Below are 49,585 nucleotides of genomic sequence, written 5' to 3'. Positions count from 1 at the left end.
TCACCCCTTACAGAATCGAAAGTCCACTGTACGGGGATTTATTGACGTACAATAACACATCATGCAACAGAACCTTAATTATCAATTTCTAAAAGTTGTTTTGGCAAAGCATCCCCCCTAGCGATGAGCTGCTAACAGCTATTCTCGACCAAAGTCGGGTCAAAAGCTACGAAGCAAAAGAAATCCTGCTACATGCAGGCGAGATCCATACCAAGATTGTACTCGTACAAGAAGGCAAAGCCGTGTCATTAGAAAAAGTACTTTCCTACACTATTAAAGATTATCACAGCTTAAAAAAGAATATATGCTAACTTACCTGTCATCGCACTAATTAATTCTACTGCACCTGACAAAGAATTTTAAATATAACCTATAGAAAAATATATTCACCAATTGAAACATTTAATACTTATATTTAAGCATAATCTGAGATTAAGCAAATTAACAAATTTAAACCAATCTTCTTTTTAGATCTGACGTCAAATCTTTTACAACAGACAGAAATAATGCGCCACTATGCACAATTCTAGAGTTTATAAACCAACACCATTATGAAAGTAACCAATCATCGATTAACAACCAACCACGTATCTGAAAAAATCAAGCACGAAACCACTAAAAACAAAGGCGGACGGATGAATCCCCAATTTATCATCATCCACTTTACAGCCGGGAGTAGCGCCACCTCCTCTATCAACTGGTTTAAAAACCCTAACGCCCGCGCTTCAGCCCATATCGTAATTGCTCGGGACGGAACAATCACGCAATTGGTCGACTTCAACCAAAAAGCATGGCATGCCGGTCAGAGCCAATGGGCCAACTTCCGTGGATTTAACGATTTTTCTATTGGCATAGAGCTAGACAATCCAGGAAGATTGCATAAGGTTGGTAATCGTTACCTCTCCTGGTTTAAGCAGGAATACCCTATCGAGAATGTTGTGGAGGCTAGACACAAACATGAATCGACCCCTTCCTTTTGGTATGAATATACACAGGAACAGATCGAAGCCTGCTTTGAATTATGCCAGACGCTAACAAAAAAATACAACATCCAGATCGTCCTGGGACACGACGATATCGCACCGTACCGGAAAGACGACCCGGGTCCATTATTTCCAATGGAAAGTTTTAAAGCCAAACTATTTGGACGTACAGGCGACAGCATCGATACCTACACGGTGAATACCGATAAAGTCAACGTACGTAAAGGACCGGGTACCTCTTTTGAATCTTACGGCACCCTATCCAAAGGAAGTAAAGTTGAATTTGTAAAAAGTCAGAACGAATGGTTTCTGGTATCCTTATTAGAAAATAAATTCAAAGATCAAGATGTGACCTCCGGATGGATACACAGCAGGCTACTTCAAAAATAAATCATTAGATTAACAGCTCATTTAAACGTTGCTTCAATACCTGTAGCATACCGAGCTTATCCACATTGGAGATGATAGACCCCAGGAAGATCAGGTGTTCTATCTCTCCTTTTACATGTTTTACATTTCCATATATCTTCAAGGAGTTTATCATTTCCTCTTCGAAAATGCGATAGTATTCTCGGATCTTATTTTCGTTTGCGCAGAAAACAAATCTGCAACCAGCTACTTTTGCCAACGCATTGAATTGATAATAGTTGATATAGCCCGTGCGCTCAGCTTCTAATCGAGCAGCCCACACATCAAATTGACGATCCAGGTCGAAACCTATACCTAGAGCCTCCGGGATCGACAAGGCTTGTCCTGCCGCTAAACCATAGGAAGCCAAAAGGTAATTGGTCAGGGGGTATACCTGATCCACAAATGGTTGGGACAGCTTTGATTTTAGATAAGATTTTTCAAATAGCGTTTTCATCTCTAGAAGTAGGTCCTGCCGGGTATTGGTACTCGAGAATATAATGGACGCCCGTTTACACATGGAGCCCACATGCGATAGGCGGTCTGAAGTATCCCCAAGGGTCATTATCACCCTGCATTCTTGCAAAAGACGGAACATCTGTTGCTGTAAGTCAGCCAATTTATTTAAAGACAACGTGCTTTCATTCTCCTTAGTGAGTTCCATATAGTTTTGCAAGAGTACCTTGGTCGAGATGCTAAAGCCCTTCTCAACAAGCGAAACAGAAAAGTCTGCATGGTCTTTTTCGAAGAGGATACCGATATGTTTTTTGGCTTCGATAAAGTTTCCGAGCTCGGAATAAATCAATGCATACCGCTCAAGGGCTCCATCTGTTTCTAGGTGGTTGTTATCTATTCTAGCTTTTAGTGTATTTAATTGTAGTATCTCGGCATCTACCTTAACAAGTTTCGATCGAATATAGGAAAGGAAGTTATCTAGCTCTATGATAGCCTGGCCACTGGTCACTAGAGGCTCCTCTGTGTTACTATTCGGACTTTTTTTATTGGTCAGCCGGTAGTAATAATCCCCATAACATTGATAGGCACCCCAGGTATTGGTATTGGGGTATAAATCAAAGCAATGGCTCCTTGCTCGCTGTACAGCCGCCCCAAATTCATACCCTTCAAAAAGTGACGCATAAAGCTTCCGGGCGAATTCGAATGCAGCCTCATCATTTACAGCCCATCCCGTTACAACTACCGCTTTTACCCCCATCTGTATCAGTTGCGTGCCGATATTAGCCGCTAATTTGGGCCTATGTCGTAAGTATTTATCATCAAGCCCTTCTATACTGCCCGAATAGCAGCAATTGATGAACATAAATTCAGGAACGGCACTCAACTGATTGATTGTGCCGGGTTCTAAAAACATACCGTTGCCCAGTACTATACCAGCCACAATACGTTCTTCACCATCCACACTCAATCGCTCGTAAACGCCATGCGCAGCGACATGTACAATTTTGTAGGTATCTGCAAAGAGTGTGACTATGATATCCGCTGGCGATGCATTGATTAATGAAGTAACAGTATAGCCATTGTCTTGTACAAGTTGACTAACTAATTTGCCCTCTTCCGCAGCAGCAGGCAACTGACGAAAGTTGCTCCCCCGATAGTCAGGATCACCTATTACTATGGCCGTATCTTTTTCTACCATGATCGAGTTGGCCCTGTAATCATCGGTAATAAGTTTTCTGATTAAGCCCGTCCCTACAAAAGTAGGCACCTCCTCCACCAAGGGGTCTTCCTCTTCGTAGTAATGGAACATTTCCCAAGGAAACTGTGCGGTATATTCATCCATTTTCCACAGTACATTGTTCTGGTTACGAAGTATACTTTTAAAATCGTTTGGGATCAATAATTCAAAGAGGCTCTTCGAAAACTTAGGTTCCCAGGTAGACTTATTAGACAACTCGTTGGATAGATGTTCTACAATACGCAAATCGGACGACACAATATTACGCTCTACACGGGCTCTGCCCGAGGTAGAACTATAGGATAGCCCGGTAGGCTTGGTACGTTGCCTATCGTTGTATAGAGCCGTCGTATTAAATACATGCCACCAACTTGCTGTACGATCGGCACTGATCCGTTTTTTTCGCCCCTGACCTATGCGTAGTGGCCTTACTGCGATATGGGGATCGCTTTGTGAGCGTTCCATCGCTTTGAGCGTCTGGTAGCCCAATTGGGCAATATCTTCGTAATAATCGATAAACTCCAACTCTTCAACAGGTGCCAATCCGATATCGAGCTTAAGTATTTTACGGTTTGCGCGCTGTACGCCCGAGATAATGGCCTGCAAGCTATCGGCTATGCTCAGTCCAGCGTACGAGTTGCCGATAATGACCGAAGAGATGGTAGAACCTACCTGCTTATTCGAAATATTAGAATAGTTGTCCCGAAAGAAGAAGGCATACTTGATAACCGCCTTTTCGACGGATTGGGAGAGCAGGTAAGGGGTTAAATCATCGACTTTGCCCAGGCCGATCACTAAGCCACCCTTGGGTTGGCTCTGCCCTTGATAGGTCACTTCACTCTCTCCGATATCGCTCGGATAGTAACCTAATTTATGCCGTTCGCTCAGGGTTTGGTTTAAATAGCCATCCAGGCTTTTCTCCGCGCTATAGATGCCATCGTTTTTGAAATGACCGACCATCACCGGATAATTGGCGTAACATAGATCGGCGTTGACCATCGAAACCCGTAGTGTCTCCGTTTGATTGGTATCGGACTGCGCACCGTCATCGGTATCAAAGATCGTATCCAACACATCATCCGACTGACCTGCCAAAGCAAACTCTTCCTGCTTCGTCTTGACCTGCAGCCCGGCTGACCTATTGGATGATCGTATCCGATTAGTCGGCAATGGCTGCCCTGACTTCATAATACTGGTAATATGCCCAAAGACCACTTCCTTATTTGCCAACTGACCATGCGAGACATCAACATATCGAATATTTTCTGCGGGGAGTTCTTTAGGGATACCTAAGTCATAGGTTACTGATCCATCGCCTTCTGTCGTGGTGGTATACCGGAGCACTTCACCCGTAAAAAAACCTTTTTTGATATAGTAGCCCTGAACAGTATCGCCCTGACCAGCAATGTAGAACACTTTCGACTTTGCCTCCCCCAGATCATAGCCTTCTGTCTCGTTTCGATAGCGCTGATAGTGGTTCAGCATACTATCCTTTGGCAGGACAAGGTCTCCGACAAAAGGCTGCAGCCGCTTCCAAAAGGCGGGATCCTGAAACCCTTCATCGGTAAAAGGCAACAGCTCGAAGACACCTGGAAAACCGTTGACCGCCTCTAGTATCCGTTGCTTGTTGTGCTTCCAATCAAGTAGATCCAACTGTTTGATCCGCTTGGAGTGGCCAGTTAGCACCTCCATAATCAGATGGGAGCCTTTCCAGGGCGTCCCCAACAAAATAAGATTATTCTTGTCGCGAAGGCAGAACCGCTCCCATAAGGCTTTATGTTTGTGCATAAGCTGCTTGACCAACAGACCGCCCATGGAATGGGCAATAATATGGATAGGTTGGTTGAAATTGAGGTAATTTTCCAACAGATCGGCAAAAGCCGAAACAGTATCGAGCAACGATTTACGCCAATCGAAAGGATATACTTTTACATCATTGTCTTTAAGCAGGTACTCGCCCAGCTTCTTGTAGTATTTGGCGATCACCCCGTCGGCAAATACATAATCGGAAGTAATATCTAGATTATCCACAAAATCTCCGCCTAGTATACGCGGGATATTAAGCCATACATTGCCTTTCTTATCATTGAGCAATGAGCCCATAATTCCCGGCAGGAGTATCACGATTGGCTTATCGCCCGAGACATTATTGTGTGTGTAGCGCAATACCTTGAGCTGAAGGTCTATCCCTCTACTATCCGTATGTCCGGCAATCAAATGAAATGCGTACTTATTATCAGTAGTGATACCTTGAAGCCCCATCTGTATACAATGCCGCGTATTGTCATTGCGGAAATAATTAAAGTGCGAGGTATATTCATCCTTGGAGAGGTACTGATATACCGCTGTGGCTCTGGCTAGGCCACCTTTCATCGACTTGGTGTCCACTACAAAATCATTGCCTTCCCAATAAAACAAATTGGATAGAATGACGGATAAGGTATTTCCCAAACCGGCACCTACCTGGCTATCGCCAGCGATAACAAATAGTTTGGAATGGACCCCATAACGTTCCGAATTATTTATTTTTTGGAAAACCGACTCAGGCACCATGGCCCATAGGCCGGGCATTAGTTGTGCATCAGTACGGCTGTGCACTATGTCCAACAGGAATTCCTTAACAACATTGTATAGCAAATTGGTTTTGCTACCCAGAAATAATCCGAGCGTATTGAGCAGTAAATTCAGAAAATGATCCAGTCGGCTCCCCAAGAGTGTGGTGCCAGACGCAGGACAGGCTACCCGCACAAAATGTCGTATCGTAAACGATTTGATTTTGGATAACTCGGCTATCCGTTCTAAAACCTTGCCCAAGGCTCCATCTTCTTCCACAAGGGCACGTTTTTCATCCGCTGAAAAGCCGTAAGCTTCTACCGCATTCTGACTATCAAATCGCGTGAGGAGATCACCTATTAAACCACCCCTAGAGTGGGATAAAATATCTAAGGTAAGGTGCGACGGTAAAGACTCTAGGATAGCCAGCACATTGTCCAAGGGTGATACCGATAGTGTAAAATGCTCTAAACATAAGATATGGTCGTAACTCTTATAAATCGCCTCCCAAGTGCCCCCCTTTAAACCCGAAAAAGACCCTACAGTAGACGATAGCGTACCGTGCAGCAAGAGCAGTACGCTGCCCGTGATTTGATCTGAAGGTAAAAGTGCCGTCAGATTAAATTCCTGATCTACTTTGTACAATCCCTCCTGCTCGATAATACGACGGTCGGTCCGCTGGGCAAGTTGTTTTGCAGTCTCTCCAGCCAGATTCGACTTGGGACTAAAGATGGTCAACAGCTTTAATACACCACGCCCGATACTACCCCGATCTTGGGAATCGGAATAAATCTCCAGAGGTAATTGCCAGCCATCGACTGAAGTTAGCCCCCTACTCGTCTGGTCAGGAAATAAATCCGGAAGATCCCCCAAATAACCAGTCCAAGTCGTCCCATCCGTAAACTGAACCTCGCCAATAGCGGCTGCATCCAACTCTTGTTCCTGTCCCTCTGTACTCCGGTCCGCCCCCAGTGCAATCACACGGCTGGGCAGGAAATTATGAAACGTAGATTCTGTTGGTGCGAGAGCTACATCCTTCCCGTTTACCCGGATACGGCTAGCTGTAGGCAGATTGGTCTTGGCCATGGATTGTTATAGGTTCTTGATCGTAATTAAAATTTATCTTCTTCGGTTTATTACATCCCTTCCAAATGGTTTATCCGGTCAAAAACAAGACTAACTTTTCTTACAAAGAAATGCAATTTAAATATAGAATATATAAATGAAATATTGATATTATAAAAGAATAAAAAAACACAAAAAATATTAAAAACCTACAAAAAAGACAGATAGTTAAATTATTGTTAAATTTAAGTTCAAAAAAATAATTATCGATATTCAATTGAATTTTAATTTATATATTAGCATCCAACAATTGCTTGTATAGACCTGTGAAATATTGAATCTGCAATTGTACTTTTTACAATTATAAGCTCTTAAAAATCGGATTATGTCCCATTCACTTTGCAATAAAGCGGCAGGATTCTCTATTGAATCTGCTGGTTCCTATGCCGGTAAAACGGTAAATTTTAGTATAGCGCTAGAAGAGAATATTTTATTGCCCAGTGACATATTATCCTGCGAATGGTATATAGACGGCACCCTGCTGGACAACCAGCACGACTTGGTATTGCAAGGAAGTCTGTATTGTGGAGATCACGTCGTAGCAGCCAGATTATTGACCTCAACAGGCTGGACCGGATTAAAATCTGCCCCGTTTACCAATTGTACGATCCCTGTTAGTTACGTACTGGAAGGCCCTAGCACGGTAAATGAAGGCGATACCGTTTCCTTTTATGTGTTTGCAACTTTTACAGATGGTAGTAGGCAGGATGTAAGCTATCGTTATACGTTTACGGCAGACTATGGAGGCAGCTTTCAGGGGCAACAGTTCCGAGCAGCACAAATAGATGGCCAGCAAGACCTGCAGGTAGAGATTAGTGCACGTACAGCGGATAGTCAAATTCTCAAGAAATCTGTTCTTATCAAGAATACCAGTGAACCTCCGGTCGATATTCCTGATTTTGACTTTATGGTACTGCGGTTCATATGGCAGGAAGGTGCCGGCAGGGATCTGGATATACAGGTAGGATTTGAAAACAGCAATACAACATATGACAATCGCTACGTCGGCTATGGAAACCCGAACAGAACGCTACCTGAAAACACCGTACCCGAAACTGATGCTTACTTATGGTGGGCAAAGGACAATACGCAGACTACAGGCGTTGAGGCTGTGCTTTTGAATATCAAGCGATTCGTTGCCGATCACCCGACAAGCGGTGCTATGGGAGACTTCCTTGGCCGAGATTTTTTCAGTATGGATTTCCACACGTCGACAGTCAATAATAGACTCGAAGTGGGCATGTACGCCGTATGGTATGGTGGAAGTATTGATCAAGGACGATTTGATGTGGAACTAACCTGCTATAAAGGCGGTGAAATGCAGATTCAAGATAGCAATTTTGTTAATATTGGCGGAACTGAAGTATCGAGCTCTGTCGTAGCTGCACAAACCAAACGTTCTAGACCTACTTCTATTAATGACTATTATAAAGTAGGTGTCTTGGCCTATAACAAAGAAACCAAGCAAGGCGTATTACATATTTACCAAGATCAAACCAACAATTAATCGACCAGCGCATGAGTACTATATTCCAGCCCAAGTCTTTTTTCTTTACCGATCCGAACAGCATAACACAAGATGCGCTCCGAAGTTTTGGACCGCAGTCGGCAAACGTTTTTAATATTACGGCCAGCTTTCAAAGCAGCGGTGCAAAAGCTTACGCTATTTGCAAGGGGACTGTCTTGATACAGCCACAAACTGGCAACAGCAATCTGGTCAATCTAATATTACGTCCGTTCTCACAGCCGATCAATGGCTTGCCCATACGCTACTTTGTGTACCGAGGCCTACGTGTACAGGATTTCTTTAACGGGAATCTAGTCAAAGATGCGGGAACCAACGAGTCTGACTATATCAATAAAGCGCAGCAAGCTTTTGAAAACTACTATACTTCCATAGAACAGCCCAAACCTCTATTTGAGGCAAAATACATAGGCTATGATCCTGCAAACCAATCTGCGGAACTCGATATTGATAGTTTGTTCTTCAAGCAGGCACAGTACCAGTCTGGAGAGGAAGAGCTGCAACAGGCCTTTGAGCTCCCGATGGTGCAGGCAGGACACAGCTTGGGTTATTTTGCACAGGGAGAATGTGGTATGGATGTGATCTTGAGTTATGGAGACTATAAACTCGAGAATCCTATTGACGAGTTTGCTTTCAACCTAGAGTACGCACGTGCCCCCCTAGCAACTATCGATATTACCAATGTCAGTGACGAATATAAGTCCAAACGGATCAAAGAGCAGGTGCAGCAGTTTATCGATGTTGCGGCCTTCTATGGCTTTCATGCCGGCAACGGTACTGTATCTGTATATGAAGGAAGCGCAGTAGCGAAAAAGAAAGAAGCAGCCATATATGATGCAGTGGTATCCAAATTCTATTCGAAACATCGATTGTATCTGTATATACAGTCCGATCGTGGGCGTTCGTATGATTTTTATGGGAATTACTACCTAAGTGATGCTTCGGACAACAATATCCGTATCGGAGATAGTAGTGAAAATAAAACAGCATACAAGTTTGGTTCGCAGGGCTGGCCAGTGCAAATCATAGAAAGCAATCAAAGCCACAACACTACTGTCAACGAAATTTATATCAACCTCGTAACCGACAGTAATCCAAATGCCATGCTTTATGTACAGGTAGGATCGCTAACCAATGCCGTAAAGAACAACTTTATGGATGCCGCTGCACTAAGCACACCCGAAAATCCGGACCATTTGTGGATCAATGATTATACACCGGATTTAATTTTGGCAAATCCGGCAGTCGGAGCCCCTATGAATAAAGAGTTCATCTCAAACTTTAATTCAATTATTTATCAAGGAAAAACACTCGAATATGGAGTTAAAACCATTACAGAAGATGACGCAGAACTCACACAAATTTACAATAGCGATTTTTTCGATGACATATTCGACCTCTTGACTGCCAAACCACTACTCAAACAAAGCATGAGTAATGACTACATGGTATTATCTTCTCCACATATAAAACAGATTGGTTTTTTAGAAGATACTACCCAAAAAGTAATAACAGCAGTACAAACTTTAATTGTTCGGGACAGTATTCCTAATATAAACAATCCTGAAACAAAGGTCGAACGAGTAAGTTATATCACTGAGCAGTCTGACATCCTCAACTATCTGATGGATATACAAAGCCAGCCCTACACTGTAGATACAATAAATTTTTCTGCTTTATCAAATAGCACCACAATATCCTCCTTATATCAATTACCGGATCCTTATTTTTATACTATAACTGAGATTGTTGACGGCACACACACAATCAAAGGTATCTCCTTGCACGCAAAGGACAATAGCAAACCTCTAAAAATTATAGTTGGTATAACATTAGAGGAAAATAGTCGCATACAGGATATAATAAGCATCAACTCACTCTCTAATCCAAGATTGTTTCTCACCGAATATAATCAAGAAATTAACACCTTTACCGATGAAAAAGGTATACGATATAAAAAATATAAGCTGTCTGTTTCAGGGGAAAACGAAGAAAACATCCCCGAACTTCATCTTCCCCAAGCTGAGATCATACTATATTCGCTCGACGATAATTACCATTTTTCCAGTGATTACAGCCTACAAATGACTGAACAACCTATTTATTTAATCCGAGAGATCAATCTGTCAAAATAATCTGTTATGAAAGTAGTTATCTTATATGATGGTACCCCTGTAAAACTACCAGCTTCCTTTTTCCCTCCAGAAAAAATACTATTTGATATTCATGGTTTTTTATTTCGGTTTATATATATATTTAAATATGGTGAGATAGAAACTGAAAATCACTGTAGGTATTACACCCTTTCCGATTTTAAGCAACAAGATCGTAGTAGTTTTTCCGATTTGGAAGGATATTACATGGAGCGTGATTACTTAACTTACATTCAACCAAACGGCATTTTGTCCACAGGTTTTCCCATAGCTGATTTACGTCAAAAAAAAATTGATTTAAGAAAATATATTGCAAATGTAGGAGAAACAATTACGATAGACACCTTGTATAATTGGCAACCCTTCGATTATTACTTTAGCAAAGCGCAATTTACTTTTCAACTAGAGTCCAAATCCGAAAATAATTTAGTGAAAAACTATAGAAAAGAAGACCTTGTTGACAATAGCCTCATTCTGGAAATAGATATACCAGAGAGCAACCTAAAGGAAGTGGTAGATATTGACTCGAAGTCCACTCCCGACGGTGTATTTTACAAAAACAATTTCCTCCATCATTTTATATTTCAAAATGCTAATACAACTTTAACATCGAGGTACAAACATATCTTTACATTAATTTCTTTCCAAATACACTTTATTACTACCGAAATATTAGAGGAAAGAATGAAGGATGTGATAAACATCCAACGTGTGGATGGGTATGCAGACTCCCTAGAAGAGGACATCAGTAATCTTCCTGGCACCACGCTAGAAAAGATTGTATTCTATATAAAAAAGCACTGGTGTTATTACTATGATCCCAATGCACCTACAGAACAGATTCACAAGGCTTTGCCAGCGCCAACATTAAACACATTAGATATTGGTGAATTAAGAAAATATTATAACACCTTACTCACACTATATTCAGCATTATACACATACAGTTTTGAGAGCAATAATTCGGCAGGACAAGAAACTAACCTATTATTTGATTTACTCTACATAATTCCTGACAGGGCCTTGCTTGCGCTACCCTATTCTGCGCTATTACTTGCTACAAAAGAATTTTTGGCACAACAAAAACTAGGTGAAGAGCGCGAACAAAGCCTTGTAAAAGTTGTGGCTGCTATTGCGAAACTTGAAGGTAATAAAGAAGATTTTTTGGATTTTCTATTTATCAAAGATACTGTAAAAGACAAAAGCATTACTAATTTTGAAGTATTATATAAACTTTTAGATGATGCAAGATTAGAACGTTACACAATTGTAAATTGGTTTGTTGACGAGAAACCAAATAGAAAATATTTCAATTATGCTATTTATGAGATATGGAAACAATCTAAATATAATTGGGAATACATTCCTCCTCCACCAGATCTCCCCGTTGATTTCTGGTCAGATAACCCTGTATTTAACCCAGAGCTAATTATAGAGATCATAAGTAGCGACATTGTAATTGAGGAAAGGCAAAAAGGTAAAGCGCATGATTTTGATACAAAAATAGAAGGTCAAAATATACTGATTAAAGCCTGTACACGTTATGAAGTACAGACTAGTATAAGCACAAAAACTGATCTCCTAGTTACCAAGACAATCCCTATTTATGAGGATCTTGGAAAATACCATCTGTACCAACCGATCGTATTAACAAACTATCACGCGAATCAGGAGCTCCAGTTACTGGATACACTTGTTTATCCGGCGTTCTTGATTCATTATATTAAAGAATACGACAAACTCAGAGATTTTGACGCCTTGGTTGATCTTGGTATTAACTTAGTTATAGAAGCGGCCTTATTCTTTGGTACCGGTGGAACAGGCTTGTTACGTCATCTCAGACATATAAAATATGCTACCAAACTAGGACAGGCTTTATTTCGGACAAAAATACTCGACCCCAATACATCCGTCCTATTATGGCGGGGCATCACCGCAGCGGGAGAAGCCATTTCTATGACAGCAGGGATGCTTGCTAATGTAGGTGTGTATCTAGAAACAGAGGAAAACGATCCCGCCAAAAGAGAAGTATGGGAGAAGTTACAATTCCTCATGCTATGTGCCTCTATTGCAGCCGCTGGAGTATCTATAAAGGCAAACCAACTTACAGCGCAAGCGGCAGAAGACGCTTATCAAGCATTTATCAGACTCCCTACAGGAGTCACAATAGATCCTGATGCCGCCGAACTGATTGCATTGTTCCGTACGCGCTCATTAAATGACGTTAATACTTTTGACCACTTTCTACTCGAACACGATGCTTTGACCATTCGCAATTGGTTCAATAATAGTCCTGAGTTGACAGATAGTTATCGAAAACTCTTCATGGGACAATATGGTCTCTCTAAAATTGAGCAGATACATCTGCTCAATGACACCGCTGTACTACAGACCTGGTTAACACTAGCAAAGGCCGGTGTAGAACGTCCACTGAGAAAACTAGCTACTTTACTGGAACTTCATCAAAACCAAAGCCGTATGACTCGGGTAGTGCAACTATATGATGAAGTGGATGCAAAGAATGTATTTGAGGCACTGGATCCCAAGGCTTGGGACGATATGCTCAAAACCTTTATATTCAAGCTAAAATCCGCAGAAGTTTCTGAAATCATCAGCAGAATAAAAGAGCGTCCTGCTCTGTTGGTAGACTTTATGAAAACGCACTTCTCGATAACCAAAAATGGAGCATTGGACAAACTGAGTGTAGATAATATTTTCGATATTATGCGAGCTAATCTATCAGATCAGCATATCCTATTTTTGCAAGTTAAAAATAGTCTATCCCGTGAAAAGCTAGCTACACAATTCAGGCGACAACTAACTGAACACGAGACCGTCAGCAAGCAGCGTATCACCGCACTTATGGATGGAACAGCCCCTGAGTTGCAAGGTATGAATACATTACTTAAATCTGATGCACAAAAAATGAATGTTCTACTTACTAAAGTGGATATTTACGACGGAAATACACCCATTATTATTCCCTCACGATGGGATATATATCTATCTTCAAAAAATATAGGAAATAACTTTATTGGTGGACAGCCTCCATCTTTTGTAAAGGATATTTCACCTTCCTCTAAGAGCAAATTTAACGCATTTAAAGCTCAAGCAATAGATGCAGAAGGAAAAAAACGACTAAACGATACCGAGATGAAGTTTATTTTCCACTTTCTAGAGGAAGCTTGGTTCCAAGGCAATCGTTTTGTGATTCGAATAGAGTCTACCCTCAAAGTATGTAGTAGCTGTGAAGCCTATATGGCTTACCTTAAAGAAGTCGGAAGACAATATGGGAAAGAAATAGAAATACATTTGAAAGATAACGGTGATGTACTTTCGTTTAAAGATTTTTTAAAATAAAAATATATAATGGATATAAAATATTTAGTACCCCTAAAAGACTATCCTGCACGTAGCCCCTATGCTGTGAGCGGTAGCACATATGAGATAGAGCCATTACCAATTCATGAAATCGAAAGTCTCGAACAGACCTATAACTCAGGTGATACATTTCCTTTGGCGCTTAGAGAATTATTATTTCTTGCCGGAGGATACTGCTATGCTTTAGATTACGGATATGATGGAAGCATTGAAAGTATGCAACAAAAAGTACGTCAATTCATGCAAGAATGGGACAGAGAGTTAACCCGACCTTTTCTAGTCATCGATGTCTACAATATTCTAGACCAATTCCTCTTTGTTTTTCTCGACGAAGGGGAAGATCCTGTGGTATATCAGGCCGAATACGATCCCGATGATTTACCCGAAGGGCAATGGTACGAAGCTATGCAGCCAAGCCTCTCTACATTTATCAACAAAGTGGTAGCAAGGGTCAAAGCAGGCGGAAGTCCTTTTTAAGTTTAGAGACAAGGTTCCAAGGCAATCGTTTTGTGATTCGGATAGAGTCTACCCTCAAAGTATGTAGTAGCTGTGAAGCCTATATGGCTTACCTTAAGGAAGTCGGAAGACAATATGGGAAAGAAATAGAAATACATTTGAAAGATAACGGTAAAATGTTAAAAATGGAAAGTATCGATAAATTATAGAAAACACTCGATTATTATGAATATAAAGTATTTAAAATCATTACAAGACTATCCCTCACATTGGCCAAATGCTACGGACGGAATTTTTGATCATATTGAACCGTTATCAATTGGAGAAATAGAAGGGTTAGAACTGACTTTTAACAACGGTCTCCCTTTCCCTTTAGCGTTGAGAGAATTATTATATCTTGCTGGAAAGAGTTGCTATACCTTAGATTATGGTTACCAAGGCTCTATACAGAAAATGCAGCAAGACGTCCGTAAATTCATGCAAAAATGGGACAGAGAATTAACCCGACCTTTTCTGGTCATCGATGTCTACAATATTCTAGACCAATTCCTCTTTGTTTTTCTCGACGAAGGGGAAGATCCTGTGGTATATCAGGCTGAATACGATCCCGATGATTTGCCTGAAGGACAATGGTACGAAGCTATGCAACCAAGCCTCTCTACATTTATCAACAAAGTGGTAGCAAGGGTCAAAGCAGGCGGAAGTGCATTTTAAAATTAATTTATAATGGTTCCAAGGCAATCGTTTTGTGATTCGAATAGAGTCTACCCTCAAAGTATGTAGTAGCTGTGGAGCCTATATGGCTTACCTCAAGGAAGTCGGACGGCAATATGGGAAAGAAATAGAAATACATTTGAAAGATAACAGCATAATGAAACAATTTAACAACTTAACGGATTTATAATCAAATCACTATATGGAAATTAAATATCTTAAACTGCTACAAGACAACCCTTACGAATATCCTGCCGCTGATGAGAATAATCGTTATCCTATTGTTTCCCTGTCAATCACAGAGATAAACGACCTCGAAACGTCTTTTAACAACGGCTTAGCTTTCCCTTTAGCTGTGAGAGAATTATTATATCTCGCAGGAAAACGATGCTATGCCTTGGAATACGGATACCAAGGCTCTATACAGAAAATGCAGCAAGACGTCCGTAAATTCATGCAAGAATGGAACAGAGAGTTAACCCGACCTTTTCTGGTCATCGATGTCTACAATATTCTAGACCAATTCCTCTTTGTTTTTCTCGAAGAAGGGGATGATCCTGTGGTATACCGTGCGGAATATGATCCTAATCATTTACCTGAAGGACAATGGTACGAGGCTATGCAGCCAAACCTGTCGACATTTATAAACAAGAAAGTGCAATACGTCAAAGCTGGCGGAAGTGCATTTTAATTAGAATAACATCTAATATAAGTTCACTAAAGAGGATAAAATAAGTAAATCATTTCAGCATAAAAACGTTAACGAAACCCATGCCGACAAATACCATAACTAAACGCTACTACCCGGCACTCTCGGAGGTCATCAGCACGGAAGACCTACCGGAGTTCCTACATTTTGCTGAAGAGGGACTGGAGAATATACTGAGCAAAATCTACTATAAAAACTTGCAGTACTCCAGATCGCAACGTGGAGATTCCGCCTTTTATAGCCTGGATATCATTAGCAAAAGTATTGGTCTTCCCCTACCCTTTGGGATGCGTCTGGTGCTCAATCCGGATACGGATGGCGATAGTCAGATATCCTCCTTCCCCATATCCCTGCAGTACCAATGGGAACTGTTGGCCTACCTGCGTGCATTTAAGGTAGAGGGTTTTTCATTCGAACCGGATGCAATGTTTGAGCTGGGCTTACAGCTCTTCAAACTAACGGATGCCGAGGTTATAGCGCACATCATCAATTACTTTATCGATCCGGAACTGGATATCGACGCCAAGTTCCAGAATTTGGTCGATTCCATAAATTTTCTGTATCCGAGTGCCAACCTGACGCTGCCTGTAGATGAAGAACCAACGGCAGTGATTCTAGCGAATCTGATCCGCCAGAACACCAATATACCAGCTGCGGTGTCGGCCGTCATGTTTGCGATATATATACTGGCAGACGGACTGGAGCAGACCAAAGCTAACCTACAGCAATTCTACCAGCTCATCATGCCATCGGGTATCGAAAGCTATATCCGTAATCTGATCACACCTAAAGTAAGGGCTACAGTTACACTGTCGGCGGGTATTGAATTTCCGCACAACATACTGAAACCACTGGACGCGCAAGGGAATCCGGACCTCAACAAGAAAGCCGTATTTAAATTTGTAGAAGCTACGTTCTATGCCGATACCGAAGCGGGTATGGGGTCAGAAATAGAACTTAGCGGATCGCTATTGCCAGGGCCATGCCAGATCGGGAATTCGGGATTTGTCATCGATTTTCAGAAAGCAAAGCTCGACCTGAGTAAAAAGAAAAATATACCGGAAGCGGATCTGGCAGGCTATGGCCCCGATTTTACAGGACTATATGTAAAGCGGGCAAGTGTAGCTTATCAGGGATTGGGCATTGAAGATACCGAACGCCCCTCTATAGCTATTGTAGCAGATGACCTATTGATCGGCACGGGAGGCCTTTCTGGTCGTATCGCACTGGAATCGGAAGGTTACCTGTACCGAAAATTCGGCAATTTTGCGGTGGAGCTGAACCGCTTTTCAGTAGGATTTAACAAAGGTCAGATCCAACAATGCGATATAGCTGGAACACTCACCCTACCGGGATTCAAACAGGGAGCAGGTCCTGCGATCATCGATATCGAAGCGCAGGTACTGGACAATGGGGAGTTCATGGTAGCGGCCAAACCGCAAACCGAGTTTTTCACCATTACATTGCCCAATATACTGAACGTACATATCAGCAAACTGCAACTCGGTAAGGAAGCAAAGGGCTTCTATATTGAAGTGGCGGGTAGGCTGGACTTTTTGGCTGAAATACCGGGACTGGGCCAAGTGCTGCCTAAACAGATCGAGGTGCAGCGCTTTCGCATCTGGGACAATGGGGACATGGAATTTGAAGGGGGAAGCCTTGTTATTCCAAAAGCATTCCGCCTAAAAATTGGACCAGTCAATATCGAAGTCAATCAGATTAGCTTTGGTGCACATAGCCGTATGTTAAACGGTGTCGAAAGAAAGTACCGTTACTTTGGCTTTGATGGTATGGTCAATACGGGAAGAGCGGGCGTAAAAGCGAATGGTGACGGTATAAAATATTATTTCACCACCGATCATAACGATACGGACAAACCATTTGATCATTATACAAGCATCGACGCGATCGGTGTGGAGGTAACCGTACCCGGCAATGTCAGCAAAGAAAATGCGGCATTTTACCTCAAAGGGTACCTCAGTATGAGTAACCCGGATCCTAGCATCATCGGATCGAATGCCGGTGTAGAGTATACGGGAGCGGTAGATTTTGCGCTACCGAAGATCGGATTAGTAGGTTCTGCGGCTATGCGCTTGAATCCAAAGATTCCTGCCTTTATTGTAGATATAGGTCTAGAACTCCCTATACCGATTCCGCTAGGACCAACGGGATTAGGTATCTATGGGTTCAGAGGATTGATCGGACAGCACTATGTGCCCGCAAAATCGGCAACCACACCGCCGCTTAAAGAGGATGCTACCTGGTGGGATTATTATAAGGCGAAAAGTAAGATTACAGGACGTGAAGGGATTGAAATCGATAAATTTGCGACAAAATCGGGCTTCTCGGTCGGAGCGGGTATTTCACTGGCCACCTCTTATGATAAAGGGTATACGTTCTCCTCCAAGCTCTTCATCATGCTGGGGCTACCCGACGTCTTCCTATTACAGGGACAGGCAGGGATTATTCGCAATCGGATAGGCCTCACCAAAGATGTAGACCCACCGTTCAGTGCGTTGCTGGCTATCGACAGTAAGTCGGTGATGACGAGCCTAGGTGTCAACTACAGACTGCCGGAAGGTGGCTCTTGGGACGGTGGAATTATATCCATAAAGGGTACCATGGAACTAGCATTCTTTTTTAAGAACTCGTCGGCATGGTACATTAATCTGGGACGCGAAACCCCAGACTCCGCCCGGATACAGGCTAAAGTACTCTCCATATTCCAGGTATATGCCTATCTGATGATCTCTTCAAAAGGGATCAACATGGGGGCAGGTGCTGAATTTAACTTTAACAAGAAATTTGGGCCAGTATCTGTTGGATTGGGTGCATTCATACATATACGAAGCGCTATCAGCTTCAAACCGATGCAGCTGGGAGGCTCTATCAACCTCGGAGGGTATGCGTATCTGAAAGTATGGAAATTTAAGTTCGGCATATCAGTAGCAGTAATCTTGGCAGCCGAAGCGCCAAACCCATTCAGCATATATGGAGCACTGGTAATAGGCATCAATCTTCCGTGGCCATTTAAGGATATCAAATTCAAATTAGAACTCGGTTGGACCTTCAACAAAGACAACTCCGCGCTACGCCAGCCTATAGAGATCTTGAAACTTCCTAGCGATGCCGAAGGTTACATGCCTGTTGCCGCCAAAAACATTTTGTCGACAGAAATATTCCCGGTGAATTATGTCAGAACGCAGCTTCCGGATGGTGTGACGGTAAATATACCGGCACCTGGTCATAGTAGTTGGAAGTATAATTTCAACACACCGGCTGATGTGGAAAACATCACTATCCCGCTGGACAGCTATATAGACATTGATCTTCTCCAAGCAGTAAAACCGGGCAGTGCTTCTAGAATAGGTGGTAACGCAAACCAACTGCCATCGGATTACCTACAACTCGTACCGACACAAAAGGGATTGACGGATCAGGTAAGCCATGAACTGCAAATAGCAGGACTCGATATCTTCTCCTGGAATCCGACCAACAATCGATGGGATCCTTATTATATCTATGAGGCCGTAACAGCTATAGTGGATGCTAATAATGGGGAAATAAACCTGCGTGAGCTGAAAGATGGCTATTGGCAATTTGACGAACCCAATCGATACAACAAAATACGCCTCCTGTCGCAGAATATGTTTACCATGGCTTCGGAGCTGGTCTCTGTGGGTATGGAGCTGGATGGCATGAACTATAACCGAAAGGACCTATTCTGCTATGAAAACATAGAAAAACAGATCCGTATCGATTGGACCAATGATTCTCTAGGGCTGCAGTATCCAGACGGATCGAGTCGATTTAAAGACGGTCTTACCTTTCAGTTGAAAGGATTGTCTGCTGTAGTAAGACAAGGGACAGGTAGCAGTATAAACAACCTACAGATCGATCAGAACAATGGAACCATCTCGATTGTACTGGACCAACCGCTAGGTTATTTTGGTTTAGAGTTTGGCTATAATGATAATATAGGCAACATCAGGTATTATACAACGCGCGAAATCCCTCTTTTCTTTGGTAGAAAAAGAAAAGTTGAACATCTGGTAAAAACGTCACCTTTACAACCTGATCCGAATGGGCAATCTATCCTGTACAATCAACAAAACGAACCGATAAACAAAATCGTCATTGAACTTTTCGACCGAAAACCGCTGAACTTCTTGGGGGATTTACAAATCGGAGGTTATTATAAATTATTGGATACGCCTGCGCAGATGTATAACCATACGATCGAAACCAAAAAATCGGTGTCCGATACGTTCTTGTTTAATAGGGCGCTAAACGGCCAAGAGATCGTACAGGGCAATACAGCACAACTTCCTGGACTCATTGGCTACTGGAAAGGTCCTGATCCTATCGACCAAACGGGCAATAACAACGGGATATTCTCCAACAGACCTTTTAGCACTGATATGTACTGGTCGACCTCTCCTATCGACTGGCTTGAAAAAAGAAAGGGATTGTCATTTGTTGCGAAATCGGACAGTCTGGTCGTAAGGAACGCTGCAAACCTGATTGTAGAAAATGGGGATTTTTCGTTTGGTCTAACGGTCATGCTGGGTATCAACGATCGCGGAATAAGTACGTTATTGACCAAGGTATTTGAGGAAAATAGTTCGGGATATAAAAAAGGATTCAGCCTACATATCGACCGCCGTGAAGAGGTATTGCTCTACCATGACTATAGAGCCAGCACGAAATTGCCTAAATACACGGTCCTATTCACCGCCTATCATGGAGATAGTGTATCCGTAAATACAGCGAGCTGCGAATACACGCTAGATTGTGAGACCGGGTTTGTACCGATGACCCAATATGTGCAGATAACGGGTACCCTATCACGGGCAACCAACAAACTGAGTATCTATATCAATAAAGAGGTCAAACTGGAGACCGCTATTCCTGCGGAGCTCGAACCTAGCCTATCCAGAAGTTACAGAACTGAACTGAATGCGGTAACCCTGCAAGACCTCGTGACACAACAGCTGATATCCGACAACCAGATCACTAGAGAAGGCTTTATCACGGAAAACCAGCTTGTCCATACGACGCTAAACCGTACCATTCAACCGATCTGGAGACCGAATACGATATTCGCTGTCGCCATTAAAGTACGGGATATTGTAAACAAGGATACCAATGGCGCGAGACAGAAAAACTTTGTCTATGGCTTTAGAACGGCAGGCCCTATCGGTCACTTCCACCAACAGAGTGCTGTCTATAAGAAATTGCGCAATGAAGACCGAGCGGATAGCTTTAAGCTTTCGAACCTGAAACATTACATTGACTATGAACGTTCGTTCCCGGATGCATTGGGGCGGTTTGAACGTAGCAAGCCCGTATTTCACGCGGATGCAGAAATTGCACTACTATTCAACAAATCGTATATCAACGCGATGTATAGCAATTGGGCCACGTATCAAGGTGCAGCCGCTGTGCAAAGTAAGCTCACTATTCAGCTTTTGGATCCTTATGGGGAGGCGCTCCGACCGGAATTGCAATGGGAAGATATGCCTGAACAATTGATCACAGACAGTAATTATAAAAGTCTTCCTCCTGACCAACAGGCATTGTATCTGTTAAATAGGGCTGCTATACAAGACGGGTGTAACCTGAGTCCGATCAATATCAGCAAACGTAAGAAGAAAGGTGTCTATAAATTTCCAATGCTTTTGCCCAACAGGTTGTATACGGCAGTATTTGAATCGGAATACCAGCCTGTGGGTCAGGCCTTACAAACGGCCGAAGTACATCGCTTTGCAGTGATGACATCCCGATTTGCAACATTCGAAGAGCAGGCAGCGAACTACACCGTGCATGCGATCGAACTAAATCTGGAGGAACAGTACATCATGGATACGGTATCTAGATTATGGTTAGATAACTACGAGGCTAATGATACGAATATCATGCGCTATGCCTTTAAATTTGACCGGGTTCTATTCGGTGGTCTGAAAATAAACAAGATTGACCAATTTGAAACGACAGTCATACAACCGATCATCAATATAGATCCTACTACGCAGAACAAACGTATAATCGCCGTATTGATCCATAATCCGGAGCCTTTCAATAACCCGAATCTGGTGGAAGCGGATCGCACGGACACCCTACTCTTAGGAAAGCTGAACGGGCCAGATTTTGTAAAGGACGATACGGTGAAAGCGGTACACAACCGCGATACCTCGGCGGTACTTTTATCAAATGACCAGCTAAGTATTCTGTCCGATTCATATGCGTTCCGATTCAGGTATAAGAAGTTTGATGGAGAAGGATATAACTCGCTCTTTGAAGAGTATATCAGTGCATCGGTATCGATCACTACAACCTAGTGCGTAGCTAAAAAGATTTATAAAAAGGTAAATTAAAAGAGTAACAATGGAAAGTATCAAAAATATAAATGCTTTTTACGCGGATTTTGAATCCGTATCCAGCTGCTTATCTGCCATATATCAGGCGGAACAAGCGGGGCTGCTGGACAGCTATACTTCGCTACTGGAAAAGCTGCGGAATATGGAAAATGACAGTCTGAAAAAGCTCTATATACAAACTATATATATACTAGCAGAACTCCAAAGTATCCCCCCTAGCGACTCTCCTATTCAGGACGACTATTTCTATGGAGACTTCGAGGACTTTGACTTCCTATTTGATGATTTTTATACGGGATATCTTGATTATAGCAATAAATCATACGAAGCGATATTCGGCAGTATCCTGCAGCTTTTTGAAGTCATAAAGTCTATAGCGGACAGGCTCACCAATGAACAGCTTCAACTGCTACAGGATGCACTACTGGAGTTTCTTACTGATTTTTGGGAAATACAGCGGGAAATCGAAGCACTGGGGCTACAACTATGTACAGATGTAAGTGGCCTAAGCCCATACAATAATTCGGACAGTCTATACTTACAGGCGGTAGGCTCGGATGGCCACGACGGCATCGTCGCCGGGATACATCTTCGCTGGATGTTTGCCGGGGATCTTGCGGACAAACACCTGGCAAAGGGCAATTACTTCGAAAATAAACCGATCCCAAACACGGGGTATAATAAAAAAGATGATTTCGTCCGGATATTCCGTGCGCCATACCGACCGAGCAATGGGCTACAGCTAAATCTAAACTACCATATCCCGGCTATAGACCATAGAAATAGACAGTGGACCTACGTCTTTAATAACAGCAGAGGGACGGAATATGTGAAAATGACATTTGAGGACGCGGCACAATATACTATACGCTTACGCACCATTAACCCACTATCCCAACCTAAAGAATTTATTGATGCGTACAACGGCGTGATTGGACTAGAGGTGCGGGGAAATAGCTTTCATCAGGTAGCGGTACAGCTTGCAAATCTGGCCAGTACACAAAAATCCATCCGACTGGAAGCAGCATCTGCAAATACTTTTACAGCTCAGGAGAACGAATCGCTCATTAATTCTTACCAAACTGAAATTCTTACCGCAAATGAAAACAAAACTATTGATTTCATGGCGGATAATATCCGTAAAATCAGGATAAAAAAGGAAATCGGCATTTCAATCAAGGAGATTGTGCTGCATAGCTATGCTTCGCTCTTACAACCCATACAAGAATCTGACTGGGAAGAAATAGGTAGTGGCTTTGCGCTCTCGCTAGACGACAACCTTGTCTTCAATAACCTAGAGACGGCAGAGAAAATGATCGATCATCTGTGGCCACATTACAATGGGGGCACCACGGTTCGGGCATCTAATTACAGAAATAAATGGAATCAAGGTACACCTGATGATCAATCGATCAGGGAACTGGTAGAAAAATACCTCTTGCTATCTGAAACTGATCCTAGAGCAATGGAAACATTGTCCCGTATAAATGGGGAATTGGACCTACAGGAAGAAATCAAGGTAAGTAACCTGGACACGTTGAATATGCTAGCCATGGACTACCATATCGCACGGATGTTTGGTCTAGGACATATCGATCATACTGTACAACCCACAAATACCGGTAAATATATTTACCAAGTGCGGTATACGACCAAAACGGCTGGAGCAGTTCAGGTATCAGAACATCGATACACTTCGCTACCTACATCTATCCAAGATCGACGTACGTCTCAAAATCCCAAAATACGCCCGTTGAAGTATGGGTTCCCTGCAGAGGACTCCAGTATGAACGACATAGTGGATAGCAATGGATATAGTCTAGTGGCGCCTGTCCGTGTTATCAATATTGGTCGCGAAAAAGAAAGCTTTGAGTACGACAATTTTGATTTTTTCGCCGAAAATGCCACAGTACTGAATGCTAATGCCTTCACGCAGACCAAAAGCATTTTATATGGAATAGAATATAGAAAGAATAATAACCCCGATTATGTGAAACCGGAAATAACCCAAGAACCGGGATATGATGGTCAGTTGTATTATGCCTATGACACGGATAATCCAAACGGGGTATTGGAACCTGTCCCCTTACTCGATCAGGAAGACAGCCTCTATATACACATGGTACGGGAGAACGGAATACATCACTACGCGATATACGGAATCGACTGGTTCTTTAGATCTTCTTTGCGGAGTGAGGAGGCTTCTTCGGACGAGACGACTATCTCATTGTCTCAGCGTATCCTGCCACCGATAAACCCTTCTGTCCAATATATACAAGAGGAAGACCCTATTGTTTTTACGACGGATACGGAACAGGGCTGGACAGCCGGTCGGATGCTACAGTTTCCGGATGCCGACACCTCATTGACGCGGGTTACCTTCGACTGGGTAGATATTGTGGATGTGAGTTATGTGGATTATCAGGACGTAACGGAACTGACTCAAGTAGCCCGAGCGAATCAGGTTAGGCCGCTCTTTTTGGATAGAACAATGTACGAAGTGGTGGGTAAAATAACCCGTCTACTAGAGGTCGCGGACAATGATCAGCTCCTGCGGATTACAACGGGAGGATTTACGTCATTGGACGGCACTACAGCCATTCCAGTAGTACCGACGGCCGATTTACCAAGATTTGCAAACAGTATGCTGAATACTACAGAAGGTTCTTTTAGAGTACATTCTTTGCAAAATACGGGAAGCGGCTTAGAAATCACTATTTATAAAAATGTGGAGGAATCGCTAATCTCGGATGCTGATCCAGAAAATCCGATGTTTGGCAAGAGTTCGTCTTGGATAATTCCTTCTGCAGGCAACAAATTCTCTGTGGTAGAGAATCTGGGCGATGCAAACAATTGGCAAAAACTAGAGAAGACCGTACCTCTGGTCTCCTTTGCTGATCCCAATCAAGCCGAAATTGAAACCTTGGTGGATGCAGAAGGTAATGCCAATCATTTCTGGATCGGGGGTATACATCAACCTGCTCAGGTTACTTCCTTATTCGGCAGTGAAATCCCGGAAGAGGATAGATTACCGGGTTATTACAAGATCGTATTCCCATCTTATACCCTAGCCGAGCATCCGCAATCCAATATTCCGTATAAGCCAGATACACCTGCCGCAAACAATCCTGAAACGATTCACAATGCGCATGTGGAATGGTATAAAGGAATCGTACGTATGCCTGTATCGGCAACAACGACCGACACAACCTCGAAAGAAATACAGGTGGTGCGTATAGAAGAGCTGTCTCCATTGGAACTGTATATCTATGATGCGGACTATATTGAAAACCCAATCTATGTACCCGAGGTGCCGACTGCTACGATACCCGTGAATTTTCACCCGGGCTACAAAGCATATTTTTTTACCGAACCCTCTCCATATATTTTCAACCGAAGCAATATTTTACCTGCTAATGGAGCGAATGATCGCAGAACCTTGATGGCTTTGCAAAGTCTCGACACGAGAAAAAGCAATCTTCTCTCCACGCTAACCATGCCTATGGTCCTGCTAGCTCGAAATATTGTGAAGCCGCAACCTATCGAGATGCCATCAGTGTCCTCATTAAAGGTACGGCCGGATGCGACCAAACGGGCAGCTTTTACCTTGGATATCAAAGTCGCTCCTATTGGAGCTGGATCAGCAAGGCGCCCGTTCGGTCATATCTTTTACAGAACGGATCACAACGAGGTGTTGGATGCGCTGTACAGTGCGCAAACAAAGCAACAGATCGTCGAGGATCTGCAAGGGCTTACGGAAGATCTTTTTTACGAACAGCGATACTCCGAGCTGGTCAACCTGGTATTTGACCCGTTGAATGAGGGATATTTTAAAATGTATCCTGCAATACCCGCTCCGTACGGATTTCCAATCCCTGATAAGACGGGACTGGTCTTACCTACGGATAGTATGGCTATCAAAACGGAAAAATACCGTCGCGCAATACAAGCTACCTTAATGCCACTGACCGAACAGCCGCCTTTATTTGAATACCTGGATGAAGGTCTGCTTACGGAAAATACTTTGCCTGTACTAAGGGATACCGATGGAAAACTCTTGGATCAGAATGATCCCCGTTTTAATCCGTACCCTATGGCCCGGAAATTTAAAAAACCGAACGAGACGAGCACTTGGTATCTGCGGTTTACGGATTATACGCTGAATGGCAATTCGAGACAACTCTACTTTTACTCGGCAGTGGAAATAGATAATCAGCTGACACCAGGTCCGCTAAGTCCTTTTGCTGGTCCTGTTGAAATACTGCAGTCGGTTCCATCTGAAGCACCACAAATTAAGGCATTTATTGATAACACGGATGTCACCAACGACTTGGTACCACCAATGATAAGTTTTCAGATCGCCAATATCAATATAGATGACCGCATTACAAAAATCCGAATCTATCGGTTTGAATACCCGGAAAAACTGGATGTAATGATGGGCAATACCAACTATGTGGATGTAGCTCTTGGTGAATACAATCCGGAAGGGTATTGGGTGTCGGAAACATTTGATGGAATGGCCGAAGTACCTTTTGGCAGGACGATATACTACAGACTGGCTGGTATACGGTCGATTGTCAATGAGAATAATGTTGCGGAGGATATATTAAGCTTGCCCTCTCTTCCTCTTGAAGTCCATATTGTGGATAGCAAAAGACCTTTAGCGCCTGAAATCAGTTTCAACGCAGCTTTGACCCGACTGGAATGGCCCCCGATAGGTAAAGACTATTCGTACTACCTCTACAAGATGAATCGTGTAGGTAATTGGGAAAACGTCTATCAGGTGGTGGCGCCAGCTTCGAACGAGCCAATGTCCTATATCCTGCCTCATCCTACCAACCGTATAGATGAAGATGGTGACCGCATCTATGATCGCTACAAGCTGAGCGTAGAGAGCACGATAGGCATATTCAACCTGCAAGATGAAATCATAACAATTTAAGAAAAGAAATAGTAATCATATAAAAACGATAATTATGGCACAAATCCCTCCTATTGAAGACAGTTACATCGATGGTGTAATCAAGTCAAATGTACCCTACAACCCTACGCTCAATCAGACGCAAGGCGTTAAATTGCGTGAGCTGGTTAAATTACTACGCGATCGATTAGAACAGGAAATCACAGAAAACCATCAAATATTTACCGCCGCATTAGAAGCAAAAGTAGATAAAGAAGCTGGCAAGGGATTATCACAGGAAAATTTCACCTTAGCTTTTAAAAATAAGCTGGAAGAACTTGCTTTGATGGGGATACCTGCTGGCCCTGTGGATACAATTGGAACTCCTGTTTCTGAAAACAGCCCCAAATTATTCTATAATACCACATCACATAAGCTGCGGATATACGATCCAGTATCTATGACATGGCGGGATAGTATCGAGGCCGATCTAACAAACTATTATACAAAATCGGAGGTTAATGCTTTGATAACAGCTATACCAATTCCTAATCTACAATCTATAACCACAGGTCTAGGGAATAACAAAACTTCTAATACTATTCACATAAATGGATATGAAAATGATGTATTAACCGAAGGACTTAACTTACGATATTTAAATGGTATTGGGCAGATGTATAATATCGGAGCAGATGGAGTAACTAAATCACACATTTCATTAACTAATAACCAAGTAAGCTTTGGATTAGATAATTCAGGATCTAACGGAGGCCTTTCAATTACAAAAGATACAAATGCAAGATTAATTATAGGAACATCTCAACTTACATTAAATAGTTTCGAAACCGCATCTACCCCTAGCGCTCAATTTAATGGAAGAGTAACAGGTAAGCCCGCTACCATGTATAATGAATTTGTTGTTCAGTCTCAATTAGAGGATGCACTTGTAAACAAGTTAAATGCTTTTAAGCATGTAACAGCGCAACACCAAATCTACATTAAAACAAATAGTGGAGAACAGCGCATGGTAGATTTAGACACATCTTCTTTTAAGAACATTAGATATTCAGAAGCAAATTCACATAACATTGGATCTATGTCCTTTGATGAAACTGCGCTGAGCGACAATGTTTCAAGTGTACCTTCCTCTAAGGCTGTCAAGGATTATGTAAATAGCTTACTAGGTAAAAGGAAAACTCTACTTATCGAGATGCCCCCCTTAACGTCTACTGGACTGAGCCGGCGTCATAGTGAAAATCTAGACATACTACACCCTATCATTGGTAAATGGTACAAAGTGACACTAGTTGCTGACTTATATATGAAAAATATAACAGATGGAAATATCGTAAATTTCGGATACGGAATAAAGAGATCGAATACCGCACCAGGAGGAGGAGCTGCAAATATACTTAGTACAATTCAAAAGACTTACCAAAACGTAAATATCGGAGACCATGAAAATGTCTTTACAAGAAAGTTTACTATTTATTTTAGATTAACAAGCTCTAGCATAGTGGAGAGTTCTTTGGAAATAAACTCTCTAATGAACCCCCACACATCCCCTTCAGCTCCGCCAATTGTTGTTCAAGAAGTAACAGGATATGTTCTATCCAACTTAGTAGAAGCAAATAGCAATCCTATATCAACATACTTTAGTATGACTGTTAATACACTTAGTGGCACAGTTTATCCCACCATCAGAGCTAGATTACTATCTCATAAGATTGAGGAATTGTAAAATCCACATCATCTTCAATAAGCTAAAACAAAAAAGGATTCTCATCTTGAGAATCCTTTTACCTGTGCACTCCAAGGGAGTCGAACCCCTAACCTTCTGATTCGTAGTCAGATGCTCTATCCAATTGAGCTAGGAATGCATTTACCTAAAACATCAGGCATCTTCCGTTTTGGTGATGCAAATATCAGCACTTTTTTCATTATTTCAAACATTTTAACACCTTTTTTTGCAACAAAACTCTTATTTTTTTATATATTGCTGATAGTAATAGAATTACATTTCCATTTTTTATGACAGAACGCAGCATCCGTAGTAATAAAATCAGAACAGAAGACATTAGTCTATCCTATCATATCAAAAAGGCAACCGAAAAAGAAAGACGTACGATTATATTTTTACACGGCTTCCCTTTCAACAAGAACTCTTGGAGACCTCAATTAGAATCATTGGAGGACGACATTACAGGTATCGCCGTGGATGTTCGCGGTCACGGCCTATCCACCAGCGGACATGGATTTTTTAGTATTGATGTGTTCGCAAAGGATATCATAGCACTACTTGCCAAATTGGAGCTTGAAAAAGTAACACTTTGCGGTGTCTCAATGGGGGGATATATCGCACTACGTATCTATCAATTAATTCCAGACAAAATAGAAGGACTCATCCTATCGGATACCCACCACAAAGCGGACGACAATTCAGCCAAACAAAAACGTTTTGATAGTATACAGGCCATCCTGAGACATGGCAGAAGACCATTTGCCTTAGGATTTATAGACAATCTCTTTGCAAAGAAAAATGAGGAGGAAAACGAAGATGCTATAGAATTGATAAAAAGTAGTATTCGACGAAATTCGATTCAATCGATATGTGCTACCTTACTGGCGCTGGCATCTCGAACGGACAATACGGATATGCTGGATAGCATCAAGATTCCGACACTCCTCATCCGGGGAAGGGAAGATAAAATCACGCCAAAGATTCTAATGGAAGAAATGAGCCAGCGCATACCTAATGCTGTATTCGTAGAAATAGAGGATGCAGGACACCTCCCGAACCTGGAGCAACCACTGGCTTTTAATAAACATATGAACAGTTTTCTCCTTCGGTAAGGAGAAAACTGTTCATAAAGGGATTAAACCAATTCCTCTATGGTCAATGCACCAACCGTTAAATTGCTGCGTGGGTCAATCAATATAGCCCGCGAATTTACAGCGAGTTCATTATTCAGGTCAAAAACAACCTCGTCCGCCGCCTTTACGACGATCCTTCCGATATCATTTAATCCTATACGATCGTCATAAACCATCTCTTGCGTATTGACATCGTACCTGTATTTAATCTCAGCAACTTTAATCTTAGTTACCTTGGTTTGATTCTGTAAAAGGTATACCTGATTTACATCCAACGCCTTACTTTCAAACCAACTAATATTGGCCTCAAAACTACGCTCGGTATGTGGTTGCGAATAGGCACTAACAATAAAATCACCTCTTGAGATATCGATATCATCTGTTAAATGGACAATGATAGACTGTCCATCCTCCGCATGCGCTAGATCCACGTCGTCAAACGTTATAGCCTTTACCCGACTCGTTACCCCACTAGGCAATACGACAACTTCCTCTCCTACTTTTAACCCTTCGCCTATTACCCGACCGGCATAGCCCCTATAATCCGGAAGATCTACTGTCTGAGGGCGTACCACCCATTGGACAGGGACGCGCCAAGCGCCGGTTCCTTTGTCGGCAAACTGAACCGTCTCCAGATAATGCAGCAAAGTCGGACCTGTATACCAAGGCATATGCTTGGAAGAAAAGACAATATTATCTCCCTTAAGTGCGGAGACCGGCACAAAATCTACGTCCTGTAAATTTAAATTGTCCGCTAATCGTTGATAATCCGACTTAATCGTATCAAAAACAGATTGACTATAATCTACCATATCCATTTTATTGATACAGACCAGCACCTTTTTCAAAGACAATAATTTTGCGATGAAAGAATGTCTTTTGGTCTGCTCGATCACCCCCTTGCGGGCATCTATCAAAATAATGATCAAATCAGAATTTGAGGCCCCGGTCACCATATTACGGGTATACTGAATATGTCCTGGTGCATCGGCAATAATAAATTTACGCACCTCGGTCTGAAAATATTTGTAGGCCACATCGATGGTAATACCCTGCTCCCGTTCGGCCTTCAATCCATCGGTGAGGATAGCAAGATCGACCGTACCGTCGTCATTCTTCCGATTCGCTTTTTGAATAGCCTCCAATTGATCGTCCAATATAGAATCGGTATCGTATAGCAAGCGACCGATCAGCGTACTCTTGCCATCATCTACTGACCCAGCCGTTATAAATTTTAATATGTTCATTTCTTTTCTAATAATTTAGGGACTAGGAGTTAGATACTAGACACATCTGACATCTCCTATCTCCTATCTAAATACTATGTACTAAATACTAAACACTAAAAATACCCTTGTTTTTTCCGTTCCTCCATCGCTGCTTCAGATACTTTATCGTCCATTCTAGCCCCTCTTTCACTCACCGTCGAAGCCTTTATCTCGGAGATAATATCATCGAGTTCTACGGCAATAGAGTCTACTGCGGCAGTACAGGTCATATCTCCTACTGTTCTGAAACGTACAGACCGATGTTCTACCTTGTCTGCTTCATCAATTTGCAGACAGTCTGCACTAGCCATCCACTGCCCATTGCGCCACACCACATCGCGCTCGTGACTGAAATAGATAGAGGGCAACGCTATTTGCTCCCGCTTTATGTAGTTCCACACATCCAGCTCTGTCCAATTTGAGATGGGGAACACGCGTACATTCTCACCCTTATGTATCCTGCCATTAAATATATTCCATAACTCGGGACGCTGACGCTTGGGATCCCACTGCCCAAATTCATCCCGTACCGAAAAAATACGTTCTTTGGCGCGTGCCTTCTCTTCATCTCTCCGTGCCCCTCCAATACAGGCATCAAACCCATATCGTTCGATCGTATCCAACAACGTCACGGTTTGCAATGCATTCCTACTCGCGTTTTTACCCTTTTGCTCCACAACCCGTCCTGCATCGATACTATCCTGAACCGAACCGATAATCAGCTTTTCACCGATCTGATCAACCAGCCAGTCCCTAAACAAAATTGTTTCCGGAAAATTATGCCCTGTATCAATATGCACCAAAGGAAAAGGAAACCTACCGGGACGAAATGCCTTCTTCGCAAGATGCACCAATGTAATACTATCTTTTCCCCCGGAAAACAACAAGGCCGGTTTTTCAAATTGCGCCGCGACCTCACGGAGAATATAAATGGCTTCTGCCTCTAAATGATCTAAATAATCCATTTTTATCTAACTTATAACTTTTCACTTCGCAAGGCTCAGCTTCCACCATGCAACCCACACTCCTTTTTACTTTTATCTTCCCACCACCATCTGCCCGCACGAAAATCTTCTCCTTTTTTTACAGCCCTGGTACAGGGTTGACACCCTATGCTGGGGAATCCCTTATCATGCAATGGATTATAAGGCACATTAAACTGCCTTAAGAAAGCTTCCACGTCCTCCAATGACCAATAAAACAAGGGATGCACCTTAACGATTGAATTCGCCTCATCCCACTCCAAAAAACCCATCTCTTCCCGATTGGGCGATTGCTCGGCACGAATCCCTGTGATCCAGATATCAAAACCTTTTATCGCCCGCTTTAAAGGTTCGATCTTGCGTATAAAACAGCATTCTTTCCTATTGGCTACGCTCTCATAAAAACTAGAAGGACCTTTGTCCGAAACCATGGCTTCCACAGCATCTGTCTGTGGATAAAAGGCTTTTATTGGCAAATTATAACGTTCTAAGGTTCTATTCCATACGTAATAGGTTTCAGGAAATAACCGCCCTGTTTCTAACGTAAAAATAGATACCTGCTGAGGTTCTTTCGAAAGCATTTCTGTGATAACCTGGTCTTCTATACCAAAGGACGTCGAAAAAACGGTGCGTCCAGCATAATTTTGGACAATATAAGAAACAATTTGCTGTGCGTCTAAACCAGATAATGCCTTTTTCAATAAATCGATCATGCTATACCTTATTTTATCAGTTCGCGTGTATGCGCATTAAGCGCTTTTACTTTCTCCTGAAAATCACCCTTCAGTTGCTCCCGCATCTCATGCATCAATCCCAAGGTCTCGTCGATCTCCTCGGGCAGCAAATCGTTTAAAAACTCTTTCAGGCGCTTGGCAATCGTTGGAGACTTCCCGTTCGTGGAGATGCCGATTTTGAGATTCCCCTTCTCTACGATGGAGCCCAGGTAGAAGTCGCACAAATCGGGCTTGTCGGCTACATTTAATAGAAGATTACGTTTTCTGGTTAACAGGCGGACTTCCTCATTAAACTCCGGGTTATTGGATGCCAATACGACCAGATCAACACCATCTAGATCCGCTTCACGGAAATGCCTTTCATGCAGCTCGACAGCCGCCTGTCCGGCAATGTAATCCCGAAATGAATCCGCCACCACACTAGCCACCACCCGAATTTTGGCACCGGGACTACTACGTAGCAAAGCGGCAATCTTTTCCAGACCTATCGGTCCAGCCCCTACCAGTAATACCTGCAATTGTTCGAGTTTAAGAAATATGGGGAACAATCTATTCATGTTATCTTTCTAAATATTGAATCTCTTTAAGCAGGTCATTAAAAGCTTCATGTTTACGCACCACTTCTCCGATTATGAGTATAGCTGGAGCGCCAATATTAGATTTCTCTACCGCTGCAATAATTGAATCTATGGTTCCTAATGCAATACGCTCATTCGGTAAGGAGCCATTTTGGATGACAGCAATAGGGAGATCCGCTTTTTGACGGGATTTGTATAAGGCTACGATCTGCTGCAACTTGGCGTAGCCCATCAATACCACAACGGTAGCATCGGTATCGACTGCATGGGTAAGATCTAGCGACAGACTGCCATCAGATTTTGACCCGGTAATAACCCAAAAGCTCTCACTAATACCTCGGTAGGTCAATGGGATTTTCTGTAGACCGGTCAGTCCGATAGCCGAAGACACCCCCGGCACCACAGCAGTGGCAATACCAAACCCATGCACATAATCCAATTCTTCGCCCCCACGGCCAAAAACAAAGGGATCTCCACCTTTGAGCCTTACGACGTGTCCATGCGTCAACGCATAATCCACCATCAATCGGTTAATATAATCTTGTGAGGTAGACAACTGCTCCGCACGCTTGCCCACATATATCTTGGTGCAGCCGGCTTTAGCATAAGATAATAAAGATTCATTCACCAAGGCGTCATACAAAATGACGTCGGCACTTTCGATTGCCTTTATTCCCTTCAACGTGATTAGATCAGGATCTCCCGGACCTGCACCTACTAGCGTCACAAATGGTTGTATTGTATTCATTCGTTATTCTATTTTTTAATTCAACTTTAGAACCGCTCTCCGTTCGGCCCCCTCATAATAAAATGCCGTAGCTTGTGTCAGATACGCTTGGGCAAAATCTTTTGATGGTTCATATTTATTTATCTGCAATACCCTATCGGAGAAGGAGACAGGAAACTGGAAATCACCACTTGCTACATACGTCTCATCGAAAGCATCTATCACCGCAATCTGCGTACTTGCATTAATGCCTTTGTCCAACAGCAAGGCCTTGGCCGTCCACACAAACGCACTATAACTGTGGTAGATGGCATCGGCATATTGTTGCTTATCCAGCGCCTGCTTTGCCCAATCTATTTTTTCCTCTGCCTCAAACAGCAAAGTAGCAACAAGGTCAATCACCACACCGGCACACTCGCCGACACCTATTGCTGTCGCAAAGGTATCCTGATGTCCCCAGTCGATAAACTCTTCTCCCGTCAATGTACTCAGATCCGACAGCGGTTTCAAAAGCTTATAAAAATAATCTTTACCGAATCGGTCGTAGTAACTATGAAAATCTTCTTCTAACGTCTTATTTGATTTATAATCCGCGAGAATCAAATCGACCACCTGAAGTACACGCTTGGTAGGCACTTTAATCACTCTCTCGGCAACGCGCCCCTTACCGTCGCCGACGGTACCGCCCCCCAACATCACCTGTGCTGCAGGCACGACCTTACCCTCTGCTTTTACCGAACTGCCATGAAAGCCAATATGTGCCAATCCATGTTGCCCACAAGAGTTCATACAGCCTGAAATCTTTATTTTCAAACGCTGCTCTAATACAAAATCTTGATAAAACTCGTGTATATACCCTTCGAGCACACGCGCCATCTCTGTCGAATTAGAAATTCCTAGATTGCAGGTATCCGTACCGGGGCAAGTCGTTATATCGGCCGTACTGTCAAACCCAGCCTTAGCCAGATCCAACCGCGTCAATAGGTTAAACAAGTGCGGCAAGGACTCTTCACGGACGTACTTAAACAGTAAATTCTGCCCTTGGGTAATACGGATATCATCCGCGACATGGCTTTTTATCCCCTCAACTAACTCCCTGGCCTTATCTGTCGATACATCTCCAGTTAGCACCTTGACGTATACACCGTAATACCCTTCTTGCTTCTGACGAAATACATTGGTCTGTTTCCACAATGCATAGGCCTTCTCGTCAACGGGCAGCGTAACCGCTACCTTATCCGTAGGCAATTCGGGTAATTCTACCAGACCACGATCCACCACGTAAATCTGATTTTTATTTGCTACCCTTTCCTCCTCGATCAAACGCAATACTTCGGCTAAGCCCATTTTTTGGACTAAATACTTAAACCGGGCCTTATTACGGTTATTACGCTCTCCATATCGGTCAAATACACGAAGCGTGGCTTCCATATAAGGGATGATGTGATCTTCATGCAGAAACTCGAACACTTCCTCCGCTAATATAGGCTGTGCACCAAGGCCTCCGCCCAATAATACCTTAAAGCCCCGCTGCTCTACACCATCAACCACCTTAATCTTGGGAATAAATCCGAAATCATGTATATAGGAAAATGCCGTATCCTTATCCGACGATGAAAAGGCTATTTTGAATTTACGCCCCATCTCTGCACAGACCGGATTGCGCAGAAAGTATTCAAATGTTTGCTGGGCATAGGGCGATACGTCAAAGGGTTCGTCTGGATCTACCCCTGCCGTCGCTGAAGCTGTAACATTTCGAACGGTATTGCCACAGGCCTCCCGAAGTGTAATATCATCAGCAGCCAACTTAGCCCATAGCTCCGGTGTTTTATCCAAGCTTACGTAATGAATCTGTATATCCTGTCTTGTGGTAAGGTGAAGGTTGCGACTCGCATATTCATCAGATATCGCTGCAATCTTTAACAATTGCTTAAAGGTGACCTTCCCAAAAGGTAACTTGATACGAACCATCTGAACACCTGCTTGACGTTGTCCATACACCCCTCTTGCCAAACGAAGCGACCTAAATTTTTCCTCGGGCAACTTTCCCTCTTGGTAAGCCCTAATCTTCCTATCCAGCTCAATTATTTCCTGCTCGACAATAGGATTCTCTAATTCAGTACGAAAACTCTGCATATTTTTTCAGCTAAAACTCCATTAATCTATAGCTTGCCATTTCTGTATTTTTAGGAACGACGAAACAAATGTATAAAAGAAAAACAACAATAACTATATAATCTACCAAATTAGTATATATTTGTAAAAAAAGAAGCGAACTGAAATTACAGAAGTCAAAACACAAACAATGAATAGATTAACTATCAGCATATTAACAACAATATTTTCACTAAGCTGCGCGCCAAAAAAAACAAACAGCTATGATAGCGAGACAGGTTATTCAGGAAACATATCTATTTCTGGCGCATTTGCTTTGTACCCAATTGTTGTTTTATGGAGTGAAGACTTTAAGAAAATACACCCCAATGTACGCTTTAATATCTCTGCTGGAGGAGCAGGAAAAGGAATCACAGATGTCTTGACAGACATGATGGATATAGGTCTTGTATCAAGGGATCTGCACCAGCAGGAATTAACAAAGGGAGCGCTACCTATATTTGTAGCAAAAGATGCAGTACTCGGCACCTACAACGCTAAACATCCCAATGCCGGCCTGATCAAAGAGCGGGGCTTGACGCAAAGGGAACTGGAAGGAATCTTCGTCACGCATAGCTACAAGAAATGGAACGATATCGACCCTAGATTTGTGGATCTACCGATCCGCGCTTATGTAAGATCTGATGCTGCTGGAGCTGCCGAAACCTGGGCCAAGTTCTTCGGGCAAAATCAAGAAGATCTAAAAGGCATAGGAATATTTGGTGATCCCGGCTTAGCACAGGCCGTAAAAGACGAACCGATGGCAATCGGCTTCAATAACATCAATTACGTTTACGATCTAACCTCCAAAAGAACCGCAGCCGATATTGACGTTATTCCGCTCGACAAGAATGGCAATGGCAAAATAGATGAAGAAGAAAATTTTTACAATACCATAGATGAATTGACAACCGCTGTGGCCGCGGGCAAATACCCATCTCCTCCTTCGCGACCATTGGCATTCGTCGTTAAGAAGGATAACATAAACCCGTTGGTCCAGGCCTTTATTCGATTTGTCCTAGACAAAAAACAACAGGGACATCTCCTCGCTAATGGATATGTCCCAATGACGGAAGCACAACTGGCAATCGAACTGGAAAAGATAAAGTCGGAAACACCGAGTAACAAGAGTAAATAAAATAATGAAAATCAAACTGGGGCTGCCTAAAAAGTAGCTGATAGTCGTAATTGCGAGAGCTAAGTTTTTTTAACAAAAACAAAGGAGATTCGATGACAGTAAAAGTAAACGTCACCCTGAGTGTAGCGGAGCGGAATCGAACGGGTCTACAAACTGTATAGGATTAATATTATAGCTTCTAGATCTCTCCACTTCGGTCGAGAGGACGGCACAGTTTACAGACCGAGCTTGCGAGCTCACCGTAGGTAATCTGTCATTGGTAACATTTTAGATAGCCCATGAAATAAATGCGAAGCATTCATGAGTTCCATCGAGAAAACAATTAAATGAACGAATAATTATACACATATGAAAATAAGACTATGGAAAGACCGATGGATACGGAGAGCCTTTTTCGCATTGCTTATATTAACCCTATCTGTAATTGCCTTTATAGGTATTGGATTGACTATTAAAGCCCTGCCGCTCCTCGAAGATCAAAGTCTATTTTCCATATTGACACAAAGTATTTGGTCTCCTTTAAAGGGAAAGTTTGGATTCCTCCCATTTATTATGGGCACCGTATGGGTAACGGTCATCGCTCTGGCAATAGCTGTCCCCCTGTGCATTATGGCTTCCTTGTACCTTGTCGAATACGCCTCCGATAGACTCCGAAACACGGTACTTCCTTTAATGAACGTATTAGCTGCTATCCCTCCGGTGCTCTATGGCGTCTGGGGTGTTTTATTTGTTGTACCATTAATTGCAGATTATATCGCTCCGTTTTTCGGAAGCTCTACCTCGGGGTACTCGGTGCTATCGGGAGGAATAGTCCTTGCTGTTATGATCTTCCCAATTATGATCAGTATTATGGTAGAAGTCTTACAAACAATTCCAGCTGAATTAAAATCAGCTTCATTGTCTCTGGGTGCCACCAAATGGGAAACAATACAAAAAGTAATTATCAAAAAAGCCAGACCGGGACTCCTCGCGGCAGTAGTACTGGCAATATCCAGAGCTTTTGGAGAGACTATAGCTGTGTTAATGGTCTGTGGAAATATACCCCAGGTACCCAAGTCCCTATTCGATGCAGGCTACCCCATACCGGCATTGATAGCCAACAACTTCGGAGAGATGATGTCTATACCGCGCTATGATGCGGCCTTAATGTTTGCTGCGTTACTATTATTGGTAATCATCTTCGGGTTCAACCTGATTTCGCGTGTTATTTTAAATAAACTGGAGGAAAAAGTCTAATGTCAACTATCAAATCACGATTACGAAAAGAAAAAATCGCAAAACTATTCATGCAATTTGCAGGGATATCTATTACGGGTTCGCTTTTCTTAATAATTGGAATCATCCTATTTAAGGGGCTCCCCTTTTTAAGCTGGGAAATGATCAGTCAAGTTCCTCAAGGAGGCTTTTACATAGGAAAAGAGGGAGGTATCTTAAATGCCATCTTAGGTTCGCTTTACTTAGCTGGGTTATCGACTGTTCTCGCCTGTCTACTGGGTATCCCTATAGCCATATATCTTAATATCTATACCAATCAAAGCGCTGCGCTAGTGCGCGCTTCAAGGTTATTGTTCGACGTGTTGTTTGGAATCCCGTCAATTGTTTATGGTGCCATCGCTTTCAGCATTATGGTATGGTTAGGTATCCGTGCATCCCTCTTAGGAGGTGTTATCACGATAACACTACTCACCATTCCGATAGTCGTACGTACGCTGGACGAACTACTGAAAACCACCCCGTTAGACCTCAAAAACATCACAACATCTCTTGGGGCGACAAAATGGGAAACAGCACAAGTACTATTGAAATACATAAAACCGGGGATATTTACTGCAGTCCTCCTTGCCTTTGGCAGGGCCATAGGTGATGTTGCGGGGGTACTCCTTACCACGGGGTTTAGTGATAATCTGCCGCTATACATTGATGAACCGGCAGCGACGCTACCATTGGCTATATTCTTTCAGCTTAGCAGCCCTATTCCCGAAGTTCAAGGGCGGGCATACGCTTCTGCACTGATCTTAACATTTGTAATTTTATTTATCGTCATATGCACACACATTCTAGCTTCCAAACAGAAGAAACACAAACTGTAAGTCTTCCGGTGTTGCCCCACATCCAAATCAAGGATTTGAATGTGTATATAGAAGACAAACATATATTAAAAAATATTAATCTCGATATTCCGAATAATTCGATAACATCCATTATTGGCCCCTCGGGCTGTGGAAAAACGACCCTGCTTAAGACGTTGAATCGGCTTATGGATGACAGTAAGAATGTAAAAGTATCTGGATCGGTACTCGTAAATGGAGAGGATATCTATGCAAAAGACGCCGAAGTAACTCATATCCGGAAGAAAATGGGGCTGCTCTCACAACGCCCTTTTCCATTACCTATGTCTATCTTCGATAATATAGCTTACGGCCCACGGATACATGGGGAAAGAAACAAAAAAGTACTACAGCATATTGTTGAAAATCAACTGAAAAATGTAGGACTATGGGAAGAGGTCAAAGACAGGCTGGACAGCTCGGCAACTAGCCTGTCTATCGGACAGCAACAAAGGCTTTGCCTTGCACGGGGCCTCGCAGTCCAACCGGAGATCATTCTTGGGGACGAGAGCACCTCTGCCCTAGACCCCATATCTACACAGACCATTGAAAATCTGCTGATAGACCTAAAGAATGACTACACGATTGTTTTAGTAACTCATATCCTTCGACAGGCGCGTCGGGTTTCCGATTACATCATTTTTGTATACAACGGCGAGATAATAGAATTTGGAAAAACGGAAGATATTCTTTTGAACCCACAGCATGAACTCACCCAACAATATGTAAGGGGTTTTATCAGTTAAAAAGAGAGGCTGTTTAGACAGTCTCTCTTTTTATTATTTGATAAGATCTCGGAGTAGTGATATCGGCAAACTTGTCACCGTGCTATCCGATAAATTTCCGGAGACACGATTTATCGAAAGTACTTTATCAAATTCCACTCTAGAATTACCTATTGTAGTCAGGTTCAGATCTTCGATTGCATACTTTACACTGTCTTCCCCCCTCCGTTCAAAAAAAGCATTTGAAAGCCCAGAATTATTCAAATATGCATCTATCTGATGATAATTTTTGGTGTTCAACGCTAGCGTGCTTTTATCCAAATTGAGAGACAATACCTTTAAAGCTTCCAACTCATTCGGAGCCCAATCCTCCAAGGCACTTCCTAAATTAATATTGGAATTTGTCAAAGATAAAGACAAGCGCGCTAGTTTTTTGTTTTCTCCAAACCGAATGGTATTAGCTATGCGATCTCCGACTACGCGTAGACTATCTAAATTCGTTTCCAGGTTTCCGATTTGCATATTCGACAGGTGCACTTCGCCGATTACAGGTGCAAATACGTAAATCGATATCATTGAAAATCGACTTCCCGGATTTGACTCAATTTTCAATCCTCCAGATGCATCAATACTACATACAACATGTCCTTCATTTCTCTTATCCACCTTTACAGCATAGTCCTTGCTCTCGACCAAGTACAGGTTTACATAACTATACCCATCACTAGCAATATGGATATTATTAAATGTTTTTAGCTTATGGGTTACCAGGAAATGATCCTGAGCATTGGGGTCCTGCCCTTCCTTTTTTACGGATTCTGCATATTCCTTTGAATCTACATTAGTCGATGCCGTATACAACACCACAGCTCCTACAGGTATCACAAATAGTAATATCGCTAAAGTGATTAATATCTTTGTACTTCTGTTCATAACTAACTTGTTTTAAAATTTTGATCTACAAATAATTGATAACGATCTTTCAACTCGTCCAGCCCTATATCCAATAAATAGATATTTCTAAAAACCCGAGGCAACTCTTCTTCTATAAAAATACCTTTCTTATACGCCTGCACCTCGCTCTTTGAATTTGGACTAACAAAAAAACCAATCCCGCGTTTATTATAAACAATATTCCGCTGCTGTAAAAAATCATAGGTACGCATTACCGTATTGGGATTCACCTCCAGCTCCACAGCAAGCTCCCGTACCGACGGGATCCTATCCTCGGCCTTCCAATGTTCCAACATAATCTGCTCGCATACATGTTCTGCAATCTGCAAATAAATCGCCTTACCGTTATTAAAATCCATTTAAACCTCCTTCTCTTTCAATCTCAAATACCCAATCCCCCATACAGCGACTGTCACCAATACTCCTAGACCACAGATAACTCTTAATATATTTACCTCTTCACTAAACACCCCTTCACTAATACGTATAGTATCCTGTGTAAAAAACTGAATCACCTTTAGCATAAATAAGATATATAATAAAATGTAAACCGTTAGTAAGACAGCTGATTTGATATACTGGAACTTCGTAAACATAATCGATCCCAAAAGGAAAAGGGCGCTTAATAAATAAGGTAAAAATGTCATTAAATACACCTTAGAATTGATTTCTTGCTTATAAAAAAACATTAATTGATCAACTACGACCTCACGCCCGCTTTCTTGATCAAAATAGCTGTATGAAGAAGAAAAATTTGACCGGATATAACTGACAAAGCCTAGATCGACCAAAAAGAAAACCAACAGGTACGATACCGTGGTCAGGATGGTCGTGTAGAATATGGCGACAAAGAACTTCTCTAACTTCGAGGCCGGTAATAGCAATTCAAAGATAGCTTTAGGTTTCTGCCCGAGATTAGAAAAATAGGTTCCCGATATGATGGTGATAAACAATAAGCTCATAAAGACAAAAAGATAAGGGCGAAAAGACAACATGGACTGTAAAGCATGGTTATCTGCATTTTGTCGGTATACGTTATAAATACTATAGCCGTAGAAAGCAATAAATATCCCTGCCAACACAGCCAACGACATCAGGTAAATTTTACCAAATTCTATCCATTGCCTCTGAATCAGCATGCCAAGGCGATTACTATTAAGCGTATTGTTCATTGTACGAGGTGTTTAAAAGGTTTTCAAATTGTATCTTTTGTTCTAAAACAGCATTAAAAAGTAACTCAAGATCTACTTTTGAATCTTCGTCTCCACTGTTTACCGAAATCGTGTTATAACCTCCCATCGCCTGTTCTGCGTAGATGACTGTTGAAGGCAGTTCGACCATTTTCCGAAACAAAAACGAATTGGCCAACTGATCGATTGTAGCATTCATGACCACCTTACGATCATTGAGTACGATTACGGTATCAATTAAATTATCCAGATCGCGAACCTGATGTGTAGAAATAATAAAACAACGGTCATCCGTTAAAGCCGACGCCATAACCTTTCTAAACTGAGCTTTGGAAGGTATATCCAAACCATTCGTAGGCTCATCCATGATAATTAACTTTGTTCGACTCGCTAAACCAAAAGAAATAATGTATTTTTTCTTTTGTCCATAACTCATGTCCGCCAACCGCTGTTCATGAACAGGAATAGCAAACTCTTGAATCAGCTCTTTAAAATAACTGTGATCAAAATCGGGATAGAAACCCGAATTTGCCTTCACAAAGGCGTCAGACTTGACTGCGGGTAGGTGAAACTCCTCTGGGATAAAGCTAATCTGTTGCAAAGTTTCTACCAATCGCTGAGTCGGATCTTTACCCAGAACTGCTATGCTTCCTTCCTGAGGATAAACCAGTCCTGCAATATTCTTCAATAAAGTGGACTTCCCTGCACCATTTTTCCCAAGCAATCCATAAATACGTCCTCCCTGTAAATTCAAATCCAAGTTTTTGAATAAAGGACGAGACTTGGAATAGCTAAAATTTAAGTTTTTAATAGTTATCATACTAGTGTACTATTTAAATAATACACTAATATAGTACAGATATGTAAACTTTCAAAAAATATTTCTATAAAAAAATGGAGCGATCTATTAATGATCGCTCCATACACTTATAACTATATCTTTTCGCTAAAAAAGGCTATTGATGCCAAAATAATCAGGCATTAAATCACCCCGGCTTGAATAAGCTCTAACGCCATTTCCTTTTGAAGCTTCTGCGCTTCTTCACGAGCCCGTTCAGCAAAGTCCTTACCATTAGAAGCATAGATAATACCACGGGTGCTATTCACCAACAAGCCACAATCTTTATTCATACCGTATTGGCAGACATCCTGAAGAGATCCGCCTTGAGCCCCAACACCAGGCACCAATAGAAAGTGGTCCGGAGCATGTTCCCGAATTTTCAAAAAAGCTTCTCCACGCGTTGCCCCTACGACATACATTAGATTCTCTACAGTACCCCAGGTATTTACTCTATCAATTACCTCTTCAAACAACTGCTTACCATCTGTATTCGAAAAGTTCTGAAAATCCTTGCTCCCAGAATTAGAAGTCAGCGCCAACACAATCGCCCATTTTCCTTCAAAATCTAAAAATGGAGTCACCGAATCTTTACCCATATAAGGTGCTATTGTAATAGAATCAAATCCCATCCCCGAGACTGCCTCATCAAAAAAAGCTTGAGCATACATATTGGACGTATTACCGATATCTCCGCGTTTGGCATCAGCAATACTGAAACAGCTCTTAGGAATTGCTTGCCATGTTTTTTGCAACGACTGCCAGCCACGGACACCGTAGCTTTCATAAAATGCAATATTAGGCTTATACGCAACACAAAGATCTTCAGTAGCTTCTATGATGGCCTTATTAAAAGCAAAAATAGGATCTTCCTCATCAAGAAGATGGGCCGGTATCTTAGTAATGTCAGTATCCAAACCAACACAAAGAAAAGATTGCTTCTCTTTAATCTGTTCTATTAACTCCTGTCTATTCATTTAAATTTTATTGATCAATAAGATTCTGTACGAACGCTTCAACCTCCTTGGTCGAATAATCATACATACCTTCTTCTTTTGCAGCAATCTTTCCACTCTTATCCAATATCACCGTAGTAGGAATGGCTCCTCCCAACCAATTGGACGGAATCTCACCATTGGGATATACGATAGGTAGTTTTAATTTTTGGTCTGTTAAAAACTTCTCCGTTCCTTCCGTATCTCCTTCAATCTCAACAATCAAAAACTCGATATTATCGTTGTCCTTAAATTTATCATACAACTTCTGAATCGATGGCATTTCTGCTCGACAAGGAGGGCACCAAGTCGCCCAAAAGTTGATAAACAGCACCTTTCCCTTCAGCTGCTCGGTATCATAGACGACATTATTCGCATTTAAAAATGAGGCCTTATCATCGATAGAATCCTGAACGCTCACTTTCTCTGCCCCTTCCAACTCTACTGGCTTTTCTAATTTTGGCTTAAAAAAACCAATTTTCATCAACTGCTGTTGTATAAAAATCCGGCTCGGCGACCATAGGACCAGCCCCATAAGTACCACGAAAACAATCCAACTGACGATATTCTTAATTTTCTTCTTTTCTGCCATTATTTCCAAAGATTAGCTATCAAATTTTTCCAATTGCTTCAGTAAAGTAGCAAAATCCTTTGGATATTCCGCTTCAAAGGCATAACTCTTCCCATCAATAGTAAAAGCTACACTTTTTGAATGAAGAGCAAAACGCTTCATAATCGGCAATTCCTCCTCATCTTTGGACATCGTAAAACCCCGTTTCTTTATCTGCGATAGATAAACCGGCTTACCCCGATACATCGCATCACCGACGATAGCAGCGTGCTGTGTTGCCAAATGAATACGGATCTGGTGCATCCGTCCCGTAATAGGACGACACTCCACCAGCGTGAAATGCTTAAAGTAACGTATACTATTAAAAATCGTTTCCGCAGGTTTACCATTCGCCCGATCGATACTCACATTCTTATTCCCTTGGTTCAAGATAGGCAAATCAACAGTTAGATTATCAAAAGTATGAGTCCCCTGTATTATTGCGTGATATACTTTGTTCACTCTTCTCTTTTCAAACTCAATAGAAACCAATCGATAAGTTTCCGGATTCTTTGCTATAAGAAGTACACCAGAAGTATCCTTATCCAACCGATGACAAATCTGTGCATCGCTATAATAACGTTTTGCTAAACGAAGGATATTAACTTCTCCTCCCTCACGCTCGTCCAAAGACGCCACAAAAGGAGGTTTATTGATTACAATAAGATTATCATCCTCATGAATGATAAGATCGTTGAATTTCGGAAATTTAAATAAACGGTTGTCGTTTTGAATCATGATACAAACCTACATAAATTCGCCTTTACACACAATATAATTGAGTGTAAAGGCGAACTATGTAGCTCTCCTCATCCATTAAATTTTACTATAGAGGAAAAATATAAAAACTAGGTGACTATTTAGCAACATAAGGTTTTTACATTAATATGCAGACAGCACCTTTATTATTTATAATTTTGCAACAAAACAATTATATCATGTCCGTAAATAAAATCATTAAGCGCGTCACTACTTCTAGCATCAAAGAAATGAAACTTCGTGGCGAAAAAATAAGTATGCTGACAGGCTATGACTATACAATGGCCAGAGCTTTAGATGAATCAGGGGTAGATGTTATTCTGGTAGGTGACTCTGCAGCGAATGTCTTTGCAGGGTACGAAACCACACTCCCGATTACACTCGACAATATGATTTATCATACATCTGCTGTAGCGAGAGGATGCCAGCGTGCGCTTGTCCTAGCAGACCTTCCCTTCGGTGAATACCAAGGGTCCATAGAAAAAGCTTATGAAGCCGCTGTGAGAATGATGAAAGAGTCAGGCGCACATGCGCTGAAACTGGAAGGGGGAGAAGAAATAATCGACAATGTAAAGAAAATAATAAACGCTGGTATCCCTGTATGTGGACATCTTGGACTGACCCCACAGTCTATCAATAAATTTGGAACATTTGGGGTCCGCGCAAAAGAAGATGCTGAAGCTGAGAAACTGAAAGCTGATGCACTTGCACTACAAGATGCAGGCTGTTTTGCCATCGTCCTAGAGAAAATACCGGCACAATTGGCAGAAGAGGTCTCTAAATCTTTGGAGATTCCTACCATAGGTATCGGAGCCGGTAGCGGTTGTGATGGACAAGTATTAGTCGTAAACGACATGTTGGGCATGACAAAAGACTTTAAGCCAAAATTCTTACGTCAGTATCTCAATCTCTATGAAGAGATTACAAACGCCGCAGCACGATATGTAGCTGATGTCAAGGCGGTGAACTATCCAAACGAAAATGAGCAGTATTAACCCATTATATTAAGACCATACTTTGGGAAAAATAATCATCATAGGTATTTTGCTGGCGGTGTTGATATACTTCACACTCCGCCGGCTCAATTTTTTCAACTTCAATAAACCGCCACAAAGAACTAAATCATCTCGCGTTATTGAAATATCTACTCCGACGCAGCTACTAAAAAGGGGGCTAAAGCGAACCCTTTATACCGTAGGTTCTGGATTAATACTGTTGGTACTTATAGTAATTCTCGCTGCCAAATTTAAGATTGCATTGATTATGCTTCCAATAAGTATATATCTGATTGCTCAGTTCTTTGTGCTCAACAATCACATCAAAATAGTACGTGATCAACAGATACATTATGACTCTGAAACCCAAGATGTACATATAGAATGGGTTAATGGTAAATCTCTCGAATTCAATCTTCTAAAAGATATAACAGAACTAAAAGAAATTCGTGCTGTTCAAAAAAACAACGGTTTACATATGGGCTATTATCAACTTTCAGTTGGACAAAAGCTAGTTTATCTTCCCTACCTCCTACAGGAAAATCCAGATAATAAACCTTTCTTCGACAAGCTACAGCTGTTCAACAGATCAATCGAGAGCAAACTATTCCCTATTATCTAGCAGCAGCTAATACGCCTTCATAAATCTACTATCGCTTCTGAAGATATCCCAGGAATCTCTTTACTATACACCGGCTACACACTACCTAGGGCGGACTTAAGGGGACTTGAGTAGACTTGAACGGACTTGAGGGGACTTTATGCTATATATAGCTTTTTCTAATCTAGCTGAAAACAGCCATTTTCCGACTGAAAACACCAATTCAAAGACGTTCAATCATTTTTGGTACAAACGTTGCTATACTCTTTGTGATTATTAAGATTAACCCCTATATGAAATATTTACGTAGCATAAGCCGCGCTAACAGTTTTATGGTCTTTATCATTGCGCTAGCATTGTTGTACTCCTGTGACCGCAAGGCATCACCTCAAACAGTAGATAAAGAAAAAATAAAAATAGATAGCATTGCCCAAGTAAAAAAAGCTGAAGAGGAAAAAGAGAAAATGCGCCCTCGGACCGCAGCAGATATCACACTCACCAAAGAATTGATATATGATAAATATACCTTGGAAGACAGGTACAAATACAAAGATACATTCCGCGTATTCCAATGGGACAAAATCAAAGAGAGGCTGGCATATATCGAAAACTTCCAACGGGAACACAATAACTATGGTCTAGTGGCAAACTATAAGCATAAAAATGGAGAAGCTCCAACAGTAGCGAACTTCAAACGAAATGCCTATAAAAGAGTATCAGACACACTCGGAACAGAGCGCTATCAGTCTGCTCCACTCTATAAGGTTGGCGAAACCAAAGTCCCAACCATATATGGAAGAGATGGGTCTCTTGTCAAATTGCTATCAAGTGACACGTTAAATATGGTACGTATAAAAGGTCTTACCAATATTGAAGGCGAATGGGATATTCCCAAACGCTATATCAAAGCCATTGGTGATACTGCTTCCTTCAAACATATCGTTGTAGTCGATGTGACCAATCAAAATATATGCGCATTGGAACACAAGGACAATAATTGGATTATACGGAGCATGAACCCCTCCACAACAGGCAAACATAATCCTCCCTATGGTATGGAGACTCCTGTCGGGATATATTTGCTTCAGGAACAAAAACCAAAAATGTTCTATTACGCTGATGGGACAACCAATATAGCAGGCTACGCACCCTGGGCCAGTAGATTTACCAACGGTGCATATATACATGGAGTACCCACAAATGATCCAAAAGCGAAAATTATAGAATACAGCTGGACATTAGGTACCACTCCTCGTTCGCATATGTGTGTACGAAATGCATCATCCCATGCCAAGTTCGTTTACGACTGGATAAAGCCCTTTTCATCACTCGTAATTGTCATCAATTAATCCTATCAAAAAGAATTAACATTTCTTAACATTTTTATAACACATTGGTAACGACCTTTGTATGCGGAAGGAAAATGTGTGTATATGAAAAAAACAATAGCTATTATAGGTTTAACCTCACTTGCGGGCTTTTATGCCATATTCAGCAAACCTAATCAACTTAAACCTCAAACTATCCCTACAGCACAACATGTAGACTCACTAAAAGAAGACGAAAGTGAGTCCTCCATAGCAAAGCTCTACAAAGAAATAGCCCTGGAAGGAAAACTCAAGTTTGAAGCATTCGAAATGGCCATGAACGGGTATTACAACATGTCCTTTAAAAATAAGGACATCATCACCGTTATCGATTTTTCCCTACCCTCTACAGAAAAACGAATGGCTGTAATTGATTTAAAAAACAAAAAAATGCTCTTTCATACCATTGTATCTCACGGGAGAAATAGTGGCGAAAAATATGCGAACTCCTTTTCTAACGAACATGGATCACACCAGAGCTCACTTGGATTTTACAAAACAGTAAATACTTATCAAGGAGGAAATGGTTATTCATTGGTTCTTGACGGACTGGAAAAAGGAATCAACGATCAGGCTAAACCTAGGGCCGTAGTCGTACATGGAGCTGACTACTGTAGCCAATCTATCATCAACTCTACGGGTAGATTAGGACGTAGCTACGGATGCCCAGCGCTACCAAGAGATGTTGCCAAGCCGATCATAAATACCATCAAAGACGGAACAATGCTCTTTATCTATGCAGACAACAAAACATATCTGGCTCAATCAAAAGTATTAAAAGCGAAACCGACAACATTGATTGCACAAAAAGATATCGTAGAAACACAAACAGGTCAAGGGGTAATGAATTAGCCCCACCTTGTTTTTCCGCAACTAATTCGCTATTTTAGCTTCAAGCCAATAAAGAACAATGAAGCGAATACTTTCTATTGATGGGGGCGGAATACGGGGAATCATCCCCGGTATGCTGATAGTCGCTCTTGAAGACAGACTAAAAGAAA

Annotated in this window: 35 protein-coding genes and 1 tRNA gene (1 of these 36 running past the window's edge); 21 read left to right on the top strand and 15 right to left on the bottom strand. The window is 41.9% G+C overall.

The window, feature by feature from the left end:
• Positions 1-95 precede the first annotated feature (95 nt).
• The gene (locus CLV99_RS13850; RefSeq protein WP_133585083.1) at positions 96-311 is read left to right on the top strand and encodes a cyclic nucleotide-binding domain-containing protein; all 216 of its coding nucleotides are present in this window, start codon (positions 96-98) and stop codon (positions 309-311) included.
• A 240-nt stretch (positions 312-551) separates the two neighbouring features.
• Entirely contained in the window at positions 552-1,373 is an 822-nt protein-coding gene (locus CLV99_RS13845) for an N-acetylmuramoyl-L-alanine amidase (protein WP_133585082.1), read from the top strand.
• Positions 1,374-1,377: 4 nt separating this feature from the next.
• On the opposite strand, the gene CLV99_RS13840 is transcribed toward CLV99_RS13845, so the two are convergent.
• The gene (locus CLV99_RS13840) at positions 1,378-6,723 is read right to left on the bottom strand and encodes a DUF7379 domain-containing protein (protein WP_133585081.1); all 5,346 of its coding nucleotides are present in this window, start codon (positions 6,721-6,723) and stop codon (positions 1,378-1,380) included.
• 364 nt (positions 6,724-7,087) lie between these two features.
• On the opposite strand from CLV99_RS13840, the gene CLV99_RS13835 reads away from it, so the two are divergent.
• The 9 genes from CLV99_RS13835 to CLV99_RS13795 all read left to right on the top strand — a co-directional run bounded on the left by CLV99_RS13835 (position 7,088) and on the right by CLV99_RS13795 (position 28,727).
• Entirely contained in the window at positions 7,088-8,269 is a 1,182-nt protein-coding gene (locus tag CLV99_RS13835) for a hypothetical protein (RefSeq protein WP_133585080.1), read from the top strand.
• Between the two features lie 11 nt (positions 8,270-8,280).
• Positions 8,281-10,422: a hypothetical protein gene (locus CLV99_RS13830; RefSeq protein WP_133585079.1), complete on the top strand. Its 2,142-nt coding sequence runs from the start codon at positions 8,281-8,283 to the stop codon at positions 10,420-10,422.
• Positions 10,423-10,428: 6 nt separating this feature from the next.
• Positions 10,429-13,800, top strand: coding sequence for a hypothetical protein (locus CLV99_RS13825; protein ID WP_133585078.1), 3,372 nt, complete (start codon positions 10,429-10,431; stop codon positions 13,798-13,800).
• A 9-nt stretch (positions 13,801-13,809) separates the two neighbouring features.
• Positions 13,810-14,298, top strand: a complete 489-nt coding sequence (locus tag CLV99_RS13820) for a hypothetical protein (RefSeq protein ID WP_133585077.1) — start codon at positions 13,810-13,812, stop codon at positions 14,296-14,298.
• 204 nt (positions 14,299-14,502) lie between these two features.
• On the top strand, positions 14,503-14,991 hold the full coding sequence (locus tag CLV99_RS13815) for a hypothetical protein (protein ID WP_133585076.1): 489 nt from the start codon (positions 14,503-14,505) through the stop codon (positions 14,989-14,991).
• Between the two features lie 202 nt (positions 14,992-15,193).
• Positions 15,194-15,682 carry a hypothetical protein gene (locus CLV99_RS13810; protein WP_133585075.1) on the top strand — a complete coding sequence of 163 codons (489 nt, stop codon included), beginning with the start codon at positions 15,194-15,196 and terminating at the stop codon, positions 15,680-15,682.
• 80 nt (positions 15,683-15,762) lie between these two features.
• Positions 15,763-22,041: a hypothetical protein gene (locus CLV99_RS13805; protein ID WP_133585074.1), complete on the top strand. Its 6,279-nt coding sequence runs from the start codon at positions 15,763-15,765 to the stop codon at positions 22,039-22,041.
• Positions 22,042-22,087: 46 nt separating this feature from the next.
• Positions 22,088-27,025: a hypothetical protein gene (locus CLV99_RS13800; protein WP_133585073.1), complete on the top strand. Its 4,938-nt coding sequence runs from the start codon at positions 22,088-22,090 to the stop codon at positions 27,023-27,025.
• Between the two features lie 34 nt (positions 27,026-27,059).
• Positions 27,060-28,727, top strand: a complete 1,668-nt coding sequence (locus CLV99_RS13795; RefSeq protein WP_133585072.1) for a hypothetical protein — start codon at positions 27,060-27,062, stop codon at positions 28,725-28,727.
• 65 nt (positions 28,728-28,792) lie between these two features.
• Here CLV99_RS13795 and CLV99_RS13790 read toward each other — a convergent pair.
• Positions 28,793-28,866: transfer RNA gene (locus CLV99_RS13790), tRNA-Arg, on the bottom strand.
• Positions 28,867-29,017: 151 nt separating this feature from the next.
• On the opposite strand from CLV99_RS13790, the gene CLV99_RS13785 reads away from it, so the two are divergent.
• Positions 29,018-29,839, top strand: a complete 822-nt coding sequence (locus tag CLV99_RS13785) for an alpha/beta fold hydrolase (RefSeq protein WP_133585071.1) — start codon at positions 29,018-29,020, stop codon at positions 29,837-29,839.
• Between the two features lie 23 nt (positions 29,840-29,862).
• On the opposite strand, the gene CLV99_RS13780 is transcribed toward CLV99_RS13785, so the two are convergent.
• The 6 genes from CLV99_RS13780 to CLV99_RS13755 form a co-directional block, all read right to left on the bottom strand.
• Positions 29,863-31,107 carry a sulfate adenylyltransferase subunit 1 gene (locus CLV99_RS13780; protein ID WP_133585070.1) on the bottom strand — a complete coding sequence of 415 codons (1,245 nt, stop codon included), beginning with the start codon at positions 31,105-31,107 and terminating at the stop codon, positions 29,863-29,865.
• A gap of 95 nt (positions 31,108-31,202) precedes the next feature.
• On the bottom strand, positions 31,203-32,093 hold the full coding sequence (cysD, locus tag CLV99_RS13775) for a sulfate adenylyltransferase subunit CysD (protein WP_133585069.1): 891 nt from the start codon (positions 32,091-32,093) through the stop codon (positions 31,203-31,205).
• A gap of 35 nt (positions 32,094-32,128) precedes the next feature.
• On the bottom strand, positions 32,129-32,824 hold the full coding sequence (locus CLV99_RS13770) for a phosphoadenylyl-sulfate reductase (RefSeq protein WP_133585068.1): 696 nt from the start codon (positions 32,822-32,824) through the stop codon (positions 32,129-32,131).
• Between the two features lie 8 nt (positions 32,825-32,832).
• The gene (locus CLV99_RS13765; RefSeq protein WP_133585067.1) at positions 32,833-33,402 is read right to left on the bottom strand and encodes a precorrin-2 dehydrogenase/sirohydrochlorin ferrochelatase family protein; all 570 of its coding nucleotides are present in this window, start codon (positions 33,400-33,402) and stop codon (positions 32,833-32,835) included.
• A 1-nt stretch (position 33,403) separates the two neighbouring features.
• Positions 33,404-34,171 (bottom strand): uroporphyrinogen-III C-methyltransferase, encoded by a 768-nt coding sequence (gene cobA / locus CLV99_RS13760; RefSeq protein WP_133585066.1) that lies wholly within the window; start codon positions 34,169-34,171, stop codon positions 33,404-33,406.
• A gap of 15 nt (positions 34,172-34,186) precedes the next feature.
• Positions 34,187-36,286, bottom strand: coding sequence for a HEPN domain-containing protein (locus tag CLV99_RS13755; RefSeq protein ID WP_133585065.1), 2,100 nt, complete (start codon positions 36,284-36,286; stop codon positions 34,187-34,189).
• A gap of 169 nt (positions 36,287-36,455) precedes the next feature.
• Between CLV99_RS13755 and CLV99_RS13750 the strand changes: the two genes are divergently transcribed.
• From CLV99_RS13750 to CLV99_RS13735, 4 genes are all read left to right on the top strand, one after another.
• The gene (locus tag CLV99_RS13750; protein ID WP_133585064.1) at positions 36,456-37,442 is read left to right on the top strand and encodes a PstS family phosphate ABC transporter substrate-binding protein; all 987 of its coding nucleotides are present in this window, start codon (positions 36,456-36,458) and stop codon (positions 37,440-37,442) included.
• A 348-nt stretch (positions 37,443-37,790) separates the two neighbouring features.
• A complete protein-coding gene (gene pstC / locus CLV99_RS13745; protein WP_133585063.1) occupies positions 37,791-38,678 on the top strand; it encodes a phosphate ABC transporter permease subunit PstC in 888 nt (295 codons plus the stop codon).
• Entirely contained in the window at positions 38,678-39,532 is an 855-nt protein-coding gene (locus CLV99_RS13740; protein WP_133585062.1) for a PstA family ABC transporter permease, read from the top strand. Before pstC ends, CLV99_RS13740 begins: the two co-directional genes overlap by 1 nt.
• A complete protein-coding gene (locus CLV99_RS13735; protein ID WP_133585061.1) occupies positions 39,487-40,296 on the top strand; it encodes a phosphate ABC transporter ATP-binding protein in 810 nt (269 codons plus the stop codon). The genes CLV99_RS13740 and CLV99_RS13735 overlap by 46 nt, the downstream gene beginning before the upstream one ends.
• 33 nt (positions 40,297-40,329) lie before the next feature.
• On the opposite strand, the gene CLV99_RS13730 is transcribed toward CLV99_RS13735, so the two are convergent.
• The 7 genes from CLV99_RS13730 to CLV99_RS13700 form a co-directional block, all read right to left on the bottom strand.
• Positions 40,330-41,208 carry a hypothetical protein gene (locus tag CLV99_RS13730; RefSeq protein WP_133585060.1) on the bottom strand — a complete coding sequence of 293 codons (879 nt, stop codon included), beginning with the start codon at positions 41,206-41,208 and terminating at the stop codon, positions 40,330-40,332.
• Between the two features lie 2 nt (positions 41,209-41,210).
• Positions 41,211-41,588 (bottom strand): GntR family transcriptional regulator, encoded by a 378-nt coding sequence (locus CLV99_RS13725; RefSeq protein ID WP_133585059.1) that lies wholly within the window; start codon positions 41,586-41,588, stop codon positions 41,211-41,213.
• Positions 41,589-42,401, bottom strand: coding sequence for a hypothetical protein (locus CLV99_RS13720; RefSeq protein WP_133585058.1), 813 nt, complete (start codon positions 42,399-42,401; stop codon positions 41,589-41,591).
• On the bottom strand, positions 42,385-43,239 hold the full coding sequence (locus tag CLV99_RS13715; protein WP_133585057.1) for an ABC transporter ATP-binding protein: 855 nt from the start codon (positions 43,237-43,239) through the stop codon (positions 42,385-42,387). Before CLV99_RS13715 ends, CLV99_RS13720 begins: the two co-directional genes overlap by 17 nt.
• Before the next feature lie 161 nt (positions 43,240-43,400).
• A complete protein-coding gene (gene pyrF / locus CLV99_RS13710; protein ID WP_133585056.1) occupies positions 43,401-44,234 on the bottom strand; it encodes an orotidine-5'-phosphate decarboxylase in 834 nt (277 codons plus the stop codon).
• A 7-nt stretch (positions 44,235-44,241) separates the two neighbouring features.
• Positions 44,242-44,844, bottom strand: a complete 603-nt coding sequence (locus CLV99_RS13705) for a TlpA family protein disulfide reductase (protein ID WP_133585055.1) — start codon at positions 44,842-44,844, stop codon at positions 44,242-44,244.
• Positions 44,845-44,856: 12 nt separating this feature from the next.
• Complete coding sequence (locus CLV99_RS13700) at positions 44,857-45,600, bottom strand: RluA family pseudouridine synthase (protein ID WP_133585054.1); 744 nt, start codon at positions 45,598-45,600, stop codon at positions 44,857-44,859.
• A 200-nt stretch (positions 45,601-45,800) separates the two neighbouring features.
• On the opposite strand from CLV99_RS13700, the gene panB reads away from it, so the two are divergent.
• The 5 genes from panB to CLV99_RS13675 all read left to right on the top strand — a co-directional run.
• Positions 45,801-46,616 carry a 3-methyl-2-oxobutanoate hydroxymethyltransferase gene (gene panB / locus CLV99_RS13695; RefSeq protein WP_133585053.1) on the top strand — a complete coding sequence of 272 codons (816 nt, stop codon included), beginning with the start codon at positions 45,801-45,803 and terminating at the stop codon, positions 46,614-46,616.
• Between the two features lie 22 nt (positions 46,617-46,638).
• The gene (locus CLV99_RS13690) at positions 46,639-47,238 is read left to right on the top strand and encodes a hypothetical protein (protein ID WP_133585052.1); all 600 of its coding nucleotides are present in this window, start codon (positions 46,639-46,641) and stop codon (positions 47,236-47,238) included.
• A 272-nt stretch (positions 47,239-47,510) separates the two neighbouring features.
• Positions 47,511-48,566, top strand: a complete 1,056-nt coding sequence (locus tag CLV99_RS13685) for a L,D-transpeptidase (RefSeq protein ID WP_133585051.1) — start codon at positions 47,511-47,513, stop codon at positions 48,564-48,566.
• An 84-nt stretch (positions 48,567-48,650) separates the two neighbouring features.
• Entirely contained in the window at positions 48,651-49,436 is a 786-nt protein-coding gene (locus CLV99_RS13680) for a murein L,D-transpeptidase catalytic domain family protein (protein WP_133585050.1), read from the top strand.
• 58 nt (positions 49,437-49,494) lie between these two features.
• Positions 49,495-49,585, top strand: partial view of a patatin-like phospholipase family protein gene (locus CLV99_RS13675; RefSeq protein ID WP_133585049.1) — the 5' portion only. It continues 965 nt past the right edge of the window; 91 of the gene's 1,056 nt are visible here — the first part of the coding sequence; its start codon is at positions 49,495-49,497; its stop codon lies beyond the right edge, outside the window.

This window comes from Sphingobacterium yanglingense, from assembly GCF_004363245.1.
In the GTDB taxonomy this organism is placed as follows: domain Bacteria; phylum Bacteroidota; class Bacteroidia; order Sphingobacteriales; family Sphingobacteriaceae; genus Sphingobacterium; species Sphingobacterium yanglingense.
This window is presented reverse-complemented; position numbering and strand designations above follow the sequence as displayed.

Excerpts from the sequence above, each read along its gene's own strand:
- CLV99_RS13845 (WP_133585082.1), top strand. The coding sequence starts at position 552 with ATGAAAGTAACCAATCATCGATTAACAACCAACCACGTATCTGAAAAA.
- CLV99_RS13840 (WP_133585081.1), bottom strand. The coding sequence starts at position 6,723 with ATGGCCAAGACCAATCTGCCTACAGCTAGCCGTATCCGGGTAAACGGG.
- CLV99_RS13835 (WP_133585080.1), top strand. The coding sequence starts at position 7,088 with ATGTCCCATTCACTTTGCAATAAAGCGGCAGGATTCTCTATTGAATCT.
- CLV99_RS13830 (WP_133585079.1), top strand. The coding sequence starts at position 8,281 with ATGAGTACTATATTCCAGCCCAAGTCTTTTTTCTTTACCGATCCGAAC.
- CLV99_RS13825 (WP_133585078.1), top strand. The coding sequence starts at position 10,429 with ATGAAAGTAGTTATCTTATATGATGGTACCCCTGTAAAACTACCAGCT.
- CLV99_RS13820 (WP_133585077.1), top strand. The coding sequence starts at position 13,810 with ATGGATATAAAATATTTAGTACCCCTAAAAGACTATCCTGCACGTAGC.
- CLV99_RS13815 (WP_133585076.1), top strand. The coding sequence starts at position 14,503 with ATGAATATAAAGTATTTAAAATCATTACAAGACTATCCCTCACATTGG.
- CLV99_RS13810 (WP_133585075.1), top strand. The coding sequence starts at position 15,194 with ATGGAAATTAAATATCTTAAACTGCTACAAGACAACCCTTACGAATAT.
- CLV99_RS13805 (WP_133585074.1), top strand. The coding sequence starts at position 15,763 with ATGCCGACAAATACCATAACTAAACGCTACTACCCGGCACTCTCGGAG.
- CLV99_RS13800 (WP_133585073.1), top strand. The coding sequence starts at position 22,088 with ATGGAAAGTATCAAAAATATAAATGCTTTTTACGCGGATTTTGAATCC.
- CLV99_RS13795 (WP_133585072.1), top strand. The coding sequence starts at position 27,060 with ATGGCACAAATCCCTCCTATTGAAGACAGTTACATCGATGGTGTAATC.
- CLV99_RS13785 (WP_133585071.1), top strand. The coding sequence starts at position 29,018 with ATGACAGAACGCAGCATCCGTAGTAATAAAATCAGAACAGAAGACATT.
- CLV99_RS13780 (WP_133585070.1), bottom strand. The coding sequence starts at position 31,107 with ATGAACATATTAAAATTTATAACGGCTGGGTCAGTAGATGATGGCAAG.
- cysD (WP_133585069.1), bottom strand. The coding sequence starts at position 32,093 with ATGGATTATTTAGATCATTTAGAGGCAGAAGCCATTTATATTCTCCGT.
- CLV99_RS13770 (WP_133585068.1), bottom strand. The coding sequence starts at position 32,824 with ATGATCGATTTATTGAAAAAGGCATTATCTGGTTTAGACGCACAGCAA.
- CLV99_RS13765 (WP_133585067.1), bottom strand. The coding sequence starts at position 33,402 with ATGAATAGATTGTTCCCCATATTTCTTAAACTCGAACAATTGCAGGTA.
- cobA (WP_133585066.1), bottom strand. The coding sequence starts at position 34,171 with ATGAATACAATACAACCATTTGTGACGCTAGTAGGTGCAGGTCCGGGA.
- CLV99_RS13755 (WP_133585065.1), bottom strand. The coding sequence starts at position 36,286 with ATGCAGAGTTTTCGTACTGAATTAGAGAATCCTATTGTCGAGCAGGAA.
- CLV99_RS13750 (WP_133585064.1), top strand. The coding sequence starts at position 36,456 with ATGAATAGATTAACTATCAGCATATTAACAACAATATTTTCACTAAGC.
- pstC (WP_133585063.1), top strand. The coding sequence starts at position 37,791 with ATGAAAATAAGACTATGGAAAGACCGATGGATACGGAGAGCCTTTTTC.
- CLV99_RS13740 (WP_133585062.1), top strand. The coding sequence starts at position 38,678 with ATGTCAACTATCAAATCACGATTACGAAAAGAAAAAATCGCAAAACTA.
- CLV99_RS13735 (WP_133585061.1), top strand. The coding sequence starts at position 39,487 with ATGCACACACATTCTAGCTTCCAAACAGAAGAAACACAAACTGTAAGT.
- CLV99_RS13730 (WP_133585060.1), bottom strand. The coding sequence starts at position 41,208 with ATGAACAGAAGTACAAAGATATTAATCACTTTAGCGATATTACTATTT.
- CLV99_RS13725 (WP_133585059.1), bottom strand. The coding sequence starts at position 41,588 with ATGGATTTTAATAACGGTAAGGCGATTTATTTGCAGATTGCAGAACAT.
- CLV99_RS13720 (WP_133585058.1), bottom strand. The coding sequence starts at position 42,401 with ATGAACAATACGCTTAATAGTAATCGCCTTGGCATGCTGATTCAGAGG.
- CLV99_RS13715 (WP_133585057.1), bottom strand. The coding sequence starts at position 43,239 with ATGATAACTATTAAAAACTTAAATTTTAGCTATTCCAAGTCTCGTCCT.
- pyrF (WP_133585056.1), bottom strand. The coding sequence starts at position 44,234 with ATGAATAGACAGGAGTTAATAGAACAGATTAAAGAGAAGCAATCTTTT.
- CLV99_RS13705 (WP_133585055.1), bottom strand. The coding sequence starts at position 44,844 with ATGGCAGAAAAGAAGAAAATTAAGAATATCGTCAGTTGGATTGTTTTC.
- CLV99_RS13700 (WP_133585054.1), bottom strand. The coding sequence starts at position 45,600 with ATGATTCAAAACGACAACCGTTTATTTAAATTTCCGAAATTCAACGAT.
- panB (WP_133585053.1), top strand. The coding sequence starts at position 45,801 with ATGTCCGTAAATAAAATCATTAAGCGCGTCACTACTTCTAGCATCAAA.
- CLV99_RS13685 (WP_133585051.1), top strand. The coding sequence starts at position 47,511 with ATGAAATATTTACGTAGCATAAGCCGCGCTAACAGTTTTATGGTCTTT.
- CLV99_RS13680 (WP_133585050.1), top strand. The coding sequence starts at position 48,651 with ATGAAAAAAACAATAGCTATTATAGGTTTAACCTCACTTGCGGGCTTT.